Below are 42,054 nucleotides of genomic sequence, written 5' to 3'. Positions count from 1 at the left end.
CCGCCATATGCGCCCGGGCCGCCGTAATAGGCATAAGGACCGGCGCCAGCGTAGTAAGGGCCGCCGCCGGCATAATACGCAGCGGTCGCTCCGGCGGCGACAGCACCGGCTGCGACAGCGCCGGCGCCCATCGCCGTCGCGCGGCCAGCCCGCCGCGCCGACCGGCGCGTGGTGATGGCCGGGATCGATGGGTCAACCATCTGTGCCTGTGCGCGCTCGATGGACAGCGAAACGCCCCTTTGTTCACTCCAGTCGAATGAGAACATGCCCGCGCATGCGCATGCGCATACGGAGACGGCGAGGGCAGCTCTTCCGAGACTTGCCTGTTTCATGGCATTCACTCCACGGTTGCCCCATACCGAATTCTCGTGCGAACGTAGAGGGCCGTCAAGTAAACGCCGCGTGTGGAACTCGCGGGGCGCGCGAACTGTCGGGCGTTTGAATCAAATGAGGCGTCATGAGCTGGCGTGCCCTGCTATTCGGAAAAGCTGCACCGGCGCCGGATGCTCCGCACGCGCTGCTCGCCGATATCGAAAAGCAGGGCAGGCGATATCTTGACGACGCCGATACCGGTAAATGGATCTATCCGGCGTGCAAGCGGAAATCCTCGGATGCCGGCGCCGACAGGCAGACGGTCTGCGATCATACGCGGCTGGAAGCCGTGCGCTATCTCCTGATGGTGCCGCGAGGTGAATTCAAGCTGTTCGCCTAGGCGGATTCGCAAGGTGCGATACTGGATGCCTATCTTCGCCAGCGGCCGCATGAAGACACCGTGATCGAATTCTCCGGCAATACCATGAATGACCTCGCGATATCAGTGGTCGCCGGATTCAACTGGCTCAATCATTGCGCCAGCCTCGCCGGCGCCGACCGCCGGCAGTTTTCCGGCATGCTCAATCACTTTCGTAAGGTCGCGACATCGGCGCAGAAGTGGTGGAAAATGGACGGCGCAAAGGAACGCCACGCGCAAATGCTGCAGGCGGGGCAGGAGCCGCCGCTGTTTCTGAATCTGGTCTGGGCCGACTATGGCCGGCTTGCAGGCGAAGTCGCTGCGGTGCGTCGCGCTTAGGAAGAGACGAGCTTCTGCTTGTAGCCCGGATGAGCGAAGCGATATCCGGGGAAGCCCATCCGCGGATGAAGTTGTCCCGGATATCGCTGCGCTCATCCGGGCTACGGTTCTTCGACTCACCCTTTCTGCGCGTAGAGCAGCGGCACGGCCGAATCCACCAGCACCTCGATCAGGCTGACGCCGTCATGGGCGAGCCCGGTCTTCAGCGCGCCCGCGAGCTCGGATGATTTCGTCACGCGCACGGCGTGGCAGCCCATGCCTTCGGCGAGCTTGACGAAATCGATGCCGGGCAGTTCGAGACCGGGCACATTGCGTACCTGCATCACCTGGCTGAACGAGCGCATCGCGCCGTAACCGGCATTGTTGATGACGACGACCGTCAGCGGCAGATTGCGGCGCGCGGCGGTCCACAGCGCCTGGATCGAATACATCGCCGAGCCGTCGCCGATCAGGCAGACGGTGCGCACGCCCGGCCGCCCCAGCGCGATGCCGACCGCGGCGGGCAGGCTGTAGCCGAGGCCGCCGCTCGCCATGGTGTAAAAACTGTCCTGGCCGCGCATCGGCATGAACTTTTGCATCGCCGGGCGATGCGAGGGCGCTTCCTCCACCAGCACGGCGTTGTCGGGCATGGCTTGCGACAGCGAGTGCAGCAGGAATTCGACGGGGAGTGGATCGGCATTTGATGGCGCTGGCGGCAGCACGCGGCCCGCAGCAGTCGCGCGCTTCGTCTCGGGCAAGAGGTCGAGCAGCATCGCAAGCGCCGGCTTCATGGTGGCGATGATGCTGGCGCCCGAGGGCGTGACGGCGGCGGCATCCGGATCGTCGGTGATCTGGTAGATCGTGGTGGCGCCGTCGAAGATCGCGGCATGGCCCTCGACATGGAAGGTGAAGACCGGCGCGCCGATCACGACCACGAGGTCATGATCGCGCAGCGTGTCCGATAGCTGTCCGGGCGAAGCGTGCAGGAAGCCGGCGAATTGCGGGTGCCGTTCCGGAAACGAGCAGCGCGCCGAGAACGGGCTGACCCACACGGCGGCCTTCGTCTTCTCCGCCACCTTCACCATCAGATCGACGGCTTCGGCGCGGTCGACGGCGGGACCGACGACCAGGGCGGGGCGCTTGCTGGCGATGAGCGCCTCGGCCAGCGCCTTCATGCTTTCCGGCTCGGGGCCGAGCTCGCGGCTGACGTGGCGGGCCTCGACCGGCTGCGTGGGACGGGTCCAGTCATCGATCGGGATCGAGACGAAGGCCGGCCCGCAGGGCGGCTGCATTGCGACGTAATAGGCGCGCGCGATCGCAGCCGGAACGTCTTCGGCGCGCGCCGGCTCGACGCTGTATTTGACGTAGGGCCGCGGGAATTCGGAAGCGCGCTCGGCATAGAGGAAGGCCTGCAGCGGCAGGATCGAGCGTGCCTGTTGCCCTGCGGTGATGACCAGCGGCGTCTGATTGCGGTGGGCGGTGTAGATATTGCCGAGCGCATTGCCGACGCCGGCGCCGGAATGCAGATTGACGAAGCCGGCGTTGCGGGTCGCCTGCGCATAGCCATCGGCCATGCCGACGCAGGAGGCTTCCTGCAGGCCGAGCACGTAATCGATGTCGTCGGGCCAGTCGCTGAGGAAGGGCAGTTCGGTGGAGCCGGGATTGCCGAACACGCGCTTGATGCCGAACGCGCGCAGCAGGCCGAAGGTGGCGTCCTTGACGGTCAGGGAAGCGGCTTTGGCTGGTTTTCGGGACGACATCGGGCGGCGGCTCCCATCTGGATTTTCTTGTGTTCCGCCATGGCCCTGGAACGTAGGCGGAAGCGATCCACCTCTCGATGGATTGCTTCCCGAAGTCAAGCCGGCGGGCCGTGCGAGGACGCCGCCGCCGCGAACCCGCTCAGGCCATCTTCTCCCACAGCTGGGGTACCAGCGTTCCCGCGCGCTTCTCGATCGCCGCTGCGGCATCCAGTGCGAGGTCCTCGCGATAGCGCCCCGCAATGAGCTGCACACCGATCGGCTGGCCCTCATGCAGCGTTACGGGCACGACGGCGCCGGGCAGACCGAGCACATTGATCGCGGAAATGAAACGCAGGTCGTTCCAGAACAGTTCGCGCGTGCGCTCCGGGCTGATGGCATCCTCGCGCGGGCCGGGCGTCGGCTTCACCGTCGTCGGGGCGAGGACCACAGGAAAATCCTCAAGGAACAACTGCCAGGCCCGGATATGGGTGTTGCGCGCCGCCGTGGCGCGCATCCAGCCCAACAGATCGAGCGTGTTCGCCTTCGACTTGATGCCGCTCCAGGCGGCATGGAAATCGGGCGACGTCACTTTCAGCATCCCGGCTTCCTGCAGCATCGCGGTTTCGTTGGCGATGATGTCGCACCAGGTCTGCCAGACACCGTTGATATCGGGAACTTCGATTTCGCTGACGCGATAGCCCGAACGTTCCAGATGGTCCGCGGCCTGCCGGAGCGCAGCGCGCACCGAGGGCGCAACGTCCATGTCGTCAGGCAGCTTCGCGAGCGCGACCTTGATCGGGCCTTTCGGCTTCGGCCCGACCAGAGGTGCTGCGACCCACCAGGGATCCCGCGGATCGCGCTGGCTCATGACCTCGAGCGCCGTCCTGACGTCGCCGACGCTCCGCGCCAGCGGCCCTTGCGCGGACATCAGATGAGCGAGCATCGGTCGCTCCGCCGCCGCGCTCTCGTTATAGGCGGGGACGCGGCCCTGCGTCGGCTTGATCGTGGCGACGCCGTTGCAGTGCGCCGGCCAGCGCAACGAACCGCCGATGTCGTTGCCGTGCGCGATCGTGCCGATGCCGGCTGCCACCGCGGCGCCGGCGCCACCGGACGAGCCGCCGCAGGTGATATCGGGATCCCACGGGTTCAGCGTAAGCCCGTGCAGCGGGTTGTCCGTAAAGCCGCGGAACGAGAATTCGGGCGTATTGGTCAGGCCGATGACGATCGCGCCGGCCTTCTTGAGGTTGCGCACCACCGGCGCATCGGAGGGGGCGATAATATTCATCTGCGCGGCCACACCGTTGGGGTTGGGCCGCCCCTCATAGTCGACGTTTTCCTTGATCGTGATCGGCACGCCGTGGAGCGCGCCGAGCTCAGCCCGTCTTGTTCGGGCATTGTCCGCAGCCTTTGCCGCTTTCAGCGCCTGCTCCGACAGATCGACGACAACCGCGTTGAGCTTCGGATTGATGTCGCGCATTCGCGCGATATGAGCCTCGACAACCTCCATCGAGGAAATCGCGCCTGAGCCGATGGCGGCTGCCGTCTGCAACGCCGACCATTGCCAGACTGGTCCCTTGGGCGGGCGCGCCTTGGCGGACTTTCGTGACGCTGGCTTCTTCTGTGCTCCTGCGCCTGCGCGGCTGGCGGGCTTTTTCGTCGATTTCTTCTGTGCTGCTTTTGCCGAGCCGCTCTTCCGCTTGGTCACGGTTTTCTTTGCCATTTCTCGCCCCATTTCTACACCGGGAACGTTAAAGACGCCGGGGCCGCGTGTCGAGACGGGCGGAGAATTTTGTGGGGTCCGGAGGCTGGATTAGCCCGTGGGCCAAGGAGGCAGGTCGAATGCAGCGCGCCTGATCTTAGTCAACGTCCTCAATCACGCCTGAATTGTCGGATTGCTTCGCAAGCTTCATCGAGGCGCAATTCCTTGTGGCTTCGCCTGGGAGAGACGAGCGTGGCCAGGAAAAAAGCGACCTTACCAGAACCGGTTACGCCTGCGGCACCCCGGACAAAGAAGGCAACAGCAACTGGCAGGACATCGGATCAACTTCAGCTCCGTCTGCCAGAGGGGATACGAGAAAAACTCGCCGAAGCGGCGATGGCAAACGGGCGCTCGCTCAGCGACGAGATCATTCATCGGCTCACGCAGTCGCTGGAGCGCGACGAGATGCAGAAGCTATCCGACCGCCTCAAGGCACAGGGCGACCGCCTTGCGAAGTTCGAGGGAGAAATAGCCGCCATGGTCGAGCAACTCAGGCTGCGCGACGACTAAAGCGGGATGACGTTTCTTCGAATCGTCATCCCGCTTTATCTTTTTGTTTGAGCATGATCTTTTCGGAAAACCGCTACACACTTTTCCGGATCATGCTCTAGCATCCGTGCCGCGGCCGCGTAATCGAGCCTTGCAATTATCTTTCAGCCCTGATTATGCAGCGTTGCGCCCCTGCTCGGTTCGGGTGTCGAGCAGCTCTGCCTCGATAAGCGCGTCGCGGATCCGCGCAATCTCCGCGTCCGATATCTTGACCAGCGGCGGACGCACCACCGCGCGCGGTAGTTTGCCGAGCAGCACCAGCGCTTCCTTCATCCGATTGTGCATATCGACGAAGGGATCGGCGTAGAAGGCGCGCGCCGTCGGATAGATCCGGTCATTCAGCCGGCGGGCTTCGGCGAGATCGTTGGCCTTCACGGCGCGATAGAGTCGGGCCTGGAGGTCGGCGATGACGCTGCCGCTGCCGGAAAGCAGGCCATTGCAGCCGAGCACCAGCGAACTCAACAGCCAAGCGCTGTTGGTGGACAGTACGTTGATGGGACGCGCGCGGCGCTGCAGGGCGCGAATCTGGCTCTCGTGCTGCGCTACCTGTGGCGTCCAGTCCTTGATGGCGCGGATGGTCGGCACTTCATCGAACAGCCGCTCCAGCGTCGCCGCCGGATAGCCCTGGCCGGTGGCCAAGGGATATTGAAACACGATCAGCGGCAGATCGGTGGCGTCGCTGATGGTCTTGAAATGGGCGAGCGCCATCTCGGCCGACTGGCCGAGTGCAAAGGGAGCCGGCGGAAACACCAGCAGCGCCGAAGCGCCGCCGGCCTGAGCCTCCCGCGCGATCCGCGCCGCCTCCAGGCTGCCGTCCGCCCAGACGCCGTGAATGATCGGCAATTGGCTGCCGACTTCCTCGCTCGTGATTTCCATGACGCGGCGCTGCTCGTCCCGTGTACACGAGGCGACCTCGGTCGAGTGCGCGTTGACCGTGATGGCAGACAGGCCCTGCACCGCAGCGACATCGCGCAAGTGCGCCCGGAAGCTCGGCTCGTCGATCGAGAAATCGTTGTGGAACGGCAGCAGAACCGCCGGGATCACGCCTTGAGGCACGAAATCAGGATGGCGGCTCATGTCTCGTCTCCTCCAGCGTTATTCCTGTTCGCAACGACCGTTGTAGTATCTGCGTGCCAGGGGACGCCAAGGCAGGAAAGGCCCAGAGCCTCCAGCGCCGCGCCTTGCGCAATGGCCAAGACTAGCACGTTGCGACCCGGTAGCCAGTCGCAATCGGGCTTGAACGATGATCAGGCAAGGCCGCTCAGGGACCCTAAGCTGAACTCGCGGCCCGGCCGCCTGTTCTTTTGGACGGCTTGCGGGCGAAATACGATTTTCAAAGGCGAGATCACGCTATCCGTTCTTCACCATCACATGGCGCACTACGGTGTAGTCCTCCAATGCGTAGGCACTGAGATCCTTGCCGTAGCCGGACTGCTTCAGCCCGCCATGCGGCATCTCGCTGACCAGCATGAAATGGCAGTTCACCCAGGTGCAGCCATATTGCAGGCGGGAAGCGGTGGCGAGGCCCTTCGACACATCCTTGGTCCACACCGATGACGCCAGTCCATAGTCGCTGTCATTAGCCCAGTTCACGGCGTCCTCCACATCGGAGAAGCGCGTCACCGAGACCACGGGGCCGAACACCTCGCGCCGGACGATCTCGTCGGACTGCAACGCGCCTGCCACTACCGTCGGCTCGTAGAAGAAGCCCTTGCCGGCGGAGACCTTGCCACCCGCGGCGATCTCGACGTGGTTCAGTTCGTTAGCCCGCTCGACAAAGGAGGCGACGCGAGCGCGCTGCCGGGCTGAGATCAGCGGGCCGATATCGTTCTCGCCGTCGTCCGGCTGATTGAACTTGAGACCTGAAGCGGCCGAAGCAAGGTCCGCCACCAGCCTCTCGTAGACCTTGTCGCCGGCATAGATGCGGCAGGCGGCGGTGCAGTCCTGGCCGGCATTGTAGTAACCGAATATCTTTACACCCTCGACCACCTCGGCGATGTCGGCATCGTCGAACACGATCACCGGCGCCTTGCCGCCGAGTTCCAGATGGGTGCGCTTCACCGTCTTGGCGGCGGCGGTCAGCACCTTCTTGCCGGTGGCGATGTCGCCGGTGAGGGAGATCATCGCGACCTTGGGGTGGTTGATCAGCGTGCTGCCGACACTTTCGCCCCTTCCGACAACGACGTTCACCACACCCTCCGGGAAGATGTCGGCGATCAACTGCGCCAGCTTCAGCATGGTCAGGGGCGTCTGCTCGGACGGCTTGATGACGACGGTATTGCCACCGGCCAGCGCCGGGGCGAGCTTCCACGCCGCCATCATCAGCGGATAATTCCACGGTGCGATGGAAGCAACGACACCGACCGGATCGCGGCGGATCATCGAGGTGTGGCCGGCCATGTATTCGCCCGCCACCATGCCATGCTGGGTGCGCACCGCGCCGGCGAAGAAGCGGAAGCAGTCGACGATGCCGGGGATCTCGTCGCGCAGCACGGCGTGGCGCGGCTTGCCGCAGTTCAGCGCTTCCAGCGTGGCGAAGCTCTCCGCCTCCTGCTCGATTCGATCAGCAAGCTTGAGCAAGAGGTAGGAGCGTTCCATCGGCGTGGTGCGCGACCAGGTCTTGAATGCCGTCTCGGCAGCGTTTACCGCGGCGTCGATCTGGTCGGGCGAGGCCTCCGGGAGTTCAAGCAGCGTTTCCTCGGTTTTCGGGTTCAGCACCGTCTCAGGCATCTCGGTGCCGGTCTCGAATTTCGAGCCGATGAGCATCTGTGTATCCATGAAGGCCTCCTATTTTCCGCTGCCGGCCACCGCCTCGCCCTCGCGCGTCAGGTAATAGGCGGCAAGGATGGGCAGGAAGGTCACGGCGATGACGAGCACGGCGACGACGTTGGTGACGGGGCGCTGCCGCGGGCGAATGAGCTCCGACAGCATCCAGATCGGCAGTGTGGATTGCTGGCCGGCGGTGAAGGTGGTGACGATTACCTCGTCGAACGACAACGCGAAGGCGAGCATGCTGCCGGCGAGCAGCGCGGTGCCGACATTTGGCAACACGACGAGCCGGAAGGTCTGGAACGCATCGGCGCCGAGGTCCATCGAGGCCTCGATCAACGAGGGCGAGAGCCGGCGGAGCCGCGCGACGGCGTTGTTGTAGACCACGACGATGCAGAAGGTGGCGTGGCCGAGCACGATGGTCCAGAAGGAGAAGGGGATCTCCATCAGGCCGAACGCTTGCCGCAGCGCGATGCCGGTGACGATGCCGGGCAGCGCGATGGGCAGCACAAACAGCAGCGAGATCGGCTCGCGGCCAAAGAACTTCGCCCGCGCCAGCGCGCCCGCCGCCAGCGTGCCGAGCACCAGGGCGATCAGGGTGGCCAGCGTAGCGACGCGCAGCGACAGGCCGACCGCGGCCCAGATGTCGGCACGCTCCCACACCACGGCGAACCATTTCAGCGTGTAGCCCGGCGGTGGAAAGGCGTAGCTGCGCTCCTCCGTTGTGAAGGCATAGAGCAGGATAAACAGCAGCGGGATGTGCAAGAAGGCGAACCCTGCGAGCGCGGCGAGTTTGAGGGAGAGCGGCGCACGGGTCATGGGGCGCCCCTTGGGTTTCCGGAGTGCCTGAACGTTTCACAGCGCATCGAATGCTCCCGTCTTCTTCGCAAGCGTCAGGAACAGCGCCATCACCAGGATCGGCACCAGCGAGAAAGCCGCCGCCAGCGGGATGTTCCCGGCCGTGCCTTGCAGCGTGTAAACCGCCTGACCCAGCACCAGCGCGGAGGTGCCGATGATCTGCGGCACGATGTAGTCACCGAGCGTAAGCGAGAAGGTGAAGATCGCGCCCGCCACCACGCCAGGCAATGCCAGCGGCAAGATGATGGTGCGGAACGTCCGGCCGGGACTGGCGCCGAGATCGCCCGCTGCCTCGATCAGGCTGTTGGGCACCCGCTCCAGCGCCGCGTGCATCGGCAGGATCATGAAGGGCAACCAGAGATAGGTGAACACCAGGACCATGCCGGTATAGCTGACCGAGAGCGAAGGCCCGCCGACAAGCGGGAGCGCCAGCCACGCCTCCAGCGCCGGCCCGAGACCAAGGCGCCCGGCGATCCAGCCGATGGCGCCTTCCTTCGCCAGCAGCAGCTTCCAGCCATAGATCTTGACCAGATAGCTCGACCACAGCGGCATCATCACCGCGAGGTAGAACGCCGCCTTGGCGCGAGGCCCGGCATAGCGCGCGGCGTAGTAGGCCATCGGAAAGCCGATGATGGCGCAGAGCAGTGTAACGGCGGCAGCGATGCTGACGGTGCGGATCAGTATGTCGAAATTGGCCGGGTGGAAGAGTTCTGCCAGCGTCGCGAGCGTCGGCTTGCGCACAATGGTTCCGGCGAACTCGTCGATGGAGAAAATCGACTGGCCGAGGAAGACAAACAGGCTGCCGAGATAGACCATGCCGAGCCAGAGCAGCGGAGGCATGAGGAGGATCAGGACCAGCAGGTTATGCCGGCGGACCAGCAGGTCCGAAAGGTGGCGCAGGGTGCCCTCGTGAGGCGCGGCGACGAGAGCCCTCATTCTTCGCTCTCCATCGGCTGAAGGGCGTCAGACCGCACGGCCAATCTCACCGGCCCGCCGCGCTCGATCGCTCCGGCTTGTCCTGCCGGCACGGCCGCGACCAGCACGAGGCCCCCGGGCGTGCGGGCGGTGATGCGACGCACCGGCCCCTGGTATGAGACGTCGACGATGGCGGCGTCGAGCACGACCGCGCCTGTCGGAGCCGAGGCACCCGCTGACATCAGGGCGATCTTCTCCGGCCGCAAGCTCGACGGACGGGCCGGGGCACCAAGCGCTTGCGCCTCTGCAGCGCTCAGCACGTTGGCCGAGCCTACGAAGCCCGCAACGAAACGGGTGCGCGGGCGCTCATAGACCTCTTCCGGCGGGCCGACCTGCACGATGCGCCCTTCGTTGAACACTGCGACGCGGTCGGCCATCGACAGGGCTTCGCCCTGATCGTGGGTGACGAAGACGAAGCTGAGGCCAAGCGTGCGTTGCAGGCCCTTCAGCTCGAGCTGCATCTCTTCGCGCAGCTTGAGGTCCAGCGCGCCCAACGGCTCGTCGAGCAGCAGCACCTTGGGACGCACGATGAGGGCGCGGGCGAGTGCGACGCGCTGGCGCTGTCCGCCGGAGAGCTGTGCCGGGCGGCGGCTCTCCATGCCGGTGAGCTTCACCATGGCCAGGGCCTCGCGCGCCTGCTTGTCACGCTCGGCACGGCCGACGCCACGGACGCGCAAGCCGTAGGCGACGTTGTCACCGACCGAAAGATGCGGGAACAGCGCGTAGTCCTGGAACACGGTGTTCACCGCGCGCCGATAGGGCGGCAGGCCCTCGACCTTTTCGCCGAAAATTTCGATATGGCCGGCGTCCGGCTGCTCGAAGCCGGCGATGAGGCGCAGGCACGTCGTCTTGCCGGAGCCGGAGGGGCCGAGCATGGCGAAGAACTCTCCCGGCAGGATGGAGAGGTCGACGCCATCCACCGCCTTCACCGCTCCGAAGTGCCGCACCACGCCCGCGAAGCGGACGGCAGCGATTGCCAGGGCGGGGTCGATGTTGGCGTGCATCGGATCGTGGGCTCGCGCTTGCGCGAGCCTACCTCCCTCCGAGCACCGCTATGTAGTCCGACACCCAGCGATAATAGGGCACGCACCCCGCGCTTTGCGTCGCACATTTGGCGACCGGGGTGCGCCAGAAATGGATCTTCTCGAAATTCCCGGCGCCGTTGGTCTTGCAGCCGTCGTCCGTCAGGAGCGCGTTTCCTTTGCACGCCGCAAGAACCGACGGCACTGAGCCGAACCACGCCGCCAGGTCGCCCTGCACCTTCGGGTCGATCGAATGCTCCATCCACATGTACGCGCAGTTCGGATGCTTTGCGTCGACATGCAACATGGTGGTGTCGGCCCAGCCCGTGGCGCCCTCCTTGGGAACGGTCGAGGAAACCGGCTTCTTCTGGCTGTTCAGCAGATTGACCTGGAACGGCCACGAGGAGGAGGCGACCACGCCTTCATTGGTGAAGTCGTCGATCTGCACCATGGGATCGTGCCAATAGCGCTGCACAATCTTGCGCTGGCCGCGCAGCAGTTCGAGCGCCGCCTTGTACTGGACCTCGGTCAGCTCGTAGGGGTCCTTGATGCCGAGCTCGGGTTTGTGCGTCATCAGATACAGCGCGGCGTCGGCGATGTAGATCGGGCCGTCGAAGGCCTGCACGCGGCCCTTGTTCGACTTGCCGTCCGGCAGCGTCGTTTCCTGGAACACGACGGCCCAGCTGTTCGGCGCTTCCTTGAACACGTCGCTGCGGTACATCAGCACGTTGGAGCCCCACTGATAGGGCACGCCATAGTGCTCGCCGTTCACCGTGTGCCAGGGCGCTTTCTGAAGGCGCGGATCGATGCTGTTCCAGCTCTTGATCAGCTTGGTGTTGATGGGCGCGACCTTTTTGCCGGCGATGAGGCGCAGCGAGGCGTCGCCAGAAGCGGTGACGAGATCGAAGCCGCCCTCGTTCATCAACGCGACCATCTCGTCCGAAGTGCCGGCGGTCTTCACATTGACCTTGCAGCCGGTCTTCTTCTCGAAATCCGTGACCCAGTCAAAGTCCTTCTTTGTGTCGCCGCGCTCGATATAGCCCGGCCATGCGACGATATCGACCGAGCCTTCGCCTTTATCGATGGAGGTCTTCTCGGCGGCGAACGCCGGCTGGAAGCTGAGCGAGCCGCAAGCGACGAGCGCCAGCAGATGTTGGACGCGCATGACAGTTCCCTCCGTTCTGCAGGGCGGGTTGCAGCCCTTTGACGCGAAGTCTGACGCTACGGCGACAATCGCGCCACACCAAAGATGAGAAGCGAGGAATCGGAAAAACCGATGAGTGGAAGACAGGCAGGTCCATTGGCCTCCGTCATTGCGGGGGCAGGGGGCTTCACCGCGTCCGCCCGCCATGTCGTGTCGCGGCGATCGAGAGGAAGCCGGCGGCGGCAGGCGAGAGCGGTGAGCCGCGCCGCCAGGCTGTCACGACCTCGATCGCTGGCAGTTCTTCCACCAGCGCGCGGGCCTCGATCTTGTCGCCTTCCAGGGACCACGGGCGGTAGGTGAGGTCCGGCAGCACGGCGACGCCGCACCCGGTCGCGACGAGGCCGCGTACCGCCTCAACGGAGCGGGTGCGGAAGGCGACCGGCGGGCGGATGCCGAGCCGGCGCCAGATGATTTCCGAGGCTTCGGCGATCTCGTCGACGGTCAGCAGCACATGGGGTTCGCCGGCAAGGTCGCGCAGGCTGACGCGCTCATCCGCACTCGCCGGATGGCCAAGCGGCAGCCAGACCCGATAGGGCGAGACCTCGATCGGCTCGGTGTGCAGCGCCGAAGGGCGGCGGCCGGGCGGCAGCACAATGACGGCGACATCGAGTTCGCCTCCAACCAGCAGATGCTCCAGATAATCCGCCGCGTCCTCGACCGCCTCGATCGCGACATTCGGGAAGGCGCGGCGGAAGCGGGCGAGCAGGTCGGAATAGACATAGCTGGCCACCAGCGGCGTGACGCCGACCGAGAGCGGTGCTGACAGCGTCATCGCCTCGCCATCTCCCAGGGCACGGCGGGCATCGGCGACATCGGCGAGGATTTTCCGCGCGTGGCGCAGGAAATACTGGCCCTTCAGCGTGAGATCGGCGCCGCGGGCGTGACGGTCGAGCAGCCGGAAGCCGAGATCGAGCTCCAGCTCGCGCAGCGCTTCCGTGACGGTCGATTGCGAGATGCAGAGGATATGTGACGCCGAGGATACCGAGCCGTTTTCCGCGACCGCAACGAAATACTGGAGCTGGCGCAGCGAGAAGGCCATCGGCGAAACCGGGAGGTGTCGGATGGGCCGATGATACGGCATGAGGACGTCAGACGGAACGCCGATGTGGAACCAGCCGATTGCCAGTATGTCGCAAGGGGGCAACGGTTCATGTCCGTTTCCTTCAGCGTTGTTCCTGGCCGATGGCTCAAACGACGGGTACGCGCTTCGCAGCCACAGCGGCCGGTGAAATCACCTCGATATCGAGCGGCACCTGCCAGCGCGCGGTGAAGTGCACCTGCGGGGGCGTATTGCCCAGGCGCGTACCCTTCAGCACAAAGCCTTCATAGGCGTTGTTCATCACCTCATTGCACTTCTGCACATAGATCGGAAAGCCGCCGATATAGGGCATGAACACGCGCGGACGCCCGGCAATGTTGGTGCCGACATACCAGGAGCTGCAGGTCGAACGCAGGGAAACCGTCGAGACGTCGTTGACATGCGTCACCCAGGCATCCTCGTCGGCCTGCAGCGGTTCGATGCTGCGGGCGCCGACGTCGCGCATGTGGCTGAGGCAATCGGCTAGCCAGTCGACATGCTGCTCGATCGCCTGGATCATGCTGGCCAGCACCGACGGGCTGCCGGGACCGGTGATCATGAAAAGATTCGGAAAGCCTGCCGAGGCGAGGCCGAGATAGGCACGGGGGCCGGCGCGCCACTTCTCGGCGAGCGTGCGGCCGCCGCGGCCGGTTATTGCAATCTTGTCGAATGAGCCGGTCATGGCGGCAAAGCCGGTCGCGGAAACAATCGCGTCGACCTCGTACGCAGTGCCATCCACCACGATGCCGTCGCGGGTGAAGCGCTCGATCGGCGTCCTCGACACATCGACCAGCTTCACATGCGGCAAGTTGTAGGTTGCGAAGTAATCGGTATCGACGCAGAGCCGCTTGCAGCCGAACACATTCTGCGGGCACAGCAACTCCGCGGTCGCGGGATCCCTGACGATGCTGCGGATCTTCTGTCGCGCGAATTCGGCGATGGTGTCGTTGGCCGACTTTTCGAACAGCAGGTCGCCGTAGGCGCCGAGAAAGGGAAGCCCGCCGCGCTGCCACGCCGCTTCATATTGTTGCTGCCGCTCCTCTGCGTTCGCCTCCAGCGCAGGCTGGAGGTTGAACGGGAAATAGAAGCCGGTCGGTCGAGCGCGTGCCTTTGCGCGCAATTCCGGATAATGCGCCTTGGCTTCCTTCAAATATTCTGCCGACAGCGCCTCGTTCCACGCCGGCACCGACCAGGTCGCGGTGCGCTGGAACACGGTGAGTTCTGATGCCTGTCGCGCGATGATCGGGATCGACTGGATTGCGGACGAGCCGGTGCCGATGACGCCGACGCGCAAGTCCGTGAAGTCGACGCCCTCGTGTGGCCATTCGCCGGTGTGATAGATCGGTCCGCGGAAATCCTCCATGCCGTCGAAGGCGGGACGGTTCGGCGCCGACAGGCAGCCGACCGCCATGATGAAGAATTTGGCCGTGACCCGGTCGCCGCGATCGGTCTCGATCAGCCAGCTATCGGTATCCTCGTTGAATGTTGCCGCCGTGACGCGGGTATCGAACACGATCTGGCTGCGCAGGTCGAAGCGGTCGGCGACGTGGTTGGCGTAAGCGAGGATTTCCGGCTGCGGCGAATACTTCTCCGACCAGTTCCACTCCTGGTCCAGCTCCTCCGAGAACGAGAAGGAATACTGCAGGCTCTCGACATCGCAGCGGGCGCCGGGATAGCGGTTCCAGTACCACGTCCCGCCAACGCCGCCGCCGGCTTCATAGACCCGTGCCGTGAATCCGAGCTCTCGCAACCGATGCAGCATGTACAGTCCGGCAAAGCCCGCGCCGACCACGACGGCGTCGAAAACCTCGATTTCGGAAGGATGCGCTGCACTCGCCTGAGCCATGGACGTTCGGTTCCCTCTGCATATTTCTTGGTCGCGTTTCCGCTCGCAAGATTAGGGCGGCTGTACGGAGGTCGGCAAGCGAGACAGTCGCCGCGTCACGAATGGCACCTATGCTGAGCGAGTGTTCAGCGCCCGGGCTTATCGCAGTCCGTGTCCAAACACCGGCGCGTAGCCCCTGCCATTCGCGTGAATATGCGCGCAACGCGAGCCACGAAAATGCGCCGGCACCACGAGCCGGCCGCTGTCGGCAGCCTCCGCAAGGATCTTCTTGCGTGTCTCGGCTGCCAGCTTCTGATCGACACAGGTCGATGTCGACAGGTCAGGCTGAAAAACCTGCAACGGGTGGTGCACGGCATCCCCACAGAAGATCGCGCGATCCCGGGCATAGTTCACGACGAGCCCCATCTGGCCGCTGGTATGGCCCGGCAGCGGCGCGAGCTGCAGGCCTGGACCGAGTTCATGGCCGTCGTCGACCAGATCGGCCTTGCCCGCTTCGACGATCGGAATGACGCTCTGCTCAAGGGCCCGGGCATGAATCGGCAACGCGCGACCGGTATCGTGTTGCGTCATCCAGTCGGCAAGCTCGCGGCGACCGAACAGATAGCGCGCGTTGGGAAAGGTCGGCTCCCAGTGGCCATTGTCTTGCCGCGTATTCCAGCCGACGTGATCGACATGCAGGTGGGTGCAGAGCACCAGATCGACTTCGGCGGGATCGACGCCGCTTTGCCGCAAGCGATCGAGAAAACCACTCCCGCGCCGCTGATGCCAGGCCGGGATTTCGGGAATGTCCTTGTGATCGCCGATGCAACTGTCGATCAGCAGGGTTTTTCCGCCTGCTCGAAAGACGAAGCTCTGAATGGCAAACCTGGCCAGATCTCTGGCACGATCGAGAAAGTCGGGCTCCAGTGTGCCGCGATGTCTCTCAAGCAATTCCGGATCGGCTCCGGGCAGGAACTCCGAAAGTGGAAGTCCAAAATCGTCATCATCGACGATGATGTCGACGGTCGCGTCACCGATCGCAAAACGCATGAAAGCTCCTGTGCTGGAGTCCCACGGCAATTTCGCTTCCGTGCCTTGCCCGCGACAGCGGACATGGTGTGCCCCAAAAGGTAAAACCGAGTCGATTTAAGTCAATGGCGAGTCCGTCAAGTCCAGGACTCTACCGGCGACCATCGCGACTTGGGTGCCTCGGGCGCACCTGGTCAACGTCGTCAAATATGCTGGGCCCCGAGCGCTCCGCGATGCTCCTCCGAAAACACGTGGGCGTAAAGATTGGCGATCCACTGCTTACCTTCCTGCGTGACCCGCAGATACCTAAGTGCATCGCCGATATAGGGACGGACAGCCTTCCAAAAGAACGACGGATAGGCTGCCCGTAGATCGTCAGAACTTTGATAGCCGAGTTTCTCACTAACGCCTGTTTCGCGAAATTCTGCGAACAATGCCGAAGTCTTGCGCAGATAGTTGATGTCGGCCAATTGTCCGATCAAATCCGCCGCTCTAAGCAAGCCGGGATAGTCTGCCGTACTGGCGTGCTGTTCGTGATCAGGTACCGGAAATCTCGTGTGCTCGATATTGGCTTGGATTTCGAGCGTATCGATGTGTGTCAAGCTCGCTTTCCCAAAGCGCTCACTGACAAAGAGTTTCGACCGCGTGACATGATAGGGAGTCATCGATGCATCGGTTGCCCCTGGGGGGATATGCACTAGGTCACCTTTTTCGTTGCAGACATATTTCCCCTCCTGATCGCCTCGGCATACCCCCCGTACATAGCCAATGTCGTGACAAAGAAGCGAAATAACAAAGTGGAGCCAATCGCGCGGCGTAACGCCGCCCTCCTTGGTATGCTTCCCGCGCAAAATCTCCTGGCCCACAAGTGTCACCATTATGGTGTGGTTCATATCGTGGTAGCCCGCATCGCTGTCGGCGATGTTCTCTAAAGCGAGGCGCCCCACGAAAGCAATGATATCCGGATAGGCCGGCTCTAGGACGCCATAGCTTTGAACGTACGCCTTTCGAAGCTCCTCGATAAATGCCTGGATGACAATTTGGGTGGGATTGAACATGGTCGCCTCCCCGAATTGGTTGATGCTATTCCAGTTCGAGCCTACCGTCACGAGACCGCATCTCGTTGCACTTTCCACGTCTTTGCCGACTGTGGCCGGAGACGGTGATCAGCACGTTACCGTTCCAAGCGTATGAGTCGCTGCTGCCAAACTGCGGCGTCGCTCCAAGGCCGGGTATCACTAGATTGAAGCGATAAAGGATGCCCGCAATTGACGCGCGTTCGTTCGCGATTTTGCGCCGAAGCAGTGCTTGTGGGCAATGGAAAGTCTTACCGCATCGGCTCGAAAACGTCAGCTTTGCTCCCAAACAGACTTGGCTGTGATGTCCGTGGATGTCGGCTTCCGGGGGAGGAGCCAAAGCGGGTAGGGTGCCGCTCGACTTCCGGTGATGACCCGAACAAGTGGACATTGGCCGAAAGCGCGTATTGGAAATTTTGCCCTGGGCCAACCCGCATTTAGTATTCGGATGCGCCAAATCGGACGCCCTGTCGATCCTACCAGGTCGCCGTACCCTTCATCGTCGGCTGACCCTCGGCGTTCGCGATCCACAATTCCATGCCGGCGCTGGTCTCGTTGGCGTTGATCGAGAACTCGCTGCCTTCGAACAGCGGCTGCACGCCGCGGTAGCTGAATTTCTTCGGCGCCGAGTCGCCGTGAAGTTTTGCCGCGAATTCGACGATCAGCGCGGCCTGCAGCGGGCCGTGGAAGATCAGGCCGGGATAGCCCTCGACCTTGGTGACGTAGTCGCGGTCGTAATGGATGCGGTGGCCGTTGAAGGTCAGCGCCGAATAGCGGAACAGCAGCACGGGATCGCTGACATGGCTTTCGCGATGTTTTGCCACCGGCGGCGGCGGAGGGGCCTTTGGCGGTGAAGCAGGCGCTGCGCCGCCGATGTCACGATAGACAATGTCCTGACGCTCGCGGATCGCGACGCCCCGCGGCGTCGTGATCTCGTGTTCGACGGAGACGAAGCACAGCGTGCCGGTCGAGCCGGTCTTCACCGTGACGTCTGCGATCCGCGAGGTCCGCGTCGATTCATCGCCGACGCGCAAGGGTGCGAGGAATTCGATCTCGCCGCCCGCCCACATCCGGCGCGGCAGCGGCACCGGCGGCAGGAAGCCGCCGCGGGTGGGATGCCCATCGGGGCCGAGCATCGACATCGGAAACACCGGCTGCGCCAGGCACCAATGCGTGGTCCACGGCGCGGCGTCGCCGGTCGCGGGCTCGCCGATCTCCTGGAATAGCGTCGCGCGCAGGCCTTTCACGAGCTGGGCGGTGACGATGTCGGTCGCTTCCGTGCTGCGGCCGATCCATTGGCGCAGATGGTCGAGGTCCAGTTTTGCGGCGGCTTCAGTCATGACTTCAGGCTTTTGATGCGGGCTTTGGGAAGTTCAACGTGGTCGCCGATGGCGGGCACCGCGCCGTAGTGCCTGTCTTCACCGACGAAGATCGCGGCGGGCGCGGCATAGCTGACCTTGCCGTTCGGCGTATCGACCTCGATGCGGCGCAGATGCGGGTGCACGGCGAGATCGGCCATGGTGTTCACTTCCGCAAACGCGATATCGGCCTCGTCGAGGCGCTTCAGGAGTTCGACGCGATTCATCGAGGCGAAACTATCCGCCACCGTCTTGTCGGTGAGTTGGCGATTGCGCACGCGCTCGACCATGTTGGCAAAACGCGGATCGTTCAGCAGGTCGGGCTGATCCAGCACCTCGGCGCAGAGCTTCTTCCACTCGCGCTCGCTCTGGATCGAGATCAGAATGCCCTTGCCGTCCTTCGAGTTGAACACGCCATAGGGCGCGATCGAGGGATGGGCCAGCGCCATTCGCTTCGGCGGATTGCCGGCTTCCGAATTGATCAGCGGCACCGCCATCCAGTCGGCCATCACGTCGAACATCGAGATGCGGATGTCGGCGCCCTTGCCGGTGCGGCCCCGCGCGATCAGGGCTTCGAGGATCGACGCATGCGCGGTGGCGCCGGTCGCGATATCGACGACGGAGATGCCGACGCGCGACGGGCCTTCCGGCCCGCCGGTGATCGAGGCAAGGCCGCTCTCGGCCTGGATCAGCAGATCATAGGCCTTGCGCTCGGCATAGGGGCCGCTGTCGCCATAGCCCGAGATGGTGCAGCAGATCAGCGCCGGATAATCTTTTCGCAGGCGCTCCAGCGAGAAGCCGAGTTTGTCCATCGAGCCCGGCTTGAGGTTCTGTAGCAGCACGTCGGCGCTCGCGATCAGCTCTTCGAGCGCGGCGCGGCCTTCCTTGGTGGCGAGGTCGATCACCTGCGAGTTTTTGCCGCGGTTGAGCCAGACGAAATAGCTGCTCTGGCCCTTCGCCGCCGCATCATAGCCGCGGGCGAAGTCGCCCTCGGGGCGCTCGACCTTGACGACATGCGCGCCGGCATCCGCCAGCCGCGAGCTGCAGAAAGGCGCGGCGACGGCCTGTTCGACGGAGACGACGATCAATCCTTCCAATGGCAGCATCTGGCGTTCTCAATAGGAGCGGGGCAGGCCGAGCACGTGCTCGGCGACGTAGGACAGGATCAGATTGGTCGAAATCGGCGCGACTTGATACAGCCGCGTTTCGCGGAACTTGCGTTCGACGTCGTATTCTTCCGCAAAGCCGAAGCCGCCATGGGTCTGCACGCAGGCGTTCGCCGCTTCCCACGAAGCATCCGCCGCCAGCATCTTGGCCATGTTGGCCTCCGCGCCGCAATCGAGGCCGGCTTCGTATTTGCGGGTGGCTTCCTTCACCATCAGTTCGGCCGCGCGCATCTGGGCGTAGGCTTTTGCGATTGGAAACTGGATGCCCTGGTTCTGACCGATCGGGCGGCCGAACACCGCGCGCTCCTTGGCGTAGGCGGTGGCCTTGGCGATGAACCATTTGGCGTCGCCGATGCATTCGGCGGCAATGAGAATGCGCTCGGCGTTCATGCCTGACAGGATGTAGCGAAAGCCCTTGCCTTCGTCGCCGATCAGGTTCTCGGCAGGAACGCGCATGTCCGTGAAGAACACTTCGGTCGTGGCGTGGTTCATCATGGTTCTGATAGGGCGGATCTCGAGGCCCTTGCCCTTCACCTCGCGCATGTCGACGATGAACACCGACAGGCCATCGGTGCGCTTCTTCGCCTGTTCCTTCGGCGTGGTGCGCGCGAGCAGGATCATCAGGTCGGAATGCTCGGCGCGGCTGGTCCAGATCTTCTGGCCGTTGACGACGTAGTGGTCGCCGTCGCGCTTGGCGACGGTCTTCAGCGAGGAGGTGTCGGTGCCGCTGGTCGGCTCGGTGACGCCGAACGCCTGCAGCCGCAATTTGCCGCTGGCGATGCCGGGCAGGTACTTTGCCTTCTGGGCGTCGTTGCCGTGCCGCAGCACGGTGCCCATCGTGTACATCTGGGCGTGACAGCCGCCGCCATTGCAGCCCGCGCGCTGGATTTCTTCCAGGATCGCCGCCGCCGCCGACAGCTTCAGCCCGGAGCCGCCATATTCCTCCGGGATCAGGACCGAGAGGTAGCCGGCCTCGGTGAGGGCATCGACGAACGCCTTCGGATACGCCATCTGGCGATCCAGCTTGCGCCAGTATTCGCCGGGGAACTGGGCGCAGAGCTTTGCGACGGCGTCGCGGATGTCGTGGAATTCGTCTTGTTGTTCTTGTGCGGTCATTGGTTTTTTTGGGCGTTGATGGTGGTTGATGTCAATTGCCTAAGGCGCGGGCCGTTGTGAAACGGCGGCAGGGCCCCTATGCTGAATTGTTATAGCGTATGAACCTGCCTTCGAAGATTGGCAAGTAATGGATATCAGGCAGCTCAGGACCTTCAGTTGCGTGGCCGAGCTCGGCAGCCTCAGCAAGGCTTCCGATACGCTTCGCGTGGCGCAGCCGGCGCTGAGCCGGCAGATCAAGCTGCTGGAGCATGAATTGCGCGCCGAGCTGTTCACCCGAAACGGTCGCGGCATGGTGCTGACGGATGCCGGCCGGCTTCTGCTTGCAAGGACGGCCGGCATCGTCCGGCAGATCGACCAGGTGCGCGACGAGATCCAGTCCGCCGGCGGTCCGCCCTCGGGCCGCGTGGTGCTGGGCCTCGTGCCGACCGTGAGCTGCGTGATCTCGGCGCGGCTCGCTCGCCGCACCGTCGACACCTATCCGGGCATCTCGCTCTGCATCGTTGAAAGCTATAGCGGCCATCTGACGGAATGGCTGCACCGCGGCGAGATGGATCTGGCGCTGATCTACGGTCCCTCGAGCGATCTGCATCTTGCCGTGCAAAGCCTCGGCCGCGATCCCATCGTTGCCGTCGGTCCGCGCGGCAGCGGGCTTTCGAAAAAGAAGCAGGTCGACATCGGCTGGCTGCTGAAACAGCGCCTGGTGCTGCCCAGTCATTCGCACGGCCTCCGGGCGCTGATCGAGCAGGCGGCGGCGAAGAAGAAGCTGAAGCTGGACGTCAAGCTGGAAGCGGATTCGTTTCGCGTGCTGACCAGCCTGGTCGAGGAGGGACTGGGATACACGCTGCTGCCGCCGTCCTCGGTGCGCAACGAAGTTGCCGCCGGCCGGCTGGAGGTGGCGGCGATATCAAAACCGTCGCCGATGCGCGAACTGACCCTTGCGTCTCCCATCGATCATCCCGGCTCGACTGCGATTGCGCTCGTGAGCGAGCTTCTCCGCGACGAACTCATCGCCTGCCGCGAAGAGGGCCTCTGGGACATCAGGCTCGCCTGAGCTGACATCGGGCCTTGCGGATGACTTAGAGCAAAACGGCCGCGGGCGGCATTCTCATCTGGCTACAGCTGTCATGCCGCAATTGTATAGGGGCGGGATGGCCTGCTGGAACAACTCAGATTGACGACCGGTTGTCGTCGAAGCGGCCCGTGCATGTGATTGTATGACGTGCCGGCGGAGCAAATCAGTTTGGTACCTCGACCGCTGCAGCACGCTGGATCACTGAGCAGCAGTTGAATTTGGGACACCTTCGTTGTCCGATCTGTGAACTCACACACAATCGAATTCACACAACCGATACCTGTCGCATCGCTGTTGAACTTTCGCGAGGTTCCGGTGACCCACCCAAAGGGGGGCTTCCGGATCACGGAGGTTCTGATGACGAGACATCGAACGATTACCGGGTTCGTGGCTGTCGCCCTGCTCGCGGTCGCCGCAACCGCCGCTACCATGAAGTCGCACCTGCATTGGAACGACGGCACCGTCGTCTCCGCCGGCACGACTGCGAAAGACCCCACGGTCGACGCGAATGAGCTCCCGGCTGCGAGTTTTGACGACCGCTGGTCCGCGATGTCGGCTCCGACAACTGATACGGCCGAGCGCAAGCTCGACGATCGCTAAGCACTGTCTTGGCGAAGCCTGCAATGGCTCTTGGTCGTTGGGGCGACGCGTGCGCGTAACGGGCGCGATTGCGGCTGTGCGCACGACAAGATGATTACGGAGGTACACCCACACCCCATTTTGTGCAGTCATTTCGAAAATCCAGCTTTTCGAAGGAGGCAACGATGAGCGTATTGAAAGTTGCAATCGTCAGCCTGGCCCTGATTTCCGCTCATACACCCGTTCGCGCTGATGTCATCGGCGACTGGAATAACACCGCAATCGACGTGATGAAGGCCGTCAACGTCGGCGGTAATCCGTGGACACGCAGCATGGCCCTGGTGAACGTGTCGATGTCTGACGCGGTCAACTCGGTGCAGAACCGATATTCACGTTACATACCGGAGCTTCCAGCTAACCCGAACGCCTCGGCCGAGGCCGCGGCCGCTGCCGCTGCCCGCGAAATTCTCATGCGCCAGTATCCCGGCCAGAAGGAGCGGATTGAGGCAGCCTTCGCGGAGACGATGAAAACGATTCCGGACAATCCGGCACGGGCTGCAGGTATTGATCTGGGCAAAAACGTTGCGGACGCCGTTTTCACGGAACGACAGAGCGATGCGACCAACACGCCCGACACATACCGCCCACTCACCACGCCCGGCGTCTGGGTGCCGACCACGCCGCCGCTGTTCCCACAATATGCAACGGCCAAGCCGTGGGGCCTGGACAGCGCCAGTCAATTCCGCCCGGCTCCGCCCCCAGCCCTCAACAGTGCGCTTTACGCGCGCGATTACAATGAAACCAGGGAAATGGGCGGCGTGAAAAGCACCAAGCGGACCGACGCGCAGTCCGACGCCGTGCGGTTCTGGACCCAGGCCAACCTTGGGCCTGCATGGTATCAGGCGGCCAGGCAGATTTCCGCGCGCCGTGACCTCTCCGTGGCAGAAAGCGCGCGCGTGTTCGCGCTGTTGTCCATGGCTTTCGCCAATTGCTTCATCCTCGATTGGGACGCCAAGTTCCAATACAACTTCTGGCGGCCGATCACTGCGATCCGCAACGGGGATCAGGACGGCAACGATGCGACCGAACGCGACGCCGGCTGGCTGCCCCTGAACACCACGCCGATGCATCCGGAATACCCGTCGCAGGCGGGGATCAACGCGGGTGCGGCGCGAACCGTTATGGAAGCTTTGTTCGGCAACGGAACGGAGAACTTCGCCGTGACCGATACGTCCGACGCGCGCCTTTCGCGCCAATTCACCAGCTTTGCGCAGATGGCCCAGGAGCACAAAGACGTGCGCATCTGGGGCGGCATTCATTTCCGCAATTCGACGGAGATTGGAGATGCGATGGGTCGCAAGGTCGCCGACCATCTCGTGGCAAATTACATGAAGCCTGTGCGGTAGGCCCATGTTCGGCGCCGTCACAAGGCGCCTGGTAACCGGCGGTGCGCTGCTGCTCACCGCCTTCCTCGCCGCTGATGCCGCTGGGATCGACGACGATCTGCCCGACCTTAACGACCAGATCGGCCAGATGGCCGCCGAGGTCGCACTCGAATTGCAGCAACTCTGTCCGCCCGCTTCACCCTCGGACCAGGCCGCCTTCGATCGATGCCGGGGCAGCCTGTTCGGCGATTCCGTGCTACGGCGCAACCTCGGGCCGAGGCTCTTGTGGGGCCGCCGGAATCAGGACGCCGGGGCGGCGCTCAGTGACACCAATCTCACGCAGTTTGCGCCCGATGTGATTGCCGGCCTTTACCTTCCGTTGTTCATGTTCAGCGGCGAGTACAGCACCGAATATGTCGAACGCGAGCGATTGTACCTGATCCGTCTGCGGGCAGGGTTTCGCAATCTGTTGCCGCCCGGGCAGTTTCCCTATCCGTTCTGGCACCTGGAGGCGAAGTGGGGTGTTTATCAGGCCACGAATTCGGTCCTGCTCTGGGTCAATCCAAAGACCGCAAGGATCGTCGTCGGGCAATTTACCGAGCGCGGTAGCGGCAGCCCTGTCGTCTCAACCCAACCGATATCGCACAAGTTCGATGGTCAATGGATGTGGATGGACAAGGAGGGCCGCATCCAGCCGCGCGTGACGCTGTTCGACGGCCTGTTCCGGCAAGACAATCCTTACCTGCCGAAGCTCGACACCACCTACAGGACGCTGGCGCTGCGGATGCGCGACGCGCAATGCGATAATTGTCACGTGCCGAATAACCCGATGCCGATGCGCCGGCTGGTGCTGCTGCACACACCGGCCCACGCGGCAGGCGACATTGCCCGGTTGATGACGATAGTGCGTGCGGACAAGATGCCGCTCGACGATGCCGGCAACGAACAGCCGCTCGAGCCCGCACTCAAACGTGCACTGCTCGAAAGCGGCGCGGCTTTCGAAGAGCAGGTGAAGGCCGCAAAGGATTGGGAAGCGGCACACCGGAATTGAATGGCACCCGACTGATCCAGTCGCAGCACGATAGCCAGACTCGAATTGAAGCTCGATGAAAGCCGCTTGGTCGGCTGCGAACCGTATCGAGCTTGTGCCCGCGCAATCCTCGGCATCCATCATAATTTGGTTTGTGGAATTCGGGATCGAACGCTGTCGGCGGCGATGGCCGCATTCGAAGGTCGCGCAGACACAGGATAGGGCACGGCCAAGGTCCGCTTGTGACCCAATTCGGACTGGGTTTGCGATGGACGGTTCAAGGCGACCCGAAAATGGATTTAGGTGCCTCAGTTTGAGTTTTTGCTGTATCCTATTGGGCCTTCTTCGCAACATGTGAGAGGAGGTTAGGATGAACAAGTCCTTTGTCGCCGCCACTTTGATCGCGTTGGCAAGTTCTGCGATGGCTCAAGATGCGATGAAGGTGGTCAAGCCCGATGGGCTGACGTGGAAAGAGCATCCGGTCTTCAGGGGCGCGCAAACCGTCATCCTGATCGGTGACCCAACAAAGGCCGAGACGATCGTCCAGCGGGTGAAACTCCCGCCGAATTATAAAATTCCGCCGCACACTCATCCCTATTCCGAGGTCGTCACCGTGATGAGTGGCAGCTTTGGGAACGCCATGGGGGAAAAGTTTGATCCCTCGAAAGGCGAGACATTGAAGCCGGGCTCCGTCTTCGCGCTGCCCGCGAAGCACCCCCATTACGTTTGGACGACAAACGAAGAAACGATCGTCCAAATCGTGTTCACTGGGCCGGGGGGCATCGAGTTCATCGATCCAGCCGACGATCCGCGCAAGAAGTAAAAACGAAGCGCCGAAGCATGAGTGATCAAGAGGCCGACTCAATCGGTGGCCTCTTTCTTCCTTCCGGCACAGGCGCGACGTCGGCTGTTGGCCCAAAGCCGACGTTGCGTGTGAGCCAGACGATGTCAGCTTTCGATTGGCCGGCCCGCGGATGAGTGAGGGTCCACGGGCCACCCGCACCGCTACACTGCGGCAGGCGGTCCGAACCACATGGTCAGCGCATCAGCGAGCCCTGCCTGGGTCTGGTCTCCAACCCAGGCCACATGTCCGTCGGGCCGGATCAGCACGGCGCTGGGCGCCGTGACCGTGCCAAGCGCCGGAAGCACCCACGCACCGGCATACTGCGCGTCGATCTGCCGTACCCGATCCGCCCACGGCGTGATGTCGGGGCCGCCGGGCTCACCGAGGTTGAGCAGCACGGGCTCGGCTTTGTGCAGCAGGGTGTAGACCCGCAGCGGGCCGCCCGCGGCGATCAGGTCGAGGTCGGGCATGCGGCGGCCGAGCAGGGGGTGTCCCTCGCCGAGATCGTAGTGGATGTCGAGGCCGGACATCATCGCGGCGATGCGTTTGCGCGGCGCGTCCATGCCGAGCAGGTCGGACATGGTTTCCTGCAGGGCTTTGACGCGGTCATCGGGGCGGCGCATCAGCGCGACTTGCGCCATCGTATTGCGCAGCACGCGCGCCGCGACCGGGTGGCGTTCGGCGTGATAGCTGTCCAGAAGGCTTTCCGGCGAGGTCTGCTTGACCACCCGGGCGAGCTTCCATCCGAGATTCACCGCATCCTGTACGCCGGTGTTAAGGCCCTGTCCTCCGGCGGGGTAGTGCACATGCGCGGCGTCGCCGGCCAGCAGCACGCGCCCCTGACGGTAGGACGCCGCCTGCCGCGTCATGTCGGTGAAGCGGGAGATCGAGGTCGGGCTGTGGATGCCATAGTCGGTCCCGTAGACGGCGACGAGCGCCGCGCTCAGATCGCTCAAGGTGGGCTCGCTGGTGGCGCCAAGCTGCTGCTCGGTCACCATGACCCGGACCGGTCCTCCATCCTCCATCCGGCTCAGTCCGTGGATGCCGCTGATGTCGTGGCGCATGCCCCATTCCGGCTCCCGGGCGACCTCAACCTCGGCGATCAAATGACTGGTCGTCGGATCCCAGCCGGGGAATTCGATGCCGGCTGATTTTCGGATCAGGCTGCGGCCGCCGTCGCAGCCGACGAGATAGTCCGTCCGCAAGGACTTTCCGTCGGAAAGTGCGACGTCAACACCGGTGTCGTCCTGCGCAAAACGAGTCACCTCGCGTCCGCGATAGATCGGCACCGAAAGCTCCTCGACCCAGCCAGCGAGGATGCGCTCGATATGGTTCTGCCACAGCGCCAGCCCGTAATTGTGCCGTGTGGGGAAGTCGCTGATATCAAGGCGGATAAAGGCGAAGCCGGCGACCTGGGCCACCTGTCCCTGCGCGAGGAACCGATCGGCGATGCCACGCTGATCGAGCACCTCGATGGTGCGGGCGTGCAGCCCGCCGGCGCGCGAGCCGGCGACGTCCTGGCCGGCGCGCCGCTCGACGATGGCAACATCGGTGCCCGCCAGCGCCAATTCGCCGGCCAGCATCAGGCCGGTGGGGCCTCCGCCGGCGATGATCACCGCATGATCGGTCATTGCACCCATTTCGTCACCCCGCAGGTTGTGGCTTCGGTCTGCGGTTGTACGGGATGACGGGGGTCTTGAAGCAAGCCCGTTACGCCCCACATATCTGAGTGGGAAGCATCCTTTTTGATTGCCGGGCTATCCTTGCAACTGCCGTCGGCTTGGCAGGCTCATCCGCGACGTGCTCCGCGGGGGCGCGGCGAGGCGATCTCGTCTCCTTGCGCTGAACCTTCGATCTAAAGTCCGCCAATCAATCGCCTGGTGGCCAGCGCGCAGCGCGTCGAGAATATGGGCGGCAAAGATACCAGCGCTCGCCATCGCCAGAAACGCTACCATCATTTTGATAAAACCAGGTTGATCTGATCGGAGACGCTCAGCCGCACGGCGAGCCGGGCGCCTCTATCTCCAATATCGGCGCTCGCGATGTAAGGCACGCCCCAGGGTGATTGGCTTACGGTTTCCCAAAATTCGCAAAGCCGCTCGACACGCCGATCTCTGACATTGCCTGCGATGAGAGCGGGGTTGATTGCGCCGATCGAGATGCGCTGCGATGACCATGATCACGATGGAATCTCGTCGGTGCGAAGGACGCTGGCCCGACCGACCGCGGGAATTGTCAGTGCCCTGGCCGGCTGCTCCTTCAGGGGAGCGGCCGGCGGGAAAATGCTGTCGTAAATCGCGCGAGCTTCTCGAACAAGGCGGATGCGCTCGCGCTCAGATCTTGGGATAAACTGGATAACCTGGCCCATATTTCACTCCTTCCAATGAGAGGCACTTAAAGATGACGATCATCATAAAAAATGTGACTGGCGACCGATCTTTGAAGCCCTGCGGGCGATAACGAAGGACTAAAAAGTTCGTGATGGCTGCAAGCTCTGGCGGCCACGTTCGGCGATCGTGTTTGTCATTGAATTCTCCTCGTCAGTGCTGGATGAAGCGCAGTTACAGTTCGAGTTCCGTTCGATCGTCCTCAATGCCCGCCGCCCGCGGCGGCACCCTTTGGCTTGCTGGTCAGGAGAAGGGCGATGCCCGCTAGCACCAGCACGATGCCGACCACCGCGAAGGTGTCGCTGAATCCCATGATCAGCGCCTGCTGCTTGACGGTCTTGCCGAGGGCAATGATGGCTTGATGGCGCGCGCTGGCCGGATCGCTCATGCCATGCGCCATGAAGTAATCCGTCATCGTCGCGATGCGCTGGCGCACTTCCTCCCGGCCGAGGTCGACGGCCTGGCCAATGATGTTGGAATGAAATTGCTCGCGCTTGGTCACGATGGTGGAAAGCATGGCGGTGCCGACCGCGCCGCCGAGATTGCGCATCATGTTGGAGATGCCGGAGGCGGCGGGCGCGTCCTGCGGCGCCACGCTGCCCAGCGAAATCGCGCTCAGCGGCGTCAGCAGAAGGGCCTGGCCGATGGCGCGGACAATGTTGGGGATGAAAAGCTGGTCGCCGGAATAGTCGAGCGACATCGCCGTGTTCATGAACGAACTCATCGCGAAGATGGCCGTGCCGGCGAAGGCGATGAAGCGGATGTCGAAACGCTCCATCAGCTTCGGTACCAGCGGGATCAGCAATAGCTGCGGTAGGCCGGTCCAGGCCAATACGGTACCGATCTGCTCGGCGTTGTACCGCTGTACCTGGCCGAGATAGGCTGGCAGCAGATAGATCGAGCCGAACAGCGCGAAACCGATAAAGACGGCGGCGACGGTGCCGAGCCCGAAGTTGCGCTGGGTGAGCAGCCGCAGACGCAGCAGCGGCTTTTCGACGATCAGTTCGTTGGCGACGAACAGCGCCAGGCTGATTGCTGCGACAAGCGCCAGCTTCACGATGAATGGCGAGCCGAACCAGTCGTTCTTGTTGCCTTCCTCTAGCACCGCCTGCAAGGCCGACAGGCCGACCACCATGGTGGCGATGCCGAACCAGTCGCCTTCGCGCAACAGGCCGAGGTTCAGCGGCTGGCGCTCCAGCGTGAAGTAAAGCGTTGTGACCATCACCGCGGTCGGAATGACATTGACGAAGAAGATCGTCTGCCAGCCGTAATTCTCGGTGAGGTATCCGCCGATGGTGGGGCCGATCGCCGGTGCAAACGTCACCGCCAGCGAAAACATTGCCAGCCCAATCGGTTGCTGCGCCTTCGGAAGCCTGGTGAACACCAGCGTGAACGCCATCGGGATCAGCACGCCGCCGAAAAACCCCTGGAAGGCGCGCAACGCGATCATCGTCGGCAGGTCGGTGGCGAAGGCACAGGCGACCGAGAATGCCGCAAACAGGCTGGCAAAGCTCAGCATGATGTTGCGGAAGGAAAACACCCGGCTGAGATAGTCGGTCAGCGGAATCACCACGATCTCGCCGATCAGGTAGGAGGTCGAGATCCAGGAACCGTTATCCACGCCGGTGCCGATGCCGCCCTCGATATTGAGCAGCGAGGCATTGGTGATCTGGATGTTGAGGATCGCCATGAACGCGCCGATCATGGCGGCGAGGATGGCGATCCACACCGTGGTGCCGGCGCGGCCGGGTTGCGCGGCCGGGGCGGCGATCACACGCGGGGCCGATGCTGGATGGGTGAGGGCAAGGTCCGACATGGCATCACCTGTTTGAGGCGAGCTGCGGCGTCACGGGGTGAGGGGGCGCAGGTTGCGGGCGAACCGCCGTCGCGGTCCTGGTGTGAATGCTGGGAACGACCGACATGCCGGGCCGGAGAGCGGCGTCGGCGCCGTCGAGCACGATCTTCACGGGGATGCGCTGCACCACTTTGGTAAAATTGCCCGTGGCATTGTCCGGCGGCAGCAGCGCGAATTCCTGCCCGCTCGCCGGCGCAAGACTGTCGACATGGCCATGCACGGCCTTCCCCGGGAACATGTCGACTTCGATGTCCACCGGCTGGCCGGCGCGGACGTTCTCAAGCTGCGTCTCCTTGAAATTCGCGATGACATAGGCGCCGTTCGAAGGCACCAGTGACATCAACTGGGTGCCAGCCTGGACGAACTGCCCGACGCGCAATGTGCGGTTGCCGACCACGCCCTCGATCGGCGCGGTGATGGTCGTGTAGGACAGATTGAGCTCGGCCTGTCGCTCGACTGCCTTGGCCCTTGCCTCAGCCGCACCGGCTTGCGCCAGCTCGGCCTTCAGCAGTTCGACCTGTTTTTGCGCAGAGGCCAGATTCGCCTTGTCGCGCTCGATGGCGGCAACGGCAGTGTTGTCGCGTGCCTGCGCGTTCTGCGCATTCTGCACGCTGCCATAGCCGGTAGCGGCAAGGTCGGTATAGCGCTTGTTTTCCTGGGCGGTGAAGACCCGCGCGGCCGTATCGACGTCCAGCGTGGCCTTGGCTGCGTCGATCACAGCCTGCTGTACGTCGAGCTGCGCGCGCTTGCTTTCGACCGCAGCCGTGGCTGCGGCGACATCGGCCTTGGCCTGATCGAGCGCGACCTTGAAGTCGCGGTCGTCGATCCGTGCCAGTACCTGACCCGTCTTCACATGCTGGTTATCGCCGACCAGGACCCGATTGAGATAGCCGGAGACTTTTGGGGCGATCGTGGTGTTGTCCGCCTTCACGTAGGCGTCATCGGTCGAGACCAGGAAGCGACCGATCGTCCAGTAGTCCCAACCATACCAGGAGGCGGCTGCGAGCACGGCGACGGCGGCTCCCGCCAGCAAAACGCGCTTCAAACGGCCCTTTCGATCGGGTTCGGGCGTTGCCGCCACAACTTCGTGGCTGGGCGCGGGGACCGGAACCTGCGGTTGGCCGTGTTTGGGCACTCATGACGGCCCTCCATTAATTTGGAAACTTGATATTTTCCAAAATAGAGCCCATATTCGGAGTGTCAATGGAATGACAGGCATCAGCTAAAGGCATGGCTCGAGATGGCGATCACGAAGGCGAGAGCGTCAGGCGGGAGTGCGGTATCGAAGGCGCCGCGCGGCCGCGGGCGACCGCAGGCACGATCCGACGATGAAACGCGCGCGGTGATCCTCGACGCCGCGCGCCACGAATTCGCATCTGCCGGCTACGCCACCACCAACATGGAGAGCGTGGCGCGACGTGCCGGCGTTTCGACCAGGACGCTGTACCGCCTGATCCCGAACAAGTCGGCGTTGTTCGAGGCGACGATCACGGACCGGCTCGATCGTTTCGCTTCCGTGGTTCGTCTGAAGGCGTGCGAGGGTAGCGACATCGAGGCGGCGCTATGCGCAGCGCTGATCGCCTGTGGCGAGTTGATCCTGGACAGCGAGGTAATCGCGATTCAGCGGATGATCCTCGGCGAGAGCGAACAGTTTCCCGAGATCGCAGATACCTTTTACAGCAAGGCGATCAAGCGAACCGAAAGCACGCTGGCGAACTGGCTGAAGGCGCAAGTGAAGCGTGGCCTGATCGAAATAGAGAATGCGGAGGTCGCTGCCGGCATGTTGCTCGGCATGCTCGTGTTCCAGCCGCAACGCGCGGTGATGTTCGGCCACGCGCCAGCGCCTGACCGAAACGAAGTTGAGCGCCGTGCGCAGGTCGCGACCGGCCTGTTCCTGAGGGGATGCGCGCGTGAGCCAACCTAGCTCATCGGCGTTCAGCCGTGATACGCAAACAGCTCGATCGGCTCACTGAAGCCGCGCACGGGATGTTCGCCGACGTGTTCGAGATCGAAATCGCTCTTCACCAGCTCGGCGAACGCTTTCGACAGTAGCACTGTCCGGCCCAACTGCTTGGTGAGCGCCTCGAGCCGCGACGCCATGTTGACCGCGGGACCGATGACGGTGAAATCGAGCCGGGTGCGCGAGCCGATATTGCCGTACATGACGTCGCCGACGTGGATGCCGATGCCGTAGTTCAGCGGCGCTCGGCCGGTCTTTCCGTTCTCTTCGTTCAGGGCAATCATGGCCTGACGGGCCTCGCCAACGGCGCGCAGCAGATTGGCGCAGGCCGATGGCTGGCTGAGCGGAAAGATGGCGAGCAGGCCGTCGCCGATGAATTTCAGGATTTCGCCGCCATGCCGCACAATCGGCTCCGACATCGCGTCGAAATAGCCGTTGAGGAGATCGATGACGTCGTCCCGCGGCCAGTTGTCTGAGATCTTCGTGAACTCGCGCAGATCGCAGATCATGATGGCGGCGCGCACCGTCGTGCCGCTGCCGCGCCGGGTAGCGCCGGCCAGAATGAGTTCGCCGGCGTGCGATCCGACATAGGTTTCGAGCAGCGTTCGCGCCAGCCGGTTCTTCATGCGGATTTCGCTGACCAGCGCCAGAACCGGCAGCAGCTTGCGCAGGCCGGCGATATGCGCGTCGTCGAAACCGCCGGGGCGGTCGGTCGCGAAGGTCACGATGTGCCGCTTGCCGAGGGTGTGGTACAGCGGCCAGGCGACATAGTCGGTCAGGCCTTTCGCGCGCATCTCGTCGTACAGGGCATGTTTGCGGCCGAGCGAGGGATCGCGTTCGAGGTTCTCGCGCACCTCGGTGGCGCCGTCATGGATCTCGTTGGCGGGACTGCCGATGTATTCGGATCGCTCCCTGACATCGTAGTCGACCCGTTCAATCTCTGCCTCGCGCATCCCGTCCGCCCAGATGATCCGGGCGCCAAGCCATTGCGGATGATAGATCAGGAGATGAAGCGTCGCCCGCTTGACGGGAATGCCCGATCGCTGAAGGCGCACGCATAGTTCGGCGAAAATATTGTCGATGAAACGCTGATCGCGCGTCTCGTTCGTCAGCCAGTGTACGACGGCATCGTCGGAATCGGCGGAAACGGAATCGATGTTGTGGGGCGCGTCCATATCTTCATCCTCGGCCGTGAGCTCAGTCGGCGGTACAGGGTATGTCGTGTCTCGGCTCGGCGGTGTCAACGGAGGGCCGCGCGCCGAACCCACCCACCTGAATCAGGGTGCGAGCTCTGCTCTGACCTCACCGAGCAGCGCCATGCCGCCTAATCGACCCAATTCGTCCGAACACTTCGCGCTCTTCCCGTAGCAGCCGAATGCAATGATGACGCGTTCCGAAAGCGGCCCGATGCAGGGAAGGCCTGTTGTGCCAAAGGTGGTCATGCAAGGCACAACGCGGCGTTCTTGAAAATCCAGGCCGGGAATACGACCGAGGATCTGCTTTTCAAGCCCATCAGCCACGGGAATCGAGCCGCCCGATCGGAACCAGTCCTTGATATCTGCCTCGCTTTCGAGCGGAAGATCGACCGGATCACCGCCGAGCTTCAACCAGGTGTGGCCGTCCGGATAGGGGATTGGCGGAAGAATGTAGGGATTCTCGCCCTTGGGCCCGAAACAACGCATCGACGGCATTCCGGCCAAGCGTTGAGCCTCCGCCGCATCAAGCCGAAACATCGCGACGGTGCGCCCGTAGACCGTAAAACCCAGGGATTGGCCGAGCAGTGATTGGGTATGCCCGCCTGCTGCAACGAGAACGCGCTCGGCCTCGACGTTGCCCGATCTCGTCCGAATCGTCACACCAGAGCCGCCTTCCGAGATCCCCAGAGCGGGCTCGGCGATGATCCGTGCACCGGCGCGCTCCGCCGCGATCGTCTGCGCCCGCACCAGGCGCCGCGGGCTGATATGTCCGGCATTCTTCGGCTCGAAATAGCCCTGCATTCCGGCCGCAAATCCGAGATACGGAAATCGCTCCGCGAGTCCCGTATCATCATATGCTTCACAGAAGATCCCGGCCTCAGCGGCGATTTTGCCAATCGAAGCGACGTCACTTCTTTCGCCAGGGCCAGCGTGAAGCACGCCGACTTCCCGGTAGAATTCCACACCGCTTTCCGCTGAGATCTCGCCGTAGCGCGAAATCGCGGCACGGTTCATTTGTCTCCAGAATGGCTCGGAATCGAGAATGCGCGTGATCCGGCCCTCATCGTAGTGGCTGCCAAAGACCCCGTTGTGATGCGCAAAATCGGCCGGCTCATCGGGCCCGATCAGTGCAACCTCATGGCCCATTTTGCACAGATGGCGTGCAGCCGCCGCCCCGATCAGACCACGTCCGATCACCGCAAGTTTCATCGCTCTATTGGCGCTCACGATCAACCCCTACGCCTTGATTGCATCAGCAGCATGAAATCCACCATGTCAGCTCCCCGCTCTTCCTAGTCAAGGCTTTCCGGAGGGGCGGCTGCGTTCGCTCTGCAACCGCGCTACAGTGCAGAAGCTGGCCTGATCGCGATTCACCTCAGGAGCGCGCATGTCCACTGCAGTCTCGGTGCTCGGCGGCGTCGGTCTTTTTCTGCTTGGCATGACCGTGATGACGGAAGGCCTGAAGACGCTGGCCGGCTCCGCCCTGCGCGTGATGCTCAGCAAGGCGGCGGCAACGCCGCTGCACGGCTCCTTTTGGGGCGCCATCGTCACGCTTCTGACGCAGTCCTCCAGTGCAACGACCATGACGACGATCGGTCTCGTCAGCGCCGGCTTGTTGACGTTCCAGCAAGGGTTGGGCCTTGTCTTCGGCGCCAATGTCGGCACCACGGGGACTGGCTGGCTGGTGGCGCTCATCGGCGTCCGCGTCTCGCTCACGGCCGCGGCATTGCCGATGATCTTCGTTGGTGCGTTGACCAAGCTTCTGGCGCGCGGCCGACTATCCGGGGCGGGTGGCGCTCTCGCCGGGTTCGGGCTTGTGCTGTTCGGATTGACGACCCTGCAGCAAGGCATGGGTGGGCTTGCCGAACGATTGCACCCGGCGGACCTGCCTGCGGTTCTCGGAGGTCCGGAAGCCCGGTGGTGGTCGGGCCTGCTCGGTGTGCTGGTGCTGGTCGTGATCGGACTGGTGATGACCGCGCTGATGCAGTCGTCGACGGCCGCCGTCGCCGTCACGTTGTCCGGTTACTACGCCGGTGCGGTCGGGCTCGACCAGGGCTGCGCGCTGATCATCGGCCAGAACATCGGAACAGCGACGAGTTCGGCCCTGGCGGCGATCGGCGCGAGCACCACCGCCAAGCGGCTGGCCATTGCTTATATCCTTTTCAAGCTGATCGCCGCCGTCATCGCGCTGACGCTTTTTCCCGTCGTCATCCCTCTGCTTGAGCGGGCCTCGAGCACCGTCGACGGCGTCACGTTGCTGGCCGCGTATCACACGGCGTACAATGTTGTCGGCGTGGTGGTCCTGCTGCCCATGATCGACTGGTTCACGCGACTGGTCGAGCGCATGCTGCCGGAGCGTGGCTCACCGCTGACGCGGTGCCTCGAACCCTTGGCGCTCGCCAATCCGATCGTGGCCGTGGAAGCGGTGCGGCGAACGATCGCGCGGGTGCTCGTAACGGTATGCGGTTCGATCGATGCGTCGCTGGCCGGCCGCGCTGAACCAATCCGTCTTGGCAAGGAGGCCGTATCGGTGCAGGAAGCGGCCGACGCCTTGCGCCAGGCGCAAATATTCCTGTCTGATGTGACCGGACCGCCTGACACCGACGACGAGCAACGGCGTCTCACGAGCACGCTGCACGCACTCGACCGCGCGTCTCGACTGACGGAAGTGGCGAACGGCGGGATCAACTTCGGTTCGGTGCGGGATGGACCGGAGGACAGCCGCGCCGCGGAGCTATGCGCAGAAGCGATGCGCAGCGCAGCCGCGATCGCGCGCGGCGTGGCGACGCCGCCTCGCGTTGCCGGATCGCCGCAGATTGTGCCGGTCTCACGTGGCGCCGACGCCATGGCCGGTCCGCGCGCGATCCCGCCTGACGAGGCGATCGCCGAGCTCGAGCGTTGTACGACGCAACTCGGCGAAGCGCTGCGTATCCATCGCAGCGCGACGCTCGGCGCGGTCGCCAATGGAACGCTCACCGCCGACGCCGCACTGCTTCGCGTCGATACGGTACGAAGCCTCGAAGCGCTGTCGCTTCACGCCTGGCGTTCCGCGGCTCATCTTGTCGGTCGCGGCTAGCCAGGGAGCGCGCGGGAAGCTGCTCGTTTCCGCGCACGAAGGAAGCCGCTGTTATTCCGCAACGGTTCGGCGTGGTACCGCTTCGTAGGGATCGGCGTGCGCCAGCGTGAGGCCCTTGGTCTTGGTGCCGGGCATGATCTCAAAGCGCGGATCGAAGTCGACCATGAACGAGGCGAGCTTTGCCAGAACGCTGGCATCGCCTTGAATCGTGGCGGTGCCATCGGCGATCTGGGCGTCAAGCGTCTTCGCGCCTACCATGGTTTGCTCCAGATCAGTCCGCTTGATGGTGAGGGTGAGGTCCGGGGTCTTCGCCTGGAAACCCGCGATGTTGGTGAGGGTTGCATTGTCCAGTTCGACGAGGAACTTCTCACCATTGTCGGGTGTGATCAGATTGATCGTGAACCTGATGCCTTCGGCCTTGCGGCTGTCCATGCGGATGGCCAGGAAGTTCAGGAACAGTTCAGTGGTCATTGCCCGCACCACGTCCGGGCTGCTCGAACTCGCCATCTCGCCCTGCGGGATGCCCGTGCGCAGTTCATACGCGCCGGACAAGAAGCTGTTCCGCAGGCCGGGGTTTTCCTGCTGGTAGCCAATCTGCTCGAAGATGTCGGCCAGCAGCTCCTTCGCCGCCTGATTTTGCGGCTCAGCCTGGACAAGCTTGTTGACGATCTCCGAAGCCAACAGGTACTGGCCCTCGTCATGGAGCTGGCGGCCCCGCGCCAGGATCTTTTCCGCACCGCCCATCATCTCGACGTAGAGCGGAGCGGAGCTCTCTGGCGAGAGCGGGATGAGCGTCGCCGGATTGCAGTCCCAGAAACCGAGGTAGCGCTGGACCACGCCGCGGCTGTTGTGCTGCGGTGAGCCGTGGTAGCCACGACAATCCCATTTTTGCTGCAAGCTCTTTGGAACCTCGTAGACATTGTGGACCTGGTTGATCGTAATGCCCTGGTTGGCGAGGTGCAGCACCTGATTGTTCATGTGCGCGTAGAGGTCGCGCTGGCTGCGCAGGATTTCCTGAATTCGGGCATTGCCCCAACGCGGCCAGTGATGGGAGGCGAACATCACCTCGGCATCGAGGCCGAAGCGATACAGCGCTTCAGCGATGTATTTGGACCAGTTCAGCGGATCGCGGACGGGCGCGCCCCGCAGCGTGTAGACGTTGTGCAGCGATGCGATGACGTTCTCGGCCATCCAGAGCGCCTTCATGTCGGGAATGTAAGTGTTCATCTCCCTCGGCGCTTCGGTGTTCGGCGTGTTCTGGAAGATCATCCGCACGCCGTCGACTTCGAACTCCTCAATCGGTTTTTCGACCAGCCGCGTCGGTGCGATCAGTCCAACGGACCCGGCGGACGCCCGTTGTCCGAGGCCCTGGCCTACATAGCCATGCGGGGCGCCGGGAAGAAGCAGGCCGTATTGGTAGAAGAGCCGCCGGTTCATGGCGTTGCCGGCGTAAACGTTCTCCGAGATCGTGTGGGACAGGAAGTCTACCGGAGCGATCACCGGCACCTTTCCTGACCGGACATCTTCTTCCTTCAGAAGGCCCCGCACGCCGCCCCAGTGGTCCACATGCGTGTGCGAGTAGATCACCGCGGAGACGGGCAGGCCCTGGCCGACGTGGTCCTGGAACAGCTTCCAGGCCGCGCGGGCCGTCTCGGCGCTCACCAGCGGATCGAAGAGGATCCAGCCAGTCTTGCCGCGCACGAACGTCAGGTCCGAAAGATCGAACCCTCGGACCTGGTAGATGCCGGGGATGACCTCGTAAAGCCTTGGTGGAAAAACGAGTTCCGTTCGCTTCATATGATCGAAGTTGCCCCAGACGGGCGGCAGGCCTTCACTGCTAGCGGCGAGCATTGGCAGCTTGGCTCCATCTTGATCGGCCGCTACCGGACGCCAGCCCGGCGAGTCCTTCGCACGCCTGTCCACCTCCGCCGCAATGAGGTTGATCACTGGGTACTGCGCGTGATGACCAAAGGAGTTTTGGTGTCTCGCAGCTCTCTTGGAGGGTTCCGTGCCTTTCCCGGTCAGGTTGCAGTAACCAGATTCGCGCACGACTATTGCGATGACTACAGCGCCGGCGAGTGGATAGCGGCGATGATCCCCCGGCATGCGCTTCCCGCCCTCGGCGTTACACCTGCGATCCGGGCGCCAAGTCTTTTATCAGGAGCCAAGGCGGGCTTGTTTGCGGACTACTTGCTGTCGCTTGTCCAGCGTCTGCACGATGCGGATCCGTCAGAACTGCCGGCGATCGCCGAAATGACGCGTGTCATGATTGTCGCATGCCTCACCGGAGACGCGTCGGTCACCCAGATGCCAGCGGAGCGATCGATCGTGATGCGGGAGCGCGTAGACCGGCTGATCCGTGACAATCTCGGTTCGGCGCGCCTCAATCCGGAGCGGATCTGCGCGTTGGCAGGCATCTCCCGTTCGAGCCTGTACCGGATGTTCGAGGACCGGGGCGGCGTGGCGGCTCACGTGCAAGCGCTGCGTTTGAAACGCGCTTATGCCGAACTCAGCAACCCTCACTCTGCGTTTGAAACCATCGCCAACCTCGCTGCAGGCCACGGCTTGCACAATACAACTGCGTTTAACCGGGCATTCCGGCGGCACTTCGGATGCACGCCGGGCGAAGTGCGCGGAGCCGCTTTGCGTGCCGATCCGGTGCCGCCGGAGCGTGCCTGTTCTCCGCCGCAGTCCTTCGCCGACCTGCTGCGATAGGCTGTTCGCCGAGGCGCAACGGACGTCCCTCGGCCATTGGGATTTATAGGGGCACGCTTCAACGTGGCCGGAGTTCAGCCGGCAGATCCATCGCGCGCATCGTGGCGGTGCCGAAGGCGCAGAGCGTCTCGGCATCTTCTTTCTTCGAAAACAGCTCGACGGTGGCGACGCCGATCGAGCCCGACATCTTCAGGGTCTTGGCGCGCGCGATCAGTTCCGCGCCGTCCGCAGGGCTGAGGAAGTTGACCTTGAGCTCGACGGTGACGCCGATCTTGCCCTTCGGGAGAGCGGACGTGATGGCGATGCCGGCGGCATGATCGGCGAGCGAGGTGATGACGCCGCCGAAAAAATGCCCGAAGAACTGCAGCAGGTCGTCGCGGCGGGCCAGGGCGATTTCGGCATATCCCGGCTTGATGGCGACGATGCGGACACCCGCCGCGCCGGGAAAGCCCTTGGCGTTGATCGCTTCCGCCAGTTCGGGCGGATTGAGCTCGGCGCTCATCCGGGAATGCGAACCGGCAGCTGCTCGATGCCGCGCACGAAGGAGGAATAGACCCGCTTCGGCTCGCCGACCACCTCGATGCGATCGAACCGCTTCAGCATTTCCTGCCACACGATCTTCAATTGCAACTCGGCAAGCCGCATGCCGACGCAGCGGTGGATGCCGAAGCCGAACGACAGATGCGTGCGCGGACGGGCGCGATCGATGATGAACTCATCCGGCCGCTCGATGCCTTCCTCGTCGCGGTTGCCCGAGACGTACCACATCACGACGCGGTCGCCCTTCCTGATCTTCTTGCCGCCGATCTCGGTGTCGACCAGCGCGGTGCGGCGCATATGGGCGAGCGGCGTCTGCCAGCGGATCACTTCCGGCACCATCGTGTCGATCAGGGCCGGGTTGTCGCGCAGCTTCTGGTATTGATCCGGGTGCTCGTTCAGCGCCAGCACCGAGCCGCTCATGGTGTTGCGGGTGGTGTCGTTGCCGCCGACGATCAACAGGATGATGTTGCCCATCAGATTGTCCGGGTCCATGTGCCGCGTCGCGTCGCTATGCGCCATCATCGACAGCAGATCGTTCTTCGGCGGCGCGTTGACGCGCTCGTTCCAGAGCTTTGAGAAATAGGCGTAGCACTCGTCCATCTCCTGGCGCCGCTGCTCCGGGGAATCCACGACGCCGCTCTTAGGCAGCGCGGTCGAGACGTCGGACCAGCGCGTCAGCTTGCGCCGCTCCTCCCAGGGGAAATCGAACAGGGTCGCCAGCATCTGCGTGGTCAGTTCGATCGAGACGCGCTCGACGAAGTTGAAGGTCTCGTTGCGCGGCAGATTATCCAGCACTTTTTGCGAGCGCTCGCGGATCAGCTTGGCGAGTTCATCCAGATGCGTCGGCGTGAACATCGGCGACACCGTCTTGCGCTGCGCCGAGTGCCGCGGCTGGTCCATCGCGATGAAGCTCGGATAGTCGTAGCCCGGCGGCACGTCGCGGATCGAAATGCCACCGAGTGTCGAATCGGAGGAGAAGATGCCGTGGTTGGTGTCGACATGCATGATGTCGTTGTATTTGGTGACCGACCAATAGGGCTCGATCGGCGAGTTGGTGCAGTAATGCACCGGCTCTTCCTTGCGCAGCCGCTCGAACCACGGCCACAGGGTGTCGTTCTGAAACAGTTTTGGCGCACCGGGGTGAAAATCCCTGAGCGGCGTCGAATAGGCCTCTTCGCGCGCGGCGCGCCGAAGCTCTTTCTTGTCGGCTCTGATGGAGGTCTGGACGTTCATGTTTGTAAATCCCGGTAGGGCTTTCAGGGTTAGCCGGCGATGCGGACCGGCAGGGTCTCGTAGCCTTTGACGAAACTCGAATATACCCGCTTCGGTTCGGCTATCACCTCAATATTATCGTACCGCTTGAGGATTTCTTCCCAGATAATCCTTAGTTGTAGTTCCGCCAGCCGAATTCCGACGCAGCGATGGATGCCGAAACCGAAGGAAAGGTGGGTGCGGGGGCGGGCGCGGTCGATAATGAAGTCGTAGGGGCGGTCGATCACGTCCTCGTCGCGGTTGCCGGAGACGTACCACATCACGACCTTGTCGCCCTTTTTGATCTGGCGCCCACGGAATTCGATGTCTTCGAGCGCGGTGCGGCGCATATGCGCCAGCGGCGTCTGCCAGCGGATCACTTCGGGCACGAAACTGTCGATCAAATCAGGGTTGTCGCGCAGCTTGCGGTACTGGTCCGGATTCTTGTTCAGCGCATAGATGCTGCCCGACAGCGTATTGCGGGTGGTGTCGTTGCCGCCGACGATCAAAAGGATCAGATTGCCGAGGAAGTTCTTCGGGTCCATGTCGCGGGTGGCGTCGCTATGCGCCATCATCGACAACAGGTCGCTCTTTGGCGGCTGGCTGATGCGTTCCTTCCACAGTCTGGCGAAATAGGTCGCGCATTCCATCAGCTCCGCCTGGCGCTCTTCCTCGGTGGCGACAACGCCGCCGGGGCCGGGAAGCGTCGTTGCGACGTCGGACCAGCGCGTCAGCTTGCGGCGGTCTTCCCAGGGAAAGTCGAACAGCACGGCGAGCATTTGCGTGGTCAGCTCGATCGAGACCTGGTCGACCCAGTCGAACACCTCGTTCTTGGGAAGGTTGTCGAGGCATTCGGCGGAACGCTTGCGGATGTTGATCGCGAGCTCGTCGAGATGGGTCGGCGTGAACATCGGCGCCACCGTCTTGCGCTGCGCGCTGTGGCGCGGCTGGTCCATCGCGATGAAGCTTTCGCGGCGCAGGTCCGGCGCGACGTCGCGAATGGTGATGCCGCCAAGCGAAGCTGCCGACGAGAAGACCGCGTGGTTGGTCTCGATGTCCATGATGTCGTTGTACTTGGTCACCGACCAATACGGCCCGAACATCGAATCCTTGCAGTAGTGCACCGGCTCTTCGCGGCGCAGCCGGTCGAAATAGGGCCAGAACGAATCCGTCTTGAACAGCTCGGGATTGCTGACGTCGAAATCCGCCAGCGGCGTGGACTGGGCCGCGTCGCGCGCGGATCGCAGTTGGGAATCGCTGGCGAGATCGACGGTTCCGTGCATGGGTGGCTCTCCCTGAATTCTACCCACGCGAAGCAAATCGAGCGGGCGATGTTTTACCCTATTACATCTCGACCCGGCCGCCGGCGCAAGGGCGAGTTGGGCGCATTTGGCCGCATCGACCATCCGGCCGATCCCGGACGGTTCAGCGCATTTCGCCGCGTGACAAGCGCAGGCCCGAAGCATAAGTCTGTTTGAAACAACGTTTAATTCGCCGGGAGGTGGCCATGATTCCCAACGCGCAACGGATGTTCAACTTCGACCTCGGCGAGACCGCGGATGCGATCCGCGAGACGGTGTTCTCGTTTTCGCA

At 63.3% G+C, this 42,054-nt stretch carries 37 protein-coding genes; 11 read left to right on the top strand and 26 right to left on the bottom strand.

Translation table 11 applies throughout. The features are described 5' to 3' along the window. Window positions 1-200, bottom strand: a 200-nt coding sequence (locus tag CQ12_RS28430; RefSeq protein ID WP_198164278.1) for a hypothetical protein, incomplete at its 3' end; no start/stop codon positions are given. A gap of 257 nt (window positions 201-457) precedes the next feature. Between CQ12_RS28430 and CQ12_RS28425 the strand changes: the two genes are divergently transcribed. Both CQ12_RS28425 and CQ12_RS28420 read left to right on the top strand, forming a co-directional pair. After that, the gene (locus tag CQ12_RS28425) at window positions 458-712 is read left to right on the top strand and encodes a hypothetical protein (RefSeq protein ID WP_057838604.1); all 255 of its coding nucleotides are present in this window, start codon (window positions 458-460) and stop codon (window positions 710-712) included. 60 nt (window positions 713-772) lie between these two features. Further along, window positions 773-1,069, top strand: a complete 297-nt coding sequence (locus CQ12_RS28420) for a hypothetical protein (RefSeq protein ID WP_057838603.1) — start codon at window positions 773-775, stop codon at window positions 1,067-1,069. A gap of 116 nt (window positions 1,070-1,185) precedes the next feature. Here CQ12_RS28420 and mdlC read toward each other — a convergent pair whose 3' ends face one another. Together mdlC and CQ12_RS28410 are read right to left on the bottom strand one after the other, a co-directional pair. Continuing rightward, entirely contained in the window at window positions 1,186-2,808 is a 1,623-nt protein-coding gene (mdlC, locus tag CQ12_RS28415) for a benzoylformate decarboxylase (protein ID WP_057838602.1), read from the bottom strand. Window positions 2,809-2,947: 139 nt separating this feature from the next. Further along, complete coding sequence (locus CQ12_RS28410) at window positions 2,948-4,507, bottom strand: amidase family protein (RefSeq protein ID WP_057838601.1); 1,560 nt, start codon at window positions 4,505-4,507, stop codon at window positions 2,948-2,950. 231 nt (window positions 4,508-4,738) lie between these two features. Between CQ12_RS28410 and CQ12_RS45285 the strand changes: the two genes are divergently transcribed. Then, window positions 4,739-5,056: an Arc family DNA-binding protein gene (locus CQ12_RS45285; protein ID WP_198164277.1), complete on the top strand. Its 318-nt coding sequence runs from the start codon at window positions 4,739-4,741 to the stop codon at window positions 5,054-5,056. Between the two features lie 153 nt (window positions 5,057-5,209). Here the strand turns inward: CQ12_RS45285 and CQ12_RS28405 are convergent, their stop codons facing one another. The 13 genes from CQ12_RS28405 to CQ12_RS28345 form a co-directional block, all read right to left on the bottom strand. Continuing rightward, window positions 5,210-6,172: a dihydrodipicolinate synthase family protein gene (locus tag CQ12_RS28405; protein WP_057838600.1), complete on the bottom strand. Its 963-nt coding sequence runs from the start codon at window positions 6,170-6,172 to the stop codon at window positions 5,210-5,212. 273 nt (window positions 6,173-6,445) lie between these two features. After that, window positions 6,446-7,873 carry a gamma-aminobutyraldehyde dehydrogenase gene (locus CQ12_RS28400; protein ID WP_057838599.1) on the bottom strand — a complete coding sequence of 476 codons (1,428 nt, stop codon included), beginning with the start codon at window positions 7,871-7,873 and terminating at the stop codon, window positions 6,446-6,448. A gap of 9 nt (window positions 7,874-7,882) precedes the next feature. Then, the gene (locus CQ12_RS28395) at window positions 7,883-8,683 is read right to left on the bottom strand and encodes an ABC transporter permease (protein ID WP_057838598.1); all 801 of its coding nucleotides are present in this window, start codon (window positions 8,681-8,683) and stop codon (window positions 7,883-7,885) included. Between the two features lie 36 nt (window positions 8,684-8,719). Further along, window positions 8,720-9,658: an ABC transporter permease gene (locus CQ12_RS28390; RefSeq protein WP_057838597.1), complete on the bottom strand. Its 939-nt coding sequence runs from the start codon at window positions 9,656-9,658 to the stop codon at window positions 8,720-8,722. After that, window positions 9,655-10,701 (bottom strand): ABC transporter ATP-binding protein, encoded by a 1,047-nt coding sequence (locus CQ12_RS28385; protein ID WP_057838596.1) that lies wholly within the window; start codon window positions 10,699-10,701, stop codon window positions 9,655-9,657. The genes CQ12_RS28390 and CQ12_RS28385 overlap by 4 nt, the downstream gene beginning before the upstream one ends. Before the next feature lie 28 nt (window positions 10,702-10,729). Continuing rightward, a complete protein-coding gene (locus CQ12_RS28380) occupies window positions 10,730-11,884 on the bottom strand; it encodes an ABC transporter substrate-binding protein (RefSeq protein WP_057838595.1) in 1,155 nt (384 codons plus the stop codon). Between the two features lie 166 nt (window positions 11,885-12,050). Then, window positions 12,051-12,962 (bottom strand): LysR family transcriptional regulator, encoded by a 912-nt coding sequence (locus tag CQ12_RS28375; protein WP_057838594.1) that lies wholly within the window; start codon window positions 12,960-12,962, stop codon window positions 12,051-12,053. Between the two features lie 148 nt (window positions 12,963-13,110). Next, on the bottom strand, window positions 13,111-14,847 hold the full coding sequence (locus CQ12_RS28370; RefSeq protein WP_057838593.1) for a flavin-containing monooxygenase: 1,737 nt from the start codon (window positions 14,845-14,847) through the stop codon (window positions 13,111-13,113). Between the two features lie 138 nt (window positions 14,848-14,985). Continuing rightward, a complete protein-coding gene (locus CQ12_RS28365) occupies window positions 14,986-15,876 on the bottom strand; it encodes an MBL fold metallo-hydrolase (protein WP_057838592.1) in 891 nt (296 codons plus the stop codon). 182 nt (window positions 15,877-16,058) lie between these two features. Then, window positions 16,059-16,913 carry an Npun_R2479 family HD domain-containing metalloprotein gene (locus tag CQ12_RS28360; RefSeq protein ID WP_057838591.1) on the bottom strand — a complete coding sequence of 285 codons (855 nt, stop codon included), beginning with the start codon at window positions 16,911-16,913 and terminating at the stop codon, window positions 16,059-16,061. A 494-nt stretch (window positions 16,914-17,407) separates the two neighbouring features. Next, the gene (locus CQ12_RS28355; protein ID WP_057838590.1) at window positions 17,408-18,271 is read right to left on the bottom strand and encodes an HTD2 family dehydratase; all 864 of its coding nucleotides are present in this window, start codon (window positions 18,269-18,271) and stop codon (window positions 17,408-17,410) included. Beyond that, entirely contained in the window at window positions 18,268-19,395 is a 1,128-nt protein-coding gene (locus CQ12_RS28350) for a CaiB/BaiF CoA transferase family protein (protein WP_057838589.1), read from the bottom strand. Before CQ12_RS28350 ends, CQ12_RS28355 begins: the two co-directional genes overlap by 4 nt. Window positions 19,396-19,404: 9 nt before the next feature. Then, complete coding sequence (locus CQ12_RS28345) at window positions 19,405-20,571, bottom strand: acyl-CoA dehydrogenase family protein (RefSeq protein WP_057838588.1); 1,167 nt, start codon at window positions 20,569-20,571, stop codon at window positions 19,405-19,407. Between the two features lie 127 nt (window positions 20,572-20,698). Here CQ12_RS28345 and CQ12_RS28340 point away from each other — a divergent pair, with 127 nt between their 5' ends. From CQ12_RS28340 to CQ12_RS28320, 5 genes are all read left to right on the top strand, one after another. Continuing rightward, entirely contained in the window at window positions 20,699-21,622 is a 924-nt protein-coding gene (locus tag CQ12_RS28340) for a LysR family transcriptional regulator (RefSeq protein WP_057838587.1), read from the top strand. 378 nt (window positions 21,623-22,000) lie between these two features. After that, complete coding sequence (locus CQ12_RS28335; protein WP_157088548.1) at window positions 22,001-22,243, top strand: hypothetical protein; 243 nt, start codon at window positions 22,001-22,003, stop codon at window positions 22,241-22,243. Between the two features lie 164 nt (window positions 22,244-22,407). Then, entirely contained in the window at window positions 22,408-23,628 is a 1,221-nt protein-coding gene (locus CQ12_RS28330) for a vanadium-dependent haloperoxidase (RefSeq protein ID WP_057838585.1), read from the top strand. A 4-nt stretch (window positions 23,629-23,632) separates the two neighbouring features. Beyond that, window positions 23,633-24,658, top strand: a complete 1,026-nt coding sequence (locus tag CQ12_RS28325; protein WP_057838584.1) for a hypothetical protein — start codon at window positions 23,633-23,635, stop codon at window positions 24,656-24,658. Between the two features lie 349 nt (window positions 24,659-25,007). Continuing rightward, on the top strand, window positions 25,008-25,460 hold the full coding sequence (locus CQ12_RS28320) for a cupin domain-containing protein (RefSeq protein ID WP_057838583.1): 453 nt from the start codon (window positions 25,008-25,010) through the stop codon (window positions 25,458-25,460). 182 nt (window positions 25,461-25,642) lie between these two features. Here the strand turns inward: CQ12_RS28320 and CQ12_RS28315 are convergent, their stop codons facing one another. The 4 genes from CQ12_RS28315 to CQ12_RS28300 all read right to left on the bottom strand — a co-directional run bounded on the left by CQ12_RS28315 (window position 25,643) and on the right by CQ12_RS28300 (window position 30,858). Further along, window positions 25,643-27,112 (bottom strand): FAD-dependent monooxygenase, encoded by a 1,470-nt coding sequence (locus tag CQ12_RS28315; RefSeq protein WP_083519517.1) that lies wholly within the window; start codon window positions 27,110-27,112, stop codon window positions 25,643-25,645. 548 nt (window positions 27,113-27,660) lie between these two features. After that, window positions 27,661-27,849: a hypothetical protein gene (locus tag CQ12_RS46785; RefSeq protein WP_057838581.1), complete on the bottom strand. Its 189-nt coding sequence runs from the start codon at window positions 27,847-27,849 to the stop codon at window positions 27,661-27,663. A gap of 221 nt (window positions 27,850-28,070) precedes the next feature. Continuing rightward, a complete protein-coding gene (locus CQ12_RS28305; RefSeq protein ID WP_057838580.1) occupies window positions 28,071-29,684 on the bottom strand; it encodes an MDR family MFS transporter in 1,614 nt (537 codons plus the stop codon). Between the two features lie 4 nt (window positions 29,685-29,688). Further along, window positions 29,689-30,858 carry an HlyD family secretion protein gene (locus CQ12_RS28300; protein WP_057838579.1) on the bottom strand — a complete coding sequence of 390 codons (1,170 nt, stop codon included), beginning with the start codon at window positions 30,856-30,858 and terminating at the stop codon, window positions 29,689-29,691. A gap of 105 nt (window positions 30,859-30,963) precedes the next feature. On the opposite strand from CQ12_RS28300, the gene CQ12_RS28295 reads away from it, so the two are divergent. Next, complete coding sequence (locus CQ12_RS28295) at window positions 30,964-31,647, top strand: TetR/AcrR family transcriptional regulator (protein WP_057838578.1); 684 nt, start codon at window positions 30,964-30,966, stop codon at window positions 31,645-31,647. 11 nt (window positions 31,648-31,658) lie between these two features. Here the strand turns inward: CQ12_RS28295 and CQ12_RS28290 are convergent, their stop codons facing one another. Both CQ12_RS28290 and CQ12_RS28285 read right to left on the bottom strand, forming a co-directional pair. Further along, window positions 31,659-32,858 (bottom strand): adenylate/guanylate cyclase domain-containing protein, encoded by a 1,200-nt coding sequence (locus tag CQ12_RS28290; protein WP_057838577.1) that lies wholly within the window; start codon window positions 32,856-32,858, stop codon window positions 31,659-31,661. A gap of 102 nt (window positions 32,859-32,960) precedes the next feature. Beyond that, window positions 32,961-34,106: an NAD(P)/FAD-dependent oxidoreductase gene (locus CQ12_RS28285; RefSeq protein ID WP_063799832.1), complete on the bottom strand. Its 1,146-nt coding sequence runs from the start codon at window positions 34,104-34,106 to the stop codon at window positions 32,961-32,963. Between the two features lie 160 nt (window positions 34,107-34,266). Between CQ12_RS28285 and CQ12_RS28280 the strand changes: the two genes are divergently transcribed. Further along, on the top strand, window positions 34,267-35,955 hold the full coding sequence (locus CQ12_RS28280; protein ID WP_057838576.1) for a Na/Pi cotransporter family protein: 1,689 nt from the start codon (window positions 34,267-34,269) through the stop codon (window positions 35,953-35,955). A gap of 51 nt (window positions 35,956-36,006) precedes the next feature. On the opposite strand, the gene CQ12_RS28275 is transcribed toward CQ12_RS28280, so the two are convergent. Further along, a complete protein-coding gene (locus CQ12_RS28275) occupies window positions 36,007-37,902 on the bottom strand; it encodes an alkyl/aryl-sulfatase (RefSeq protein WP_245310209.1) in 1,896 nt (631 codons plus the stop codon). A gap of 15 nt (window positions 37,903-37,917) precedes the next feature. Between CQ12_RS28275 and CQ12_RS42830 the strand changes: the two genes are divergently transcribed. Beyond that, window positions 37,918-38,670, top strand: coding sequence for a helix-turn-helix domain-containing protein (locus CQ12_RS42830; RefSeq protein ID WP_245310208.1), 753 nt, complete (start codon window positions 37,918-37,920; stop codon window positions 38,668-38,670). Window positions 38,671-38,728: 58 nt separating this feature from the next. On the opposite strand, the gene CQ12_RS28265 is transcribed toward CQ12_RS42830, so the two are convergent. The 3 genes from CQ12_RS28265 to CQ12_RS28255 are packed head-to-tail and all read right to left on the bottom strand — an operon-like array spanning window position 38,729 to window position 41,744. Continuing rightward, window positions 38,729-39,172, bottom strand: a complete 444-nt coding sequence (locus CQ12_RS28265) for a PaaI family thioesterase (protein ID WP_057838574.1) — start codon at window positions 39,170-39,172, stop codon at window positions 38,729-38,731. Then, on the bottom strand, window positions 39,169-40,443 hold the full coding sequence (locus CQ12_RS28260; protein ID WP_057838573.1) for a cytochrome P450: 1,275 nt from the start codon (window positions 40,441-40,443) through the stop codon (window positions 39,169-39,171). The genes CQ12_RS28265 and CQ12_RS28260 overlap by 4 nt, the downstream gene beginning before the upstream one ends. A 29-nt stretch (window positions 40,444-40,472) precedes the next feature. After that, complete coding sequence (locus tag CQ12_RS28255) at window positions 40,473-41,744, bottom strand: cytochrome P450 (protein ID WP_057838572.1); 1,272 nt, start codon at window positions 41,742-41,744, stop codon at window positions 40,473-40,475. Window positions 41,745-42,054 lie beyond the last annotated feature (310 nt).

Origin of the sequence: Bradyrhizobium jicamae (assembly GCF_001440395.1) — a bacterium.
GTDB classification, from domain to species: domain Bacteria; phylum Pseudomonadota; class Alphaproteobacteria; order Rhizobiales; family Xanthobacteraceae; genus Bradyrhizobium; species Bradyrhizobium jicamae.
Note: the sequence above shows the minus strand (reverse complement) of the source record. Positions and strands in the feature narration are given on the sequence as shown.

What these genes read in the sequence shown, in the direction of transcription:
- CQ12_RS28355 (WP_057838590.1), bottom strand. Translation starts at nt 18,271, where the DNA reads ATGACTGAAGCCGCCGCAAAACTGGACCTCGACCATCTGCGCCAATGG.
- CQ12_RS28295 (WP_057838578.1), top strand. Translation starts at nt 30,964, where the DNA reads ATGGCGATCACGAAGGCGAGAGCGTCAGGCGGGAGTGCGGTATCGAAG.
- CQ12_RS28360 (WP_057838591.1), bottom strand. Translation starts at nt 16,913, where the DNA reads ATGTTCAATCCCACCCAAATTGTCATCCAGGCATTTATCGAGGAGCTT.
- CQ12_RS28385 (WP_057838596.1), bottom strand. Translation starts at nt 10,701, where the DNA reads ATGCACGCCAACATCGACCCCGCCCTGGCAATCGCTGCCGTCCGCTTC.
- CQ12_RS28350 (WP_057838589.1), bottom strand. Translation starts at nt 19,395, where the DNA reads ATGCTGCCATTGGAAGGATTGATCGTCGTCTCCGTCGAACAGGCCGTC.
- CQ12_RS28345 (WP_057838588.1), bottom strand. Translation starts at nt 20,571, where the DNA reads ATGACCGCACAAGAACAACAAGACGAATTCCACGACATCCGCGACGCC.
- CQ12_RS28305 (WP_057838580.1), bottom strand. Translation starts at nt 29,684, where the DNA reads ATGTCGGACCTTGCCCTCACCCATCCAGCATCGGCCCCGCGTGTGATC.
- CQ12_RS28365 (WP_057838592.1), bottom strand. Translation starts at nt 15,876, where the DNA reads ATGCGTTTTGCGATCGGTGACGCGACCGTCGACATCATCGTCGATGAT.
- CQ12_RS46785 (WP_057838581.1), bottom strand. Translation starts at nt 27,849, where the DNA reads ATGGGCCAGGTTATCCAGTTTATCCCAAGATCTGAGCGCGAGCGCATC.
- CQ12_RS28315 (WP_083519517.1), bottom strand. Translation starts at nt 27,112, where the DNA reads ATGACCGATCATGCGGTGATCATCGCCGGCGGAGGCCCCACCGGCCTG.
- CQ12_RS28340 (WP_057838587.1), top strand. Translation starts at nt 20,699, where the DNA reads ATGGATATCAGGCAGCTCAGGACCTTCAGTTGCGTGGCCGAGCTCGGC.
- CQ12_RS28260 (WP_057838573.1), bottom strand. Translation starts at nt 40,443, where the DNA reads ATGAACGTCCAGACCTCCATCAGAGCCGACAAGAAAGAGCTTCGGCGC.
- CQ12_RS28280 (WP_057838576.1), top strand. Translation starts at nt 34,267, where the DNA reads ATGTCCACTGCAGTCTCGGTGCTCGGCGGCGTCGGTCTTTTTCTGCTT.
- CQ12_RS28330 (WP_057838585.1), top strand. Translation starts at nt 22,408, where the DNA reads ATGAGCGTATTGAAAGTTGCAATCGTCAGCCTGGCCCTGATTTCCGCT.
- CQ12_RS28380 (WP_057838595.1), bottom strand. Translation starts at nt 11,884, where the DNA reads ATGCGCGTCCAACATCTGCTGGCGCTCGTCGCTTGCGGCTCGCTCAGC.
- CQ12_RS28400 (WP_057838599.1), bottom strand. Translation starts at nt 7,873, where the DNA reads ATGGATACACAGATGCTCATCGGCTCGAAATTCGAGACCGGCACCGAG.
- CQ12_RS28375 (WP_057838594.1), bottom strand. Translation starts at nt 12,962, where the DNA reads ATGGCCTTCTCGCTGCGCCAGCTCCAGTATTTCGTTGCGGTCGCGGAA.
- CQ12_RS28255 (WP_057838572.1), bottom strand. Translation starts at nt 41,744, where the DNA reads ATGCACGGAACCGTCGATCTCGCCAGCGATTCCCAACTGCGATCCGCG.
- CQ12_RS28290 (WP_057838577.1), bottom strand. Translation starts at nt 32,858, where the DNA reads ATGGACGCGCCCCACAACATCGATTCCGTTTCCGCCGATTCCGACGAT.
- mdlC (WP_057838602.1), bottom strand. Translation starts at nt 2,808, where the DNA reads ATGTCGTCCCGAAAACCAGCCAAAGCCGCTTCCCTGACCGTCAAGGAC.
- CQ12_RS28425 (WP_057838604.1), top strand. Translation starts at nt 458, where the DNA reads ATGAGCTGGCGTGCCCTGCTATTCGGAAAAGCTGCACCGGCGCCGGAT.
- CQ12_RS28390 (WP_057838597.1), bottom strand. Translation starts at nt 9,658, where the DNA reads ATGAGGGCTCTCGTCGCCGCGCCTCACGAGGGCACCCTGCGCCACCTT.
- CQ12_RS28410 (WP_057838601.1), bottom strand. Translation starts at nt 4,507, where the DNA reads ATGGCAAAGAAAACCGTGACCAAGCGGAAGAGCGGCTCGGCAAAAGCA.
- CQ12_RS28320 (WP_057838583.1), top strand. Translation starts at nt 25,008, where the DNA reads ATGAACAAGTCCTTTGTCGCCGCCACTTTGATCGCGTTGGCAAGTTCT.
- CQ12_RS28395 (WP_057838598.1), bottom strand. Translation starts at nt 8,683, where the DNA reads ATGACCCGTGCGCCGCTCTCCCTCAAACTCGCCGCGCTCGCAGGGTTC.
- CQ12_RS28370 (WP_057838593.1), bottom strand. Translation starts at nt 14,847, where the DNA reads ATGGCTCAGGCGAGTGCAGCGCATCCTTCCGAAATCGAGGTTTTCGAC.
- CQ12_RS28405 (WP_057838600.1), bottom strand. Translation starts at nt 6,172, where the DNA reads ATGAGCCGCCATCCTGATTTCGTGCCTCAAGGCGTGATCCCGGCGGTT.
- CQ12_RS28265 (WP_057838574.1), bottom strand. Translation starts at nt 39,172, where the DNA reads ATGAGCGCCGAGCTCAATCCGCCCGAACTGGCGGAAGCGATCAACGCC.
- CQ12_RS42830 (WP_245310208.1), top strand. Translation starts at nt 37,918, where the DNA reads ATGACCAAAGGAGTTTTGGTGTCTCGCAGCTCTCTTGGAGGGTTCCGT.
- CQ12_RS28335 (WP_157088548.1), top strand. Translation starts at nt 22,001, where the DNA reads ATGACGAGACATCGAACGATTACCGGGTTCGTGGCTGTCGCCCTGCTC.
- CQ12_RS28325 (WP_057838584.1), top strand. Translation starts at nt 23,633, where the DNA reads ATGTTCGGCGCCGTCACAAGGCGCCTGGTAACCGGCGGTGCGCTGCTG.